This window comes from Mariniflexile fucanivorans (genome assembly GCF_004341235.1).
Taxonomy (GTDB): Bacteria; Bacteroidota; Bacteroidia; order Flavobacteriales; family Flavobacteriaceae; genus Mariniflexile; species Mariniflexile fucanivorans.
The window spans coordinates 1-57,671 of the sequence record NZ_SLUP01000002.1 but is presented as its reverse complement, the minus strand read 5'-3'; the positions used below and the strand labels follow the sequence as shown (position 1 = coordinate 57,671).

The window sequence follows — 57,671 nt, the reverse complement described above, 5'->3', positions numbered from 1 at the left end:
TTCTTCTTTAATGGCGCAAAATAGTTGTGTTTTAAGTGATGGAAACACTTTTCAAAGCAAGGAATTTTATCCTAAATTTAGTTGGGAGGTAACACCTCAATATTTTATGTTTGGTGATGGAACTCGATTGCTTAGTTCTAAAGAAGTGGCAACCATAGCTGAAAAAACAACTTTCATCTGCATTGAAAAAAATCATGCTCAAAAGACATTAAAATATGCAGAAATCGGTGCTAAACAAGAAATAGCGGCTTTCAAAGCAGTAAACCCTGAAATAAAAGCCTTGTTTTACTTTAATTCAGCATACGCATGGCCATTTACGTCCTACAATGAAAACTTTACAAAAAAGAATATATACCAGCATCCAGAACTTAAAAAATTCTTGATTAAGAAACCAAATAGTGAAGAATTAGAACACCGTAATAACATCTTTCAATTTGATGTGCTGAATCCGGAGTTCCGTGAGTGGTGGGTAAATACCGTTGCAAAAGGTGTTGAATTTTCAGGAGCCGATGGCGTTTTTATTGATCAAATGCATGGGTTTGTTTGGTTACGTAATGAGAAGAAGGTCGAAGTAGAGAAAGCAATGGGGGAGATGATGACGAATTTGAAAGCAAAAATAGGTCCAGACAAAATTTTAATAGGAAATAATGCATCAAGTGTAACAGATGTTTTTCCTGCGATAGATGCTGCTATGTTTGAACATTACAATGCAAAAAAATTAAGCAAAGAGAGTCTTTTAAAAGAATGGGCTGAAATGCTTAATAATGCAAAAGCGGGAAAAATGTCCATATTCCGAATAGGTGTTGAGGCTGAGTGGGATAATGCTCAAGGCGTTGAAGCAACTGTTGGAGGGAAGCACAAACCAAGTGAAAAAGAATTGGAACTTTTGTCAAAAGAACGTTTAGAGTATTACCAAGCTTGTTTTTTAATTGGTGCACAGCCATACAGCTATTTTCAATATGGTTGGGGTTGGAAATTGTCGACAGGACCTTTGGTAGATTATCCTGAGCTACTCAAACCGCTCGGAGCACCAAAAGAGGCATACAAAAGAACGACTCCAAAGGGATGGGAATTTACACGTGAATTTGAACATGCTTCTGTTTGGTTAGACACAGAGAAGAAAGAGGCAAAAATAACTTGGAAAAACTAAATTTTTTAAAATTACAATAAGACAAAAAATGATGATTAAAAAAGAACTTGCTATTTTATTGTTTTGTGTACTACTAACCGCTTGTAAAGGTAAAGTCACAGAAAATATAACTAAAGTCACTCCTAAACCGAATATAATTTTTATCTATGCCGATGATTGGGGATACGAAGATTTAGGTGTTCACGGTAGTACCTTTTGTACCACTCCCAATCTGGATAAAATGGCAAGCGAGGGAATGGATTTTCAGAATTTCTCAGTAAACAATCCCGTTTGTTCTCCAAGTAGAGTAGCGGTGATGACTGGACAATTTCCAGCACGCCATTCTGTGCACGGACATTTTGCTACGGTGGAATCACACATTAAAAGAAATATGCCTGATTGGCTAAATCCGAAAGAAGTCATGTTACCTCGTTTGCTAAAAGAAGCAGGGTACAAAACGGCACATTATGGTAAATGGCATTTATCAAATACAGATGTTCCTGATGCTCCTCCGCCAACAGCATATGGTTATGATGAATTTGATGCCTTTAATTTATCAAGTTGGCTTCCTCAAATGAGCACTGATTCTACGATAACGCGAACAATCAATTTTATAGAAAAAAACAAAAGAAATCCTTTTTTTATTAATGTATGGCTTCATGAACCGCATACCCCACATTATCCAAAAGAGAAGTTTTTGAAGCAATTTTCTCATTTGAATGAACAGCAAAAGGTTTATGCTTCAATCATTGCTGAAGCAGATTATAACATAGGTTTGTTATTTGCAAAATTAAAAGCCTTAGGTTTAGATGAGAATACATTGGTTATTTTTTCTTCGGATAATGGTCCTGAAATCACTGGGGATGACCAACACAAAACTTTAAATGATAATTCTACAGGTCCAGGTTATGGAACCTATTATTCAGTTGGAGAAGCAAAAGATTTAAAAGGCAGAAAACGTTCCTTATTTGCAGGTGGTATTCGAGTTCCATTTATAGTACGTTGGCCTGGTGTAACTCCAAATGGAAAAGTTGATAAGTCAACTCCATTAGCAGCAGTGGATTTACTGCCTACTTTTATCGAATTGGCAGGAGGGAAGTTGCCTAATGATTATGTATCCGATGGGGAAAGCATTAGTACAGCCATCAAAGGAAAACCTTTTACAAGAAAATCCACTATTTACTGGCAGTGGAATTTTGCTAGTAAAAACACCGATTTTTGGCCAAGTCTTGCTATTCAAGAGGGCGACTGGAAGCTACTGATTAATAAAAAAGATAACCGAGAAGAACTTTACAATACTAAAACGGATTGGGCAGAACAAACAAATCAAGCTATAGAAAATCCGGCTAAAGTAAAAGCGATGCTAGCAAAATTGGATGCATGGGAATTAACGTTACCAAAGAATCCTCCAGCAAGTTGTTTCTCTGCAGAAAGAAAAAAATAGTACTCATTCAATTTGAAAACATAAAATAAAGTTTACTTTCTAATAAAATAACAAACTAATAACGATGAATTTTTTAAATAAAAACCACTTTTTTTATATAGTGCTAGTGCTATTTAGCACCTTTTCTTTTGGGCAAAAGGACAATAAAGCGCCTAATATCATTTTTATTTTAGCCGATGATTTAGGCTATGGCGATGTATCCAGTTTAAATGAAAATTCTAAAATAAAAACAGCGCATATCGATAAGCTGGCTTCGCAAGGGGCGTCTTTTACAGATGCTCATACTAGTAGTGCAGTGTGTACTCCAACCCGATATGGTATATTAACAGGGCGTTACAACTGGCGGTCAACATTGAAAAAAGGGGTTATTCAAGGGTATAGTGAAGCGTTAATTCCGCAGGACAGGACGACTATTGGAAAAGTATTGCAAGCAAATGGATATAAAACAGCTGCAATTGGTAAATGGCATTTAGGTTGGGATTGGGCCAATATTGAAGCGGGCGAGGATAAGATTGACTATACCAAGAAAATAAAGAATGGACCAACAACCTTGGGTTTTGATTACTGGTTTGGATTCTGTGGTTCTTTAGACATGGCTCCTTATGTTTGGGTGGAGAATGATCAGCCTACCATGGTGCCGACCAAGTTTACAAGCAACACAGGGCAAGGAATGTGGAGAAATGGTCCTACTTCGGATGATTTTGTTCATGAGGAAATATTGGGGCAAATCACCTCTAAGTCAGTGGAATACATTGCTGAAAATGCAAATGGGGACAAACCATTCTTTTTGTATATGCCATTATCGGCACCACATACACCTATTTTACCAACGGCAGAGTTTAAAGGAAAAAGTGGTTTAGATAACCCTTATGGCGATTTTGTATTGATGGTTGATTGGAGTGTAGGTGAGATTATGAAAGCACTTGAAAAACAAGGGATTGCAGATAATACCATAGTAGTTTTTACTAGCGATAATGGTTGTTCGCCTCAAGCAAATTTTAAACAATTGGCTACAAAAGGGCATAATCCTAGTTATGTTTATAGAGGAACTAAAGCTGATATTTTTGAAGGCGGACATCGCGTGCCTTTCATTGTTCGTTGGCCATCAAAAGTGAAACAAGATAAGTCAGATCAACTGGTTTGTACTACTGATTTTTTTGCTTCGGTTACAGATGCTTTAGACATCAAAAACGGAGCCACCATGGCAGAAGATAGTTTCAGCTTTTTACCAGCATTGAAAGTGAAATCAAATGCAACTGTTAGAGAAAGCATCGTTCATCACTCTATAAATGGTTCTTTTGCTTACCGCAAAGGAGACTATAAGGCTGTCTTTTGCTCCGATTCTGGTGGTTGGAGTTTTCCTAAGATTAATACGGATGAAGCTAAGGGATTGCCAAAGTTTCAACTCTATAATTTAAAAAATGATATTGCTGAAAAAAATAACTTAGAAGGGAGTCAACCTCAATTATTAGAGCTATACAGAAAAGAACTTTCACTTATTGTTAAAAATGGAAGAAGTACAATAGGGGCTAAGCAAAAAAATGATAAACCAGAAACTTGGCCTCAATTAAATTGGATGCGTGATATAAAATAAAATTTAATCCTGTTAGGTTTATTAATATATAAAAACCATATTAAAGTAGAATTTAAAATCAAATCAAATAAATACTAATTATGAAGCGAACACATTTTTTTAATTTCCTTGGAAAAGGCATTTTCAAGAGTAATAGCTCAATCTCTTATTTCTTGTTTTTAGCCATACCAATCGTCCTTTTTTCTTGTAAAGAAAAACAGGAAAAAACAGAAAGTAAAGACATCAAACCCAATATTATATTTGTAATAACCGATGACCAAGGTTATGGAGATTTAGGGCATACAGGTAATCCAATAATTAAAACACCTACTATTGATAAATTTGCGACAGAGGCTGTAAGTCTAACAAATTATCATGTTGGTACTACTTGTGCCCCAACAAGAGCTGGATTACTTACTGGAAGAAACTGTAACAGAAATGGTGTATGGCATACCATTATGGGAGCGTCTATGTTAAATCGTGAAGAAGTAACCATGGCAGACGTTCTGCATGAAGGTGGCTATAAAACAGGCATGTTTGGTAAATGGCACTTAGGGGATAATAGTCCGTTTAAACCACATGAAAGAGGTTTTGATGAAGCCTTTTACCACGGAGGTGGTGGTGTCGGGCAAACGCCAGACTATTGGAATAATGATTATTTCGACGATTCTTACCACAGAAATGGTGTGCCTGAGAAAAAAGAAGGCTATTGTACAGATGTTTGGTTTGATGAAGCTATGCGTTTTATTGAAGATAAAAAAGATGAACCGTTCTTCTGTTATTTGAGTTTAAATGCACCACATGGACCTTATAATGTGCCTGAGGAATATTATAACATGTATAAAGATGAAACGGCTATTACCGAAGGACAAAAGCGTTTTTATGGTATGATTACCAATATTGATGATAATTTTTCAAAGTTGTTAAAGAAATTAGAAATCTTAGGTATTGCTGATAATACGATTATTGTTTTTACTACAGATAATGGTACAGCAAAAGGGTATAGTGTAGATGAAAAAACTGGCCAAGTATTTGGTTATAACGCCAATATGCGAGGTACAAAAAGCAGCGAATATGATGGAGGTCATAGGGTACCTTTCATTATTAGATGGCCAGATGGTGGATTAACAGGAGGTAAATCATTAAGCAGTTTGGTGGCACATGTAGATATGTTACCAACACTAACAAAATTGGTTGGTCAAAAATTCACACCAACAAAAACAATGGATGGGACCGATGTAAGTGGGTATCTCTTAGGGAAAGAAGAGGCTCCAAAACGCTATTTGGTTACAGATACACAACGCGTTCCTTGGCCGATTAAAGGGAAGAATAGTAGTGTAATGGATGACAATTGGCGTTTAATAAATGGTACTGAACTTTATAATATTAATGATGATCCTGGGCAACAAAACAACGTTGCCGATGCGCACCCAGAAAAAGTAGCCGAAATGAATGCTTTTTATGAAAGTTGGTGGGAAGATGTAATAAAAGAAACTAAGTTTTCTGTAATAGATTTAGGAGTAACCGATATGGATGTGCTTACTTGTCATGATGCGAGAACAATAGATTTTTATCCACCATGGAACCAACAGTTGATTCGTGCTGGAAAACCAATGGAACCAGCGCCATTTACAGTAAACTTTGTAAAGGCAGGAAAATATAAGTTTCATTTAAGACGATGGCCTGCAGAAAGTGGTTTGGCTCTTGGTGCAGAAATAAACGACGGAAAACCAGAAACCTCACATACAGAAGCTATTGTTGATGGAAAATCTATGAAGTTTTCAAAAGCCTATTTAAAAATAGGGGATAAGCAAGTTGAAGCCAGCGTAGATAATAATCTTGGAGCTACAGTACTAGAAATGGAAGTTGCAGAAGGAGAAACAAAATTAATAGCCTATTTTGATATGAAAGATGGAACACCTTGTAATGCGTTCTATATTGATGTTGAAAAATTGAATTAGAGAAAATAATTTTTGCCTGTAAAATTTGATGTAAGTTTTACAGGCAATTTATTTAATAATCTATTGTGGTACTGAGTTTAAAGTGTCATAATAGATTTTTTTTCAGTCTAAAACTTGGTGCTAAGCATAAATTATTAACCTATTTTAGGGATTAATATAAAATATGTGAACGCCTATAAGTTAGGATATCTTATAGTAATTTTAGTAACAAGTAGATTCCTGCCTGCGCAGGAATGACAGAAAACTCAGGAAAGAAAGCCCCCAACTAAGGGTTTAAAACAAAACTAAATCAATTATATTAAAAAGATGTATGTTAAATATCGATATATATAAAACAGCCTCTTCTAAAGTCTTTAGAATAGGCTGTTTTTTCTTCAATAGAAACAAGCGCTAGGAGAGAAGCTTAATCGAAAAGAATTCCTCGAGGCTCTGCCTCGAGGTTTCCGTTGAAATTGTCATTCCCATGAAATCGTAGATTCATGATTTCAATAATTTAAAATATAAACCAATGAATAAAACGGGAATCTAAATACATAATTTTGGTTTTTGACCTTTTCTGGTCAAAATGAAACCAGCGAAATACCTCTATGGCTCTGCCTCGAGGATAGTTGGTTTCAAAAAATTATTTATTTAATCATTTATAGGTCTCAAAGCTATTGATTTTAAACTAGCTGTTTTTCTGTCTCCTTCTACTAGAGTAGTTGTTATGGTGTGTATTCCGGGAGTTTTAAATTCTAAAATCCCCATGTTATAAAAAACATATTTTTCGGTAGCTGCTTGTTGGTTTTGCACCATAACACCTTCGTCTGTAATGGTTTTCCAAACCAAACGGTCTTCACCTTTATAGGCTAAATCTATGTAATAATACCCAGCTTCTTTTACATTGATTTTCCAAGTTACTTGCCCATTTTCTTCCCATTCACCAACTTGATTGGCATGTTTCCATTCTCCAAACTTCTCCATCCAACGTTTGTTCTCTTGGATGGCATTACTAACGGTTCCAAACTCGGTGATTAGCTCAGTTTCAATATTTGGATACACTCCTAATGCAGTGTCTTCCGCAACTATTTCGGCTTCATTTTGGATATCTACTTCAACTTCAATAACAGAAATTAATTGATCTGGTGCTTTATATGGGACATCAAAAGTAACCCAATGGTCTTTTCCTTGACTGAATTCAATGTTTTGATTTTCGCCTTCAGGATTTAGAATTTTAGCCGATTTAATTTTGGTTTTTAAACCAGGTAAATACAATTTACCATCCGTAGGCCATTCTGAAACAGCCAAATACATATTGCTACCCTTAGTTGTAACATCGCCCCAAGGTAATTTGTAATCCCATGGCGAAGCGTCAGCGGCATAAACCACTTGAGGATATTTTTTCAACCATTTCCCCGTTTCTCTTAAAAACTCAGCGCCAATTTCTGGAACGATTCCTAATTGATTTGGACCTACATTGAATAAATAAGAACCTCCTCGAGCTACGGTTTCCACCAATCGGCCTAAAATGACTTTCGGGCTTTTAAAGTTATTGTCGTACCAAGCATAAGACCATGAATCATTATTAGTATCACATGTTTCCCATAAACCTTTTATGCGTTTTGTTGGTACTTCCATGTCGCCTACACTGGCATAATCGCCCAAACCATAGCCAACGCGACTACACATCATGGCTTTGGGTTGTAACTTTCTAACCATAGCAGCAAGTTCTTTAACATATACCTCTGGCATATCACCGGGCGTATCGAACCATACAAAATCGATGTCGCCATAATTGGTGCAAATTTCTTTAACTTGTGGCTTGCACTTGTTGTAAAAGTAATCTTTAAAGTCTACTTTTTTTCCAGTATTATCAGTTTCAGGACCTCTACCGCCACCAGGTGTTGTCCAATCTTGGTTGTGTGAATAATAGAACCCGAAGCCTAAACCTATATCATGACATGCGTCTGCCAACTCATGCATGGGGTCTCTTCCAAAAGGGGTTGCATCAACAATATCAAAATCACTCACTTTAGAATCGAACATAGCAAAACCTTCGTGATGCTTACTGGTAATAACAATGTATTTCATTCCAGCATCTTTGGCTAACTGTGCTATTTTTTTAGCGTCAAATCCAGTGGGATTAAAATTTTTAGCAATTTGCTTGTAGTCTTCAACAGGGATACCTGCCATTCTTGGGTTCATAATCCACTCTCCAATGCCGTAATAGGTTTTGTTTTTCCAAACACCTGCTAATTCAGAAAATAACCCCCAGTGGATAAACATTCCAAAATTACTTTCATCAAAAAACTTTGCTTTGCCGCTTTTTAAAGCATCCATGGAAACGCTGTTTTCTCCCCACATTTCTTCCATGCCTTTCTCTTTTTTGTCTTGAGAAAAGCCTAGGTTTGAAATACATAGTATGGTTAAAAATAACAGTACGTATTTGTTTTTGTTTTTTAAAATCATCCTCTTCATTTTTTTATTTTTTTTAATCGTAGAACATGTATTTTCTTTTATTTAAAATTGAATACACTACAAAAATAGCTGTAGATTACAGTAAACGCTTTCTCTGTTCTTTCATTCTATTGCTCAAATAGTGTTTTGTTAAACTAAATTCACGCTTGTTGTGCTTTTTTATAGTAATTGAAAAAGCCCTGTCTTTACTTTCGTGAAATCAGGGCTTTTTAAATTAATTTTCTTTTAGCTATTCATAGCCTTTATTCTGTATCCAACCATATTTAAGGTTTATTTCTAATTGGGCTTGAGGTATTGGCCACAACCATTCATTATCGGGCCATTGTATATTGCCTGAAAAATCAGCCGATACAGCATTTAATGATCTAACTGAACCTTGTTCTGCTTCCCAAATTATGTTTATAGGAAATGTGCAGTTAGTAAGTCTATCTGTACGGATTAAATCGAATTTACGTTTGTATTCTCCTGCAAATTCAAGCCTTCTTTCTTTCCAAATAGCTGTTCTAAAATCGCTTTGAGATAAATTTGGTGTTAAATCATCTAAGCCAGCTCTATTTCTAATGTCGTTAACAGCTTTATAAGCATCGTTATTTGGTGCACCATCCGCTTCATTTTGAGCTTCAGCATAAATTAATAAAGCATCTGCAAATCTAAATAATATGGTGTTGTTATCGGCGTATCTAAAATCTGATCCTTCAACTAATGTTAATACATCGGTATCCACAAATTTTCTAAACATGGGTTGCGTCAGGTATGTTGGTCCATTAGGAACATCATATCTTGTCATGATATTGAAATCGCGTCTTTCGTCACCATCTTCAAAGGCATCATATAAATGTGGGGTTGGTAAGTAAATACCTGCGTTATTAGTACGAGGAAAACTCAATTCATCTACTGTAGCAGTGTTTCCAATATCATTACCATTTTTATCAAATAATTCGGGTACGTCGTTTGCTCTTCCCCAGTAGTTTACACCATTGTTAGCTCCTCTTCCTTCTCGAGTCATCCAGTTTCCAATACCGTCAATTGGAAGATAGGAAATTTCTAACATAGACTCCTTTGAAAAAGTATTATTAGAATCCCAGGCCACTCCATAAGCAGGTGCTGTTTGTGATGCCACGAGGTTTAATGAATGTGGTGAGTTATCTATAACGTCTTTTGCCATATCTCTGGCTAATGCATAGTTACTAGCATCTCCTTGTACAAAAACACCTTGAGAGGTACGTCTTTTTCCAGCTCTGGTTAAATATACTTCTGCTAAAATAACTTTTGCTGTCCATTTGGTAATATGTCCATCATGCAAACCAATTGAACAGTGTTCTGCTGCAAAAAGTAAATCTGGAATAATAATTTGATTGTAAATATCATCCACGTCTGTTCTTGCTACTTCCCAATCAGACCCTTCTATAATTAAAGGCATGTCTCCAAAAGCTCTTACTAGGTTGTAATAATAAAACCCTCTAAGTGCTCTTGCTTCTCCTATAATTAAGTTAACAAAATCTTGATTCAAATCCATTGCAGAGGCATTTTTTATAACATCGTTAGCTCTACCAATGCCTATCCACCAATCAAAATAAATGTCATGGTTATCATCAAATAACTCAAAAGAAGGTGTTACCGTGTGGTTTGCCATAGGCGTTGTCCAAGTATTACCTCTTTTACTAACAATATCATCTGTGTACAAGTCTATAGACATCCATCGTCTGCCAAATACATTAGCCATTCTCTCATAAACGCCATCTACAGCATTCCTTGCATCTTCTTCTGTTTTATAAAAATTTTCAGCGGCAATAAATGTTGGTGGTTCTTCAACTAAAAAATCGCTACATGAAACATATCCAAGTGAGATTAATAGAATAATTACTGTGTTTTTTATTTTATTTTTCATAATTTATATATTATAAATTGTTTCTAAAATTTTAATTTTATACCCATCCTTATTGTTCTTGCTAAAGGATATCCTCCTTTATCGTGTCCTATTGCTTTTGTAGCCGACCCTCTAATGGAAACATCTGGTGAATATCCAGTATAGTTTGTCCAAGTGTATAAATTAGAACCAGATGCAAAAATTCTTAAAGACGATAGTTTTAATTTTTCTATGACATCTTTAGGGAATGTATATCCAATAGTTATGTTTTGTAAACGAACAAATGAACCATCTTCTATATATCTAGAGCTAAATATAGTTTCTCTGTTTTCCATACTAACTCTTGGGTAAACAGTGCTGGGGTTTTCTGGTGTCCACCTTTGAGTGGCGATTGCTAGCGCTTGTCTATCAGCAAATTCTAATAATCTCATATTTTGAATAGCTGCAATTTCTTTGCCTATTTGAGAATCAAAGAAGAATGAAAAATCGACATTCCCAATCTCGAAGGTATTGTTAACACCAAATGTAATATCTGGTTGCGCACGACCTATTACTTGTCTATCTGCTTCATTAAAATCACCACTACCATCTAAATCTTCATATAGTTGTTCTCCTGGCCTGTTTTGAATATTTGTAAATGGAACGCCTTTATCAAAACCTGCTACATAGGTATAATCACCTTTAAAAGGATCAGCATTATATTTATTTATTTGTTCTTGATTTGATAAGCCTTGAAATTCAACAAAATCGTCAAATTGAGCTATTGCAGTAGTTTTGTATCCATAAAAAGCACCTACTTCTTCTCCAATAATTAAACGTTGTGTTCCACCAGGAATATATCCAGGATCCCATCCACTCTGAATATAATCTGAAGCCATATCAGTAATAATAGTTTTTCCAGTACCTAAATTACCTTTTAGAGTCCAAGAAAATTTCTCTTTATTAATAATACGAGCTGTAATGTCCATTTCAAACCCTTCGGTTTGTAGTTGACCAAAATTTTCTGTGTAGGTGGCGAACCCAGATTGAATGGCGGCTGCATTGTCTGCAAATAAGATATCATTGGTTTCTTTTAAGTAATACTCAAAGCTACCAGATATTTTGTTTTTTAATAAACCATAATCAATAGCAAAGTTTAACTGGCTTGTTGTTTCCCAAGTTAGGTTATCGTTTGGTATTTGGTTTGGACTGTAGAATGTAGTTAGTGTTTCGTTAAATCCTGTTATACCTGCAGCGTATTGATTTAAAGATTGATAAGGTTGAATGGCTTGATTTCCAGAAAACCCGTAACTGGCACGAAGCTTTAATTGATTTATGAAATCTATTTTTTTCATAAATTTTTCTTTAGACACATTGTAAGCAACCGCTGCCGCAGGGAAAAATGCCCATTGGTTATTTGCGGAAAACTTAGAAGATCCTTCATACCTTCCTGTTAATGTTGCAATAAATTTGCTTTTGTAGTTATAACCGATTCTACCAAACCAAGATGATAAATTCGTTTTAGAATATCCTACATAATCTGGATCATTAAAAGTTGCGGTTTCAGGAGCGTAGTACGTTAGTAAGTCATTTGGAAACCCAAAATTTGAAACTCGAATAGATTCTAATTCAGCAGATTCTAATGATTGTCCTAATAAAACTGTTATTTTATGCTTCCCAATACTTGTGTTATAGTCTAGTGTATTTGTTATTGTAGAACTCGTGTTTCTTGTATCTGAAGTTTTAGCTCTACCACCTTCTGAAAACCGACCTAATAAATCAAATTGATAATAACGTTGCGCTGTATTCCTATTTTGATGAGTTAATGCCGTTTTTAACGTAAAATTTTTATTGAATTCATATTCCAAATCTAAGCTACCTACTATCTGAGTCAACAAGTTAGTATACTGGTTTGCTTCTAATGAGGTTAAAGGAGAGAAACCATCAAGTGTTTCCGCATCATCTGGATCGTCTACTTCATCTTCATAATTTAAATAGGGTCTAGCACTAAAAGCTCTATTTATAGCACTAGTATTTCCGTCAGTACTCGTTCCGGTGTTAATTGATCTTTGATTAGATGTTACGTGTGCATAGTTAATAGAGGTGCCTACTTTAAGTTTATCTGAAACAGAGGCTCTTAAATTTACTCTAGTGGTTATTCTATCAAGATCTGTACCTACTACAACGCCTTCGGCACTTAAGATGTTTGTTGATATTAAATAGTTAAGGTCTTGGTTACCTCCACTAAAATTAATGTTTGTGTTAGCAGATTTTCCAAGCGACATGATTGTTTTTTGCCAATTTGTTGATTGTAATAATCCTGCACGAGCAGAGTCTAATCGTTGTGAAGTGCTTTCAGCAACTCCTACATTTACTTTAGACTCGTTATTTAGAATGGTATATTCATTGGCGTCTAATAACTCAATAAAATTAGGAACTTCCACAACAGAGTAATCATGGTCGATACTTATAATTCCCTTTCCTGTCTTTCCTGTTTTTGTTGTAATTAATACAACACCATTTGCTCCTCTTGACCCATAAATAGCGGTTGAAGATGCATCTTTAAGAATTTCTATAGATTCAATGTCTTCGGGATTGATAAGCGATAAAGGGCTAATGGTAGAACTTTCTAAATCTCCATCTCCTAAACCAGGACTTGCAGTGTTATCCATTGGTACGCCGTCAATAACATATAAGGGTTCACTACTGCTTAAAGAACTAAGTCCTCTAATAACTATGGATGCCGAAGACCCAGGTGCCCCTGATGCCTGACTTACAACAACGCCAGAAGCCATACCAGATAAGGCTTGCTCTATTCCTATGGCTCCTATTTTAGAAATATCTTCTGCTTTTACCGAAGAAACAGCTCCTGATAAATCACTTTTCTTTGCAGTACCGTAACCTATTACAACAACTTCATCAAGCGCCATGTCTGAATTAGTTAGTGTTACATTAATAGTTCTTTGGTTACCTACGGTTACTTCTTTGGTCTCTGTACCTAAATATGAAAATACTAAAACATTATTAGGTAAAGCATTTATGGTGTAATTGCCATCAAAATCTGTTATGGTACCTTTTGCAACTCCTTTAATTAATATAGTAACACCTATTAAGGGTTGTCCTGTTTCATCTTTTACACTACCTGAAATACTTTTTTCTTGCGAAAATACTTGCATGGTTAGCATAATAAGAAAAATACTTAGAATTTTTTTCATATGTAATAGTTTAATTAGTTAATGCGAATATATAGCTTGTTTGAAACACAGGCTTTCTTTATTTAACCAATTGTTTGCTCATTTTCTTCATTGTAATGATTAGTAACCGAATTATTAGTTAGTTTTTTGTGTTCTTTGAAAGGTTAAGTGTATAGGTATAATAGGTATGCTAAATGTAGCATAGTATTCAAAGGTGATAGTTGTTCAATTCATGCTTTCTCAAATTTATCATTTATAAGAATGGTCATTTAGAGCATGTTTTTGATTAATTTGAGAAAGCATATAATTTGGTTACAAGTTAATTTTATAATCTTAAAATAGAACTCTAATATTTAAAAGAACGATAACTAAAAATGAATTTTAAAAATGTTTATTTAGTAGTACTCACCATATTAACTGTGGGCTGCAGTGTTGCTCAAGTTCAGGATACTAAAAAATTTCCAGAATTTTCTTGGGATACCATGCCTTTGTATATGCATGTGCGTAAAAACGATGCTTTCACAAAGGAGGAGATTACATACTTGTCAAAATTCCCATTAATCACTTTCGAAAAAACGACTGGAAGCTCCACATTTGGTTCAACCGAAAAAGGGACTATTGAAGCTGCAAAGGAAGTGAAAAAAGTGAACCCTAAAGCTAAAATTTTATATTACAAAAATGTCGTAATTAATTGGGGAACTTATGAGGAAGATGAAGCTTTTATTAAAAAAAATCCAGATGCAATACTTGTAAATGATAAAGGGCAAAAAGTTTTTATGCCCAATGGTTCTACTGGGTTTTATGATCTTTCAAAGGAAAAAGTACGTGCTTATTGGTTGAACCATGTTAAAAATGAAACGGACAGCCCTTATATTGACGGTGTGTTTTTAGATGCCAATATCAAAGTGTTGGTTCCTGGTTTTTTTGACAGTAGAGTAGGATTAGATAAACAAAAAGACATTGTTTCTGGTTACTTTAAAATGATGACGGATTTAAAAGCAGGTGTTGGTAAAGATAATTTGCTTATCGCGAATATTATTCGTGTTCGTCCCGAATTTAACGATGTGGGAAGAGACTATTTAAAATATTTTGATGGTTCTTATCTTGAAGGATTTGATCATGAAAGTTTTGGTATGACTTATGCAGAGTACCTTTCTAAAGGGATTGAAGCTTTTCAGAAATCGGCACAAGAAGGTAATGTCATTGCAATGTCTATAGGTCTTGGAGAAGGCCTTGAAGGTGCCGTAAAAGGGATGGATGATATTAGACAGTCTGTAAATTTAAATGACAACATTAAAGAACGTTTGGATTACGTGTTGGCTATCTTTTTGGTTTGTGCTGAGAAATACAGTTATGTGTATCCTCACGATGGTTATAATAGTAAAACTTCGGCAGTATGGTTAAAGTCTTTTACTCAGTATGAAAACAAATTAGGAGCGCCAAAAGGTCCTGCAGTTAAAACAGGATATACTTATAAAAGATCTTTTGAACACATAGACGTCACTTTAGATATTGAAAATAAAACAGCAAAATTAGATTGGAAATAAATTAAGTAATAAATATTATAATGAAAAATAAAACACTTTTATTCAATAAAATAGCTGTTATAACCAGCGTATTTCTGTGCTCTTTTATTGTAACGGCACAACAAGCCAAGGCAGGTATTAAACCTAATATCATTATTTTTTATGCTGATGATTTAGGGTGGCAAGATACCCAACTTAATAATTTGGATACTCCATCGCCTTGGGAAACACCAAACATTACAAAGTTAGCACAGGAAGGCATGAACTTTACCAATGCATATTCTCCGGCACCTACTTGTGCGCCATCTAGATGTGCCATGCTTACAGGACTGCATCCTACAAAAACAGGGGTTACACATGTTAGTGGTGGTGCTTTGCCAAGTTCAGAACGTGGTTCTGCATATATGGCTCCATTTTACCCAAACGGATTGACTCCTGAACATTTTACAATGGCCGAAGCTTTAAAAACCAATGGGTATAAAACGGGACATGTAGGGAAATGGCACATGGGAGATTTTGAAGAAGTCGATTCAAAACATCAAGGATTTGATTTTGCTTTTGAATCAAGAGGTGCGCACCAAGGACCAAAAGGAAAAGAAGATCGTGTGAATAGTTTTGCGACTAATGACCCAAAAGATCCGTATCATTTAAGTACTGAAAAATATGCGCCTTTTACTAAATCGTCACCAAAAGGAATTTCATATCCGTACGATTCAGTAACGGAGAAAGCATTAGAGTTTTTAGATAAAAACAAAAAAGAACCATTCTTCTTGTATTTGGCACATTGGTTGGTTCATGCACCTATTCATACTAAAAACAAAGAATTGTTACAATATTATAGCGATAAATTAGGCGTTCCTTTCCCGACATCAGATATTCCTGTATCTACTCCAGGGCAAACCAATCCTTATTATGGTTCTATGGTGACTACCTTAGACTGGAGTTTAGGGCGAATCGTAGATTATTTGAAAAAAACAGACGATCCTAGAAATCCAGGGAAAAAATTATTTGAAACAACTTATATCATCTTTTCTTCGGATAACGGAGGCTGTGAGAAAACAGGACAGGAAATTATAACTGACAACTTTCCTTTAGATGAAGGTAAAAAGTATGCACAAGAAGGTGGTATTAGAGTTCCAGCAGTTATTACTGGACCTGGTGTTCCAAAAGGTTCCAACTTCGATGGTTTATTCAATCAATTGGATTTGTTTCCTACTTTTTTAGGATTAACACAAACTAAAATTGATGCAAAGTATAGTTCGAATCTGGATGGTTTAGATATTACAGGAGTTTTATTAAATAATGAAAAAAACATCATAGATAAATCAGGGAAACCTAGAGAAGATTTGTGGTGGCATTTCCCTAATAATACAGATAAACAAATGCAATCTGCTATTAGAAGTGGCGATTACAAATTGTACAAAAACCTTACTAAAGGAACGTATGAATTGTACCGTTTGTATAAAGATGGTAAAAGAGCTGATTTAGAAGAAATGCATGATATTGCGAAACAAGAAGTGGCAGTAACGGAAGCGTTAGCAACAAAATTAGAAAAATACCTAAAAGACAACAATGCACAATATCCTTATCTAAATCCAGCTGAAAAAAAGGTGGATTATAAAGGAAAGGAAAAAGCAGTTGACGTACCTAAAATTATAAGTGATGTTTATGATGCTAAAACTCAAAAAGCAGTTGTTACGTTAGAGAAAGGAAAATCTAAAGTAATTGAAGGATACGCATTGATCCAAATAGCAGATGGAAATAAGAGAGGAAAACATGCAACAACCTATTTAAAAGTTCCAGTTCAAGCAAGCGCTGATGGATTAACTTTTACTTTAAATGTTCCTGAAAGAGCAAAAGAATTTCTTTTTATGCTAGTAGATGAGAATCGATTTTTGGTAAAAAGCAAGGAGACTAAAAAGATTTAAAAAGAAGTATAAAAAAAGTTAAATAATATAGATAATGAAAAACAATAATATTTTAGTAGCATTTGTCTTAGTTACCTTATTTTCTTCAAACTATATAAATAGTCAAAAGAAAGATAATTTGATCCAACCCAATATCATCATTTTTTATGCGGATGATTTAGGGTGGCAAGACGTACAATTAAATGATTTAGACGAGCCATGTGCTTGGGAAACGCCTAATATTGCAAAATTGGCAAAAGAATCTATAAATTTTACAAATGCATATTCTGCGGCACCTACTTGTGCTCCCTCAAGATGTTCTATTTTAACAGGTTTACATCCTGCTAAAACTGGGGTGACAAATGTTGCTGGAGGAACCATTCCGAAGCCTAATAAAAGATCAGGAAATATTAGTCCATTTTTCCCAGAAGGATTAACTCCTGAGCATTTTACCATTGCAGAAGCTTTAAAAATGAACGGATATAAAACGGGACATGTAGGGAAATGGCATGCTGGGGGACTAGAGATTCAGAGTTCAAAGAATCAAGGTTTTGATTTTGTACATGAATCAAGAGGAGCGCACATAGGACCTAAAGCACCTGATAATCGAGTGAATTCATTTGCAACGCATGATAAAGGGGATAAGTACCGTTTAAGTGACGAGAAATACTATCCGTTCACAAAAGAATCTCCAAATGGGATTTCATATCCAAAGGATGAGGTTACAGAAAATGCACTTAAATTTATTAATGATAATAAAAAGGAACCTTTCTTTTTGTACTTAGCGCATTGGATGGTGCATTACCCAATTCATACTAAAAACAAAGAATTATTACAATATTATTGCGATAAATTAGGAGTGGATTTTCCTAAAGAAGATATTCCAATCACTACAGGTGGACAAAATAATCCTTATTTCGGAGCTATGGTGACCACCTTAGATTGGAGTTTAGGACGAGTAATTGATTTGTTAAAGAAAACTGACGATCCTAGAAATCCAGGTAAAAAACTATATGAAACTACGTATATCTTTTTCTCATCGGATAATGGTGGAGCAGAAAGCCGAGGTACAGAAATAATGTCCGATAATGCACCTTTAGATAAAGGTAAAAAGTATACCGAAGAAGGTGGTATTAGAGTCCCAATGCTTGTTTCGGGACCAAACATTCCAAAAGAAAAAACACAGGATGTTTTGATCAATCAGTTAGATTATTTTCCAACTATTTTAAATCTTACCAATAGTAAAATCCCAGCTAATTATAGTGCTGATTTGGATGGTTTAGATATTTCGGGTGTTTTGTTAAATAATGAAACTGTTGTTAAAAAAGCGAATGGAGCACCAAGAGAAGATTTATGGTGGCATTACCCTTATGATAATGATTCTGAAAATCAGTCAGCAATAAGAGCAGGAGACTATAAATTGTATAAAAACCTTCTTAACGGAACGTATGTGTTGCATCGTTTGTATAAAGATGGGAAACGATTTGATATAGAAGAAAAACATGATATAGCGCAACAAGAACCTAAAATTGTTAAAGATTTATCTGCCAGATTAGAAAAATATTTAAAAGATTATGATGCTAAGCTTCCTTATAAAAGTATAGCGGACACTAAAGATGCTTCAGAAAAAGTAAATATAACAGCTGTTCCAAAGATTGTAACCGATTCTTTTGATGCTAATTCTCGAAAGGCTTCTATTCAATTAGAAAAAGGAAAATCTAAAGTGATTGAAAGCTATGCACTTATAAAAATAGGTGATCCAGCAGTGGATAAGAATGGAAATAAAATTAGAGGAAAATTGGCTACTACCTATATAAAAGTACCTGTAGTTACTACTTCAAATGGATTAGATTATACATTCAATGTTCCTAAAGAAGCACAAGAATATATTTTTATTTTAATTGATGAAAATAGATTTATGGTGAAAAGTAAATTGAATAAAAAGATCTAGAAAACAGAATAGCCTTTTATCAATATGAAAAAGAAAATAATAATCACCTGTTTATTTGTAACCTTATTTTTAATCGTATTTGGATGCATCAATAAACTCAAAGGAAGTGAATCAAAAGAAGTAGTTTTTGACCAAACAAAAAACTGGATACTACTTAATAAAGAAGACGCGACCAAAACAGGAACGATCTATTCTTGGGAATTTGAAAAAGGAAATCCAATTGAATATATGGTGCAAGTTGTTTTTGAAAAGGATTTTCCAATAAACGCAAAATCAGCAACAATAACGATGGATGACCAAGAGGCTGTTGATGCTTTAAATCAAAGTTATAAAACATACAACGGACAACTAATTGCGGAATTTAAAAAGACTATTAAATTTAGTAAAATGGGAAAACACGTTTTCACCATTGATACCGATACTGATTTCAAACAAATCAGGATTATTCCTCATTATAAAAACCCACTAGGTTCAGGACAATATCATGAACAATGGTTAAAAATGCATGAATCACCAGAAAAACAAGCCGCTTTAAAATGGTTTAAAGAAGCGAAGTTTGGAATGTTCATCCATTGGGGATTGTATTCTCAAGCAGGAGGTATGTGGAAAGGCACTCGAATTAACGACGCTCCTTTTGAAGGACCAAAAGTAGCCGAATGGTTGATGCATGCTTTTCAAATTCCTAGAGCGGAGTACGCTGAATTAGCAAAAACATTCAATCCAGATAAATCTTTTGCTGAGAATATTGCTAAACTAGCAAAGAAAGCAGGAATGAAATATGTGGTCATAACCTCAAAACACCATGACGGTTTTTCTTTATTTGATTCTAAAGTTTCAAATTATGATATGGTAGATGCCACACCCTATAAAGCAGATGCGGTCAAAGAATTATACGATGCTTGTTTGAGTGAAGGACTTGATTTTGGAGTGTATTATTCACATGGAAATGATTGGAATGACGGTGGTGATGGGAATTATGCGAATGTCAAAAAAGTGAACGATTCGTTAGGCGTCTTTACCCATGATTCTGGTAAAAATTTATGGGATCCAAGTCCAAATTCACATGCGGATTATTTTAAAACAAAAGCGATGCCTCAAGTAAAAGAGCTTATAAATTTGTTGCCAAAATTACGTTTGATTTGGTTTGATGGTGAAGGATTGATAAATGAAGACCAATCGTTCCAATTCTATAAATTGGTTTATGATACGAATCCGAATGTATTAGTGAATAGAAGAGTTGGATGGGATTTTGGCGATTACTTAGATGCGGGAGACAATAAAATTCCTTCAGCTGATGAAACGATAGATAAATATTGGGAAACTTGTGGTACGACTAATAATTCATGGGGATACAAAGTGTATGATACAGATTGGAAAAGTACTCAAGAATTGTTGTATTATTTTGTAGATATTTTATCCAAAGGAGGTAATTATTTATTGAATATAGGACCTGATGGAAAAGGTAATGTGCCAGAAGCAAGTGCTAACGGTTTAATTGAAATGGGAGATTGGATAGCAACTAATAAAGAAGCTGTTTACGGTACTTCCCGTTGGAAAATTGCCAATGAAGGTCAGGTCGAAACACTATTAGATGGAACGGGACATCGCGCTTCAAAAGGATTTAAACGTAGTTTTACGACCAGTGATTTTTGGTTTACAGCCAAGGAAAATAAAGTATATGCCATATCCCTAGTACCAGCATCAAATAAAATTTTAATTCGGTCATTAAATAAAACGAATGGAGAGGTTAAAAATGTGAGAGTTCTTGGAAGTGATAAAGAAGTTGAATGGAAGCAAACAGAATTAGGACTTGAAGTAAATTTAAACGGGATAAAAAGTAATAAAAATGGTTTTGTAATTGAAACAAGTTTATAAAAGGGAAAAACAATGAAAAGTAATTATCTTAAAATATTAGTATTTCTTTTAGTTTGTAATTCATTACAAGCCCAAGAGCAGGTAAAACCAAATATTATTTATATCCTGGCAGATGATTTAGGTATTGGAGATTTAACCATTTATAACGAAAACGGAAAAATACCTACACCACACCTTGATCAAATGGGAAGAGAAGGGTTGAAGTTTAACGATGCGCATACTTCATCATCCGTTTGTACGCCTACCAGATATGGTATTTTAACAGGGAGATACAATTGGAGAACGCCTTTGAAAGAATTTGTTTTATGGGGAAGTTCACCAACTTTGATAAAAGAAGGACGTTTGACAGTCGCAAAAATGCTAAAAGATAAAGGCTATAATACGGCAAGTATTGGGAAATGGCATTTAGGTCTTAATTGGTCTATGAAAGACGGTGCTAAAGAGTTTGACTATTATGCAGACAGAGAAGATCGTCTTGATATCTCTAAAATTGATTATAGCAAAAAGTTAAAATTTGGACCTAATAATTTAGGTTTTGATTATTCCTATACATTAGCCGCTTCTTTAAATATGCCTCCTTTTGTCTATTTAGAAAATGATAAACCATCGATGCTTCCTACTAGTATATCGGAACGAAAACGCGGTGAAAATGAGTATAGTACTTGGATAAAAGGAGCCATTTCAGATGATTTTGTGCATGAACAAGTGCTTCCTGATTTTGTAAATAAAACGATTTCTTATATTAAAGATAACGCTAAGTCAGACAAGCCTTTCTTTATCTATTTACCATTACCAGCACCACATAATCCAGTATTGCCAATTGCACCATGGGATGGCAAAAGTGGTATCAATCCGTATGCTGATTTTGTAATGATGATTGATGATTTAATGGGAGACATTTTTAAAACATTAAAAGAACAAGGAATTGAAGAAAATACACTAGTTGTCTTTACTAGTGATAATGGATGTGCAACGACAGTAAATCTTCCATTGTTAAAAAAAGCAGGTCATAGCCCAAGTTATATATACAATGGTTTCAAAGGAAGTTATTTAGAAGGAGGTCATCGCGTACCTTTTTTAGTAAAATGGCCAAAAATGATTAAACCCAATTCGGTTTCGGATGCTACTATTTGTACTACGGATTTTATGGCTACTTGTGCGGATCTAGTGAATTATAATTTGAAAGATAATGAAGCAGAAGACAGTTTTAGCATGCTTCCATTATTGCTTCAAAATGGGAAATACGAAAGAGAAGCGACTATTCATCATAGTAAAGAAGGTGTTTTCGCCATCAGAAAAGGGGATTGGAAATTGATTGCATCGCCTAATTCAGGTGTAAATGCAGCGGGAGAACCAGGGAAATCAAGGAGCAAAGATGACCATGATATTTTGTACAATTTAAAAACAGATATCGCTGAAAAAGATGATGTAGCAACAAAATACCCTGAAAAAGTAAAAGAATTAAAACAATTATTGATCAAACAAATTAATGATGGAAGAACGACAAAAGGTGAAAATCAACCTAATGATCCTATTTCTAGTTATTGGCCACAAGCAGAATTTGCCTTAAATAAAAACAATTAACAACTATATTCAAATGAAAAATAAAATACAAACAGCATTCTACTTACTACTAGTATTTGGGTTCACAAGTTATACTATTACAGCTCAAGTGAAACCTCAAAAACCAAACATCGTATTGATACTATGTGACGATTTAGGATATGGAGATGTGCAAAGTCTTGCACCTGAAACCAGTAAAATTAAAACACCTCATATAGATAAATTGGGTCGTGAAGGAATGATTTTTACAGATGCTCATGCGGGGGCATCCGTTTGTACACCAACACGCTATGGACTTATGACGGGGCGTTATAGTTGGCGAACTAAGTTGCAAAGTGGCGTTGTTCAAGGCTATGCACCAGATTTAATTGTGGAAGACCGTCCTACGATGGCGAGTTTCCTTAAATCAGAAGGGTATCATACAGGAATCATTGGTAAATGGCACCTTAATTTTCAGTATTTAGACCCTACTACAAAAAAATCTATTGCAAAGAAGGGTAAGGACGCTCTACCTCCTGTAGGAACTGTAATTCCTGACGGACCTGTAAATCGTGGATTTGATTATTATCATGGATTTCATCACGCTGGTGATATGAAAGCAGTGATTGAAAATAACAAAGTCATACTTCACGATGAAGAAATTAATATGTTGCCAAGACTAACGGAAAAATCAGTTGCATATATTAACAATCAATCTAAAAACAACGACAAGAAACCCTTTTTTCTGTATGTTCCTTTAGGATCTCCGCATACACCAATAGTTCCTTCAAAGGAATGGCAAGGAAAAAGTGGAATGGGGGATTATGCTGATTTTGTGATGCAAACGGATGCTACCGTTGGTGCCATCATGAAAGCGATTGAAGACAATGGTTTATCAAAAAACACACTGGTTATTTTTAGTAGTGATAATGGGTGTTCCAAAGCCGCTAAGATTCCTGCTTTAGAAAAACAAGGCCATTTAGTAAGTGGAGGGTTTCGTGGTTCGAAATCCGATTTATGGGATGGAGGACACCGTATACCCTTTATTTTAAAATGGGGGGATAAAGTAAAACCAGGTTCTACAAGCAAGGAATTAATTTGCTTAACAGATGTTTTTGCAACCGTGGCAACCATTATAGGAAAATCTATGCCAGATGGTAGTGGTGAAGATAGTGTTAGTTTTTTACCAGCATTATCTGGAAAACCGATTGTTTCTACAAGAGCAGGTGTAATACATCATTCTATTAGTGGTCATTTTGGGTATAGACAAGGAAAATGGAAATTGTTATTAGCAAGAGGTTCTGGAGGTTGGTCTTCACCAAATGAAGCGCAATCCGGAAATATGCCTAAAGCACAATTGTATGATATGGAAAAAGACCCCGCTGAAACGACTAATTTATATGATAAAAAGCCTGAAATTGTCAAAGAATTACTGGCTCATTTAGAAAAAGATATTGCTAATGGTCGTACTACTGAAGGTATTGCATCTAAAAATGATGTTGATGGAATTGTTTTGTGGAAAAGTGAAGAAAACAAAAGTTCTAATAACAACAATTCTAAAAAAGGTAAGTCTAAAAAAGGTAAGTCTAAAAAGAAAGACTCTGGTGAGTAAATTTCTAAAGGTTATTTTGATAAAGTGATTTATACGGATGGATTTTTTTGTTTACGCCCACAAGGGTGTTTCTCTTCATAAATGGGGTCAAAATAATATTGAATATAGCTAGTAAGATATTGTTATTGCAGTATTTTGCTTACTATAAGTGTTTTAGCAAGGAATAAGCAAGTGTTTGACTGAATTAAGCAAAACGAAATATTGTGTTTGGATTTAATTTTGTTTTAACTAACAAGATTAATGGTAATTAAACAATTACCATTAATTGAACCTCTTAAATATGATGATTAAACAATTACTTATTCTCGCAACCTTTTTATTTGCTAGCACAATGGCATTTGCACAAGCTACTATAACTTTGGATGCAGTAGATAATACATTTAAGATGGTAGGTCCTTTGGTAACGGTTGTTTCTACTGGTACGGCTGCTAATATTACTGAAGGAGGAAATCCATCAGTTTATACTCAATTAAGGGCTGCAGTTGCTGATTCTAATGATGTTGCCGGTACGTTTGAACTTAATGCTCAAACTTCATCAGGTACTGTTGATGGTATTATTTCTTTTGATTTTAGAAAATACGAAGGAAATACAATGGCTATAAAAATTACGGTTGGGACTGAAACACCACAGACATTTACCTATGCCTCTGGTGATGGGAGTGGTTCCCCATATCAAGCATTAACTGTTGCTTATGCTGGGGCTGTCACATTTTCAACTACACCAACGCCTATTAAATTTGAAATAACTGATTTGGATGTAGGTACTTCATCAGGAGTTACGGCAGCTAGATTATATAATTTTAAAGTTACTAATAAAAATATTATAACTAAAGCCGCCTTTTTATCGGGTACTTGGGGAGTTAGATTCAATGTTCCTGGAGGTTATAATTTGGACGCCGAAAGCGGTTCAGGATGGGTAGCAGGCGTGCAACAAATTGTAGATAATTTACCAGCAGTTGGTTATGTTATGACCAATTTTACACATCCAGCACATGGATATTATTATACCTTAAGAGATAATCCTTATGTAGATGTTGCCAATGAAATTCATCCAGCAATGGTTCCTTCGTTAGCAAACGAACAAATAATACTGGATATAATTTCTATCCTGAAAAATTCAGGAAAAAAAGTAATTCTTTATATCAATGGAGGTGGTCCTTCTAATATTCAAGGATCTTCTGATGCTACAGAAGCTGCCATTTCAGTAGCATGGGAAAATTATTGTAATTTAAACTTTGGTGGAGATCAAGCTTTGGGTTGGAGAACATTAGCGAGAGGTTATTTTGAACGATTCAAAGGCTTGGCAGATGGATATTGGGTAGATAACCTAGGTAGTCTACCAGCGGCAGAGGTAGCTCCTTTTATCGCAATGATTAGAGACGTAGATCCAGATGTTGCTATTGCAACTAATCTTGATAAATCCTATATAAAAGATGTTAATGGAAACCGAATCCAAGTAGACTCTGACGGCGTAGATGATACAGATCCTACAGATTATAATGTATTTTTCTTAGAAGCCAATGATCCTTATATGGATTTTACCGCAGGTCATCCTACACCTTTAGGGCAAGGGGCACCACCAAATTCGTGGGCATATGAAGAGTTTACGTTTCCTCTAATTACTGAAAATCCTTGGTCCTCTTATGATGGTAGCAAACAAACTTTAAAACATTATTTCGCACCTATTAGACAACAATGGAGCGTAGCAAGAGCCGATTTAATATTTGAAGTAGAACAAGCCTACCGTTTTGTACGAACTTTTACGGATGCAGGAGCTGCAATTACTTGGAGTACTACAATAACCGATGGTTCTATTACTCCTGATGAAATGACAATCATGCAGGAAATAAATGATAGAATGATGCTATCATCAAAACCAGATTATATTCCTTATGTAAGACCAGAAGGCGCTCACTTGGTAGGTGAGACATTAAGTGTTAATTCTAATATTTTAGAAGAAAATAATCTTGTTTTGTATCCAAACCCAGTAAAACAAAGTTTTAAATTATCAAAAGAAATTTCTTCTGCAATCATTTATAATCTGAGTGGTCAGAAAATATTAGAATTTAAAGGCAACCAAACCTCTTTCGATGTTTCAATACTAAATGATGGCATTTATGTTTTTAAAGTCATTTCTAAAAACGGTGAAAGCCAATTTTCGAAATTTATAAAGCAATAAAAGTAGAGATAATGTAGGCTTGACTTCAAAATGATAATAATTAAAATATTTAATATGATTAAGAGAACAGTTAATAGGGAGTGCGTTACTATTTGTGATAACGCACTCCCTATTATTTTTGCTTGTTCTCAACCCCAGAGACTAAAACTAAAAATCAAACAACTAAATTTGATAATCAGCACTGCAATCGTGGTATGACTATGATTACTCCTGCTAGCCAATGGAGAGAAGGGCTTCTTTCTGGAAATGGTACTATTGGCGCTTTGGTTTATGGTTCAATAAACTTAGTGCAATAACAACATTAACAAGCATCATTTTAATCTCATAAACTTAAGGAATTCTTACTTCAAACACCTTAGAACCATAATCTCTTACCGCAGTAATCGTTACTGTTTGTCCTGAATATTCTTTAAGGAACTTTTGTAAATGTGCTATATGTAAAATTTTATGTTTGTTTAATTTTTGAATCACCCAATCTTTGTTCAATCCAGCATCCAACCACATTTTCCCTTTTTTAGGATCCAACGTCTTAATATAACAACCAAAATTATATCCACCTGTTGCATCTATTAAATCAGGATCGTCTGCGATATTAATTAACAAAGCGCCATGTAATTCTTTTTCAAGTGCTTGTCTAGTTTCTGTACTTTTTCCTTGATCGATTCTTTCTCCTTGATATTCACCAACAAGTAAAGTGCTTAACCAACTAGGATGCGTAACTTTTTCAACTTTTGTAAATGCAACTTGAGCTGTAAAACCAACTGGAATTCCATCAGAATTAAACGTTCTAGCTTTTACAACCGTAGAGTTATTTATTTTAAAGGGCTCTAAGTATTCTGCTGAATTCATAGTGGGTTCTGAACCATCTGTAGTAAAATAAACTTTTGCTTTCTTACCTCCATTATTATCTGCTTTTAAGGTTACGATAATTTCGTTTTCAAAATCACCTCCAAAGGGTAAAATACGAGTCATTTGATGACCGAACTGATCCATAGGGAAGTTTTTAAAACCTGTCTTTAATGCTGGTGAATTTTCTTTGACTTGATAATTCCCCTTGATTGGATCCACAAAATTTGGGTTTGCTGAAACAGAATTTAGATCGTATCCTTCCTTTTTCCAAGCTTCCATTTTCTGATTTGGTGACATGTGAAAATTATCAGGATAATTTACATTCCAATAGGTGTTATTATCATAATTTTCACTCCATTTAACGTCCGTAGATAATCCTACACCACGAATAAAATTTTGTGTAGGTTTATTTTCCCCGGGCAATGTACCAGAAATCACAAATATATTTTTATAAATTTCGTCTTCTGAATATTCTGGCCATACATGCCATCCTGATGGAACTGCACTTACGGTTATATTGTTATACACCTTACGTCCCATGCCATCTCTTAGTTTAATGGTAGAACCTAAATTTAAATTATTATATATCTCATAGTAACTAGACCCATCATCTAAATCAATGGTCCAATTTCCTGCACTAATAGATTTACGGTAATTAGCGATTCGGTTATTTCGAATAACCACATTGTCAATAGCATCTAGTCGCGTCAATTCCTTAATAAAATGCTCATCCGTTCCTCTACCTCCTTTCCATTGTCTCTCACGTCCCCAAGAATTAAAAGGCCCATGCTCGCCTGTTTCTCTAACCGTTTCCCATATATCATTAAATTCAATAAGGTGTCCTCCCCAAGTACCATCGTTAATACATATTCCTGCACGCGGACAATTGTATATAGTGTTATGTGAGGCCGTTATTTTATGGCTCATAGAAATGTAAACGCCTGCCACTTGTTTACCCACATCACCAAAATCGTGCATGATGCTATTTTCAACAACGCAATCTTTTGGATAATCTGGAGTTTTTGGACCTGCTTCTAAATCCATTTGCTCCCGCATTTTATTCCAACTCTTTCCTTCTAATAATTGATCATCCCAAGTTTGATAAAAACGAACGGCTTCAGGAGAACCAACAAAACAAACGGCACTTTCTCCAGTATGGACAAACCTACAACTGCTTACTTTATTATTACGATTATAAGCGCTCATAAATATGCCGTTTCCACCAACATATTCAAAATTACAATCTTCAATCAATAGGTTTTCTGTACCTTCCATAAAAATGGTTCCACCTCTATGAATTGCCCAATCTCCACGAGCAACCGGCTCATAAGGCTCCATAAACGTGTAGTTGGTTTGTGTAAAATGAAAGCCTTTAAACTGAATATTTTTCACAGGTGCTTCTTTAGTACCCTTCAACTGAATCATATCTTTTATAACAGGAACTTCAATTTTAACGTCACTTAATGTTACGCCTTGCATCGGATAATAATAAAGGGTATTGGTTTCTGTATTTAAGAACCATTCTCCAGCAACATCAAGTTCCTCAAAAATATTTTCAATAAAATAGTAAGAAGCATGGCTTTTTTCTCCTCCAATACCATGTGTTCTTTGAAGTTGCCAACCACCTTCATCGAGGAGTATTTTATGCGCTTCTTTATTTATTGAATTAATTTTATACTGCATGTTTCCCCAGTTATGGCTTTGAAAACCATGAACTATTCCTGTTTTTGGATTGCTCCATGTTTTATCTGAAAATGTTTTAGGGTCAAATGAAAACCATGTATCATAACGCTTATCTGTACCGCCTGTGACTTGATGATATCCTTTGCCATCACGAAGTGGATTCTCATAATCATAATTAGGGAATCGTGCTCTAATTTGGCGTTCTTCATTAACAAATAATTGGTCAAACGACAATCCTTCAGGAACTTGCGCTTGATAAATACCATTTCTATAGGCTTTCCATTCTAGATGCTCTAATCGCTGAGAGCCTTTGATGATTACTTTTGCTCCTAATAAAGCTGAAAATATAACGGGATATTTTTCCGTTCCGGAATAATCACTACCTATCTCAATAGTCTTATTAAGATAGTATTCTCCAGAAGAAAACCAGACCGTTACGGCTTCGTTACCTGCATATTTTTTTACGTCTTGTAAGGCTTTTTCAAAACTTAAATAAGGACTGTTTTTTGTGCCGGAATTAGCATCGTCTCCTTTAGGTGATACATAAATATCTTTAGCAAAAGAGTTTCCTGTTATTAACAATACGACAAGAACTATTAATATATTTTTCATCATCTTATGAAACTTAAATTCGGTTTTAATCGAAAAGAATTCCTCGAGGCTCTGCCTCGAGGTTTCCGTTGAAATTGTCATTCCCGTGAAAACGGGAATCTAAATACATAATTTTGGTTTTTGACCTTTTCTGGTCAAAATGAAACCAGCGAAATACTTCTATGGCTCTGCCTCGAGGATAGTTGGTTTCAAAAAATTATTTATTTTTTTATTCCTTAAACGAAACAACTACCTTATCCAAAATGGGTTTAGATTCATTTTCCGTTGTATCCGTCATTTTAACTTCAAATTGAAAACCATATCCTTCAGCTAAGTCTGAAAAATTCAATTGCGCCGGAGTTTTTTCAACCTGCTTAGAAAATCCTTTTATATAATCATACTGCTCCTTTACAACTTGCCAGTCACTCCACTCATTAATGCGTCCATCATTGGTAGTATCTACTCCCATACGTACTTCTACAGTTTCAACCCAAGGACCAGTACTTACATAATCATTTCTTGTTTGCGTAAGCAAGTAATATTTACCTTCTGCAAACATGATATCTGGATCTGGATGCCCTTGACCTATATTACCACAAAATTCAAATTGTTTATTGATATTATCAGAAGTAAACCAAGCGACACTCATGTGTTTACCACCTGTATTACCAGCTGGATCATAATCTGCGAACAAATAGTACTGTCCTCCGATGGAGATCGAAGCCCAATCTCCGAATGCATTCTGTTCTGGTTCATGGATTTCGTATTTACCAAAAGCAACGACATCTCCTTTTTTAATTCTTTGTCTAGGTATATCCATTGGTGCTGCTTTTCCAGGATAGTTATCAGGATCTTCCTTATACCAATGCGGATGTGCATATTCAGCAAATTTCCCTGTTGGTTTGGTACGTTCATCTACTGGAGGGTTTAAAATTTTAAAATCATTTAAACCATCTTTACTGACAGCATGAGTTGCTAAGGGTGAATCCCATGCGTGCGTAGAAGCATCAATAGGCGACCAATCTTCAGCTATAATATGAAAATTACCATCTAAATCTCTAATGACTGCACAATCAGAACCATCTGATGGATCTTTAAAAGCCATGCCCATATTTTTTCCAATAAGACCATCTGTTAAGTTGTCATCAATAAGTAAATGAGGGTCTTGATCGTTTGGGAAATCGTAATAAAAATAAAACTTTCCATCAACATACTCCGCAGTGGTTACCCAACTTGAAGAAGCATCTGATATTGGTCCATGATGCACCCAATTTTTCATATCGATACTTTGCCAAGCATGATAGCCCCTTTGCGGTTTTTTTAATCCTCCTGGAGCATCAAATTGGTTTTTAAGATGTGTGGTTTTTAACACAACATCATAACCTTTTAATAGGGTATCCTTACTCTTAAAATCTTCCGGTCGTTTATTATCCTTTCTTGTATCATATTTACCAAACATCCAGTAATTTCCATCTCCTAACTGCAATGCCACAGGAGCATCACCTAAGTTTGCAGGTCCTACATTTGGAATTGGTTCCCAATTTAACCATTCTGGTGATTGAGAAAAAGTGATGGATTTTGCAGTTCTCTTTTTCGTGAATCTTTTCATGGAACTTTTGAAAATTGCTTCCTTTGAGGTAGGAACCACTTTTCCTTTGCTGATTTCCAAATTTGATTTCTCAGCCATATTTGTTTGCCAGTCTTCCTGAGATTCAATAGTCCAAGTATTTTGTGCTTGTAGAACTCCGCTTGCAGTAAATAACAAAAATGTAAGTGACAACAAAAAGGCTTTAATTATTTGTGTTCTATGGTTTATTTTCATGATTTTTTAGGTGAATTTTATTTTTTTATATTATTTATTTTTCAAAAGAAAATGTTTTTGACTCTTGATGTCTCCATACTTTTACGGTGTGTTTACCATCCGTTAAGTTTTTAATAAAATCTTGTTCATTTGCTATTTTTTCCGAATTTAATTCAATTACTACATCATCCACTTTAAATCCCATTTTAGCCAATTTACTATCCTCAGGAACAGAAACCAATAAGACTCCATAGGTGTCAAACATTCCTGTTGCAGAAAGTTCCGCTTCCGTTGCTAGAGTTTTAAATTTAGCTCCCAATAATCCTTTCATCTTTTGCTCTACAAACACGTTGGATGCTATCTCTTTTGGTGCTTTATTTTCAGGACGTATCACTAAACGCTTCAATGCTTCAGAAGTAAGGCCAAAACCAGTCATTGGAAAGTTTTTATATCCAAGTTCTAATGCTTGAGAATTATCTGCTACAGTAAAGTCATCAAGAGAATTAGTTTTAAACAGTACATTGCCATATAGACTTTGTGCATCATCCTTTGTTTGTTCTTGTGCACCGTAAGCAGGCACAACATCTTTAAAATCTGGATTGTGAACAAAATTGAAATTTCTAGTTCCTCCCCATAGCTCTGGATTACTAGAACGATATATGGGTGAACCCCAAAGAATATTTCTTTCAAAAATATCTTTTGTTGGTTTAGGGTATGGCACATTACAGGTATAACCTCCACCTAGAATCACATTATTGGTAACAATACGATGGTAGCCTTCACGTGTTTTTATGCCTCCTGATAGACTGATATTATTATAGATTTCATAATTAGTAGAGCCATCATCTAAATCGATATCCCAACCATGATCACATTGCATTCTATTATTTCGAATAGTAGTTGTTTGATAAGCATCCCATAAAGGAGCATTTGGATACTTTTCTATATAGTAACTAATCATTGCTTTTCCATTCTTATCTCTAAAGTCAGGTCCTGATGGTCCAGCTCTAAACCAATAACGATCTCTTCCCCAAGAATTAAAAGCGCCATGATCGTGAGTCTCTAGTACGGTTTCAAAACAATCGTTCCATTCTATAATATGACCTCCCCAAGTTCCATCACAAATATTTATTGCAGCCCTTGGTGTGTGACTAATGGTATTATGGCGAAGTGTAATTCTTGATGACATAGAAATATTAATTCCTGAGGCTTGTTTTTCAAAACGACCACAACGCATCATCAGATTATCTTCCACTAGGCAATCTGCTGGATAATCATTTGACTTTGGACCAATTGTAGTATCTATTTCATCTAAAGCTGGAGGAAGATGCTGAAAACTAAATGAAGGATCACGAACCGCTGCGAATGAACCAACCAAGTTAACATCCGTAGAACCATTATTTTGAAAAAGGTTGCTTTTAATTTCTATATTACGATTATAACTATCTATAAACACTGCATTTCCTCCCAATTCCTCGAAAGAACAATTTTTAACAACAATATGCTCTGTCCCTCTTATATGAATAGCGCCTCCACGATATACACACCAATCGCTTCTAAGTAAAGGTTCAATGGTTTCTCTTAAAGTTCTTTTAGTACCTGTAAAGTGAATACCAGAAATCTGAATATGTTTTACCGGATTAGTAGTTTCATAGTTTTTAACAACGGTCTCTTTTTGTGCATTACCACTTTTGTGAATAACCATTTCTGCAACAGGTAGTTTATGTTCTCCGTAAATTTCAATAAGGTGTTTAATTTGAAGGACGGCTTCAATTTTTGTGTCGTTAAGATTCATATGGGCTTCTGGCATATAATATAACCAACCGTCCTTAGTATTGTGATACCATTCTCCTGGAACATCTAATTCTTCAAAAACGTTTTCAATCATTCGATAGCCTTCGTGAGGCGGAGCAGATCGGTTGTTTTGCCAACCACCTTCGTAAACCAATTCTCCTTTATCGTTTTTACCAGTCACAAAATAATGCTGACTTCCCCAAAGACCTCTGTGCATTCCATTTAAGATGGCGCCTGCAGGGTTTTTCCATTCAGCCGCTTTTTTAGCATCCCAAGCGTCTGGAGTAGCCCCTGAAAAAGGAACCGTTCCTGCTTTTTTTCCACGTACAGAATCATCACCATCAGTAGGCACGAAACCTGCATTAAAGTTTGGGTATCTAGCCATGTGTTGTCTTTTCTGACCCACAAAAAGTTGATCTATGGCATTTAAATCACCAACATTGGTTCTATAGATCCCATCTTTAAATAATTCCCATTTAGAGGTAATTAATTGCGCTCCTGTAATAACTACGGCTTCATTTTCAGCGGCAGAATACATAACAGGAAATTGTTCACTACCACTATCTTCAGTTGTAATTTTCAGAGGCATACTTAACCTATAAGTTCCTTGATGAATTATTATTTGACAGGGTTCTTTACCTAAACGTCCACTTGTTCTTAACTTTTTTTGAGCAGCTTCAATAGTTAGCAGAGGCTTAGATGCCGTTCCTTCATTAGAATCCGAACCAGTTGTAGCGACATGGATATCCAATGCAAACACTGGTAGTATACATAGTACTAGTAATACGGTAATTATTTTTTTCATTTATTTAAATTTTACGATTTTAAGCATTAAAAAAAGATGTCATATTTTGAAAGTACATCTGTTATATGATTTGCGAATTATTACTGAGGAGTGTCTTCTGAATAAATATTTACGCCTCTATCATTTTTTTGAATTTCCCCAGGGGTACTTCTTCCTTTATCTACATAGGATTGAAGTAATTTTGTTAATTCTGCTACTTTCTCAGGATATTTACCCTGCAGATTCATGGTTTCTGCGATATCATTAGATAAATCAAATAACTGCACACTAGGTGATCCTTCTGGACTTTGCCCTGCTTTTGGCGTACTCCAACCACCAGACCCAGGACAAAGTGCTAGTTTCCAATATCCTTTTCTGATAGAAAAAGAACCATTAATACTATGGTGAACAATATCTTCTCTATTTGTTTTAGTTTGGTTTTTTAATGTTGATAAAAAGGAAATGGCATCTACACCTGATGCATCATCTAATTTTACCCCTGTAATATCAGAACAAGTAGCAATAAAGTCAGTCATACATGTTAATCTATCTGTTTGTGTTCCTGCTTCGATAACCTCTGGCCAACGAATGATAAAAGGAACGCGATGTCCACCTTCGTAAATATCAGCTTTATTTCCTCTTAAATTTCCACTAGGTGAGTGCCCTTTCTTCTGTAAAGCTGGAATTTTTGCAGCAGGCGAACAGCCATTATCCGTAGAAAATAAAACAATGGTGTTTTCGGCTAAATGATGTTTGTCAAGAGCTTTTAAAACTTCGCCAACAACCCAATCCGTTTCCATTAAAAAATCTCCATAAGGACCTAATTCAGACTTTCCTCTCCATTTTTCACTAGGTACAATAGGAGTATGTGGAGAGGTTAGTGGTAAGTATAAAAAGAAGGGTTCTTTTTCACCTGCTCTTTTATTTATATAATTCACTGATTTTTCTGCAAAAACTTGTAAACATTCACCTGATTTAAAACTTGGAGCAGAGGGGCCTTTTCTAGAACGTATCTTTGGATCATTCATGACAGAAGGAAGTTCTGTTACATTTTCGTTTTCAATATATGCATACGGAGGCATATCTAAAGAAGCTGCTATTCCATAAAAGTAATCAAAACCATTACTTGTGGGAGTTATAGCAGGTTTTGTATAATCGATATCCCATCCGCCACCTAATTGCCATTTCTCTTTCTTATAATCGGGTAATAATTCCCAGCCGATACCTAAATGCCATTTCCCAATTATAGCTGTATGATAATCTGCTTTCTTTAACAAACTTGCTACCGTTGTTTCTTCTTTTTTAAGCAACGGTTTCGTAGTCGGTTCATGGATGACACCTTTAGATAAACTTGTACGCCAATTATAACGTCCTGTTAAAAGTGAATAGCGAGACGGCGTGCAAACAGAAGATGAGGTATGCGCATCCGTAAAACGAATTCCTTCTGCTGCTATACGATCTATATGTGGTGTTGCTGCTTTACCTGTAGTATGAGAAACATCACCTATACCCATATCGTCAGCAAAAATAAAAATGATATTAGGACGACTGGTATCTGCTTGTTTTTGTGCTAATATATTTTGACTCAAAATTAAAACAACAACAGCAATTATAGATTTATACATATTTATGTTTTATGAATATCACAAAAATAGGATATACCACTAGCATATATATTCTCTAATTGGTCATTTTGTTGCTCTATTTAATAAAAATGAACTCTTGAGCTTGATGACTAAGAGTTCTGCTTGTATTTAATTAAGAGTGTGTTGCTTATTTATTTCACGTAGCCGTTAATATTTTTTTGGTTTATCAAATATATGTTAGCGAAATGCTCAATTAAAGAAAGTATTTGAGTGATTAGAGTCAGTGTTTTATTAGTATATATAATAATTTTGTATAATGTTTTAGATAGCTTAAGTGAGGAGGTTAGTATAAGCAAAAATTCATTTTATAAATTAAAAATAATAAGTATCAATGTTTAATTTAAAAACTCTATTTCTTTATCATTTTATTCTTATATCAAGCACCTTATTTTCACAGAATACTCAGGTAAATTTTAAAGTCGATTACGAATCATTTCTATCCAAACACGATATGCTCTGGGATATGGTTCCAGATAAGTGGCAAATTGCGCCATATACTGGCAACGGAAACGTCGGTTTTCTTTTTTATCAAACAAAAGGCGAAGGTGATAATGTGATGTCCGTTTATGTTGGCAGACATGATTATTACGACCATAGAGAGGCTAAAACTAAAGAAGAAGAAATGCTTTGGATAAAACGGAGTAGATTACCATTAGGTCATTTTGATTTAGTTTCTAAAGGCAAAGTAACAGGAATTGATATGCGCTTAAGTTTATGGAACGCAGAATTATCTGGAACAGTTACCACTTCACAAGGCACTTATAAAATTAAAGGATTTACACATAGTGAAAAGGACGTCATCTATTTTGAAACAGATGCAAGTAATGAAAACCTAGAGATTAATTGGCATCCAGAAGACCCAATACCCCCAGTATATGAAGCCATTAAAGCTGGTGGAGGACCAAAAGGAGAAACGTGGGATAAAATGCGTGCCACAGATTTAGAAATGCCACCCAAACCAACAATTAGTAAAAAAAACGATTATGATTTTTGTTATCAGCCTTTGTTTGACAATCGAGGAGAAACCACCACGGGTTGGAAATTAACAGGGAATCCTTCGGGTAAACAACAGTTAATTACAAGTGTTCATCATAGTTATCCGGAACATAATTCGTTAGACATTGTAACTAAAAATTTAGAAGTTGCTGAAAAACTGATGAAAGAAAACAGATTTGTATCCTCACATCAAAAATGGTGGCACGACTATTATCCATTGAGTTTTTTGACTATAAATGATGCTGAAAAAGAATCGTTTTATTGGATACAGATGTATAAATTGGCTTCTGCTACACGAGGTAATGGGCCTATTTTAGATTTAATGGGGCCTTGGTATAATAGAACTTTTTGGCCAATGGTATGGGGCGATTTAAATGTGCAACTCATTTATTGGACGCACTTAACGGCAAACAGAATGTCTATAGGAGAATCTTTGCCCAATAATATTGATAAATATGCTGAAAATTTAGAAAACAATGTTCCTGAGAGATGGAAGCATAGTGCGGCAGTTGCAGCTTTGTTACCACAGGACCTTATTGCATATAATGGCGCAAAAGTACCGGATATGTTAGCGTGGATGTTAAACGATTATTGGTTGCATTGCGAATTTGCAGGCGATGAGGTTCGTATGCGAGACAAGCTATTTCCCATATTAAAAAAGACAGTAAATAGTTATTTGAATTATATAAAAGACAACCCTGTAGATTCTGATGATGGAAAAATTCATATAAAAAACAGTTGGTCCCCAGAATATAAACCAGGGCATGGACAAGATATTAATTTCACATTGGCATTAATTCGCTGGAGTTGCCAAACATTAATCGATATTAACAACCAACACAATTTAAATGACCCGCTGCTAAAAGAATGGCAACGCATATTAGATAATTTAGTTGAATTTCAAATTGATGAAAACGGACTTAGAATTGGAAAAGACATTCCGTTTTCTATACCGCATCGTCACTATTCGCACTTATTAGCTTTCTACCCTCTAATGGTTATAACGCCAGAAAATGAAGCTGACAAAAAACTACTAAAAACCTCACTCGATCATTGGTTGGATGTTACCTTTAATAGTGGTATAGGCATAAAAGCCATGCCAGTAACAGGCTATACAGCTACGGGGGCGTCATCCATGTATGCTTGTTTGGGAGATGCCGATAAAGCATATTATTACTTAGATTTTCTTATCAAACATGAAAATGTATCGTCAACAACTATGTATGCTGAAGGGAAAATCAATCCGGTTATTGAAAGTCCCTTGTCTTTTGCAACAAGTTTACATGATATGATGCTTCAAAGTTGGGGCGGAAAAATCAGGGTGTTTCCAGCCAGCCCCAAAAAATGGGAAGACGTGGCATTTCATGATTTAAGAACACAAGGCGCCTTTTTAGTGAGTGCCAAAAAAGTAAAAGGAATAACAGAGTTTGTGTCCATAAAAAGTTTAAAAGGAAACCAGTGTAAAGTTCAAGTAGATTTAGAAAACCCTAAATTCTATAGCAACGGAAAACAAATTTCAGTAAAAATGGATGAAGATGGTTTTTATTTGGTTGATTTAAAAGCAGATGAATCTGTTATCATTACTTCAAAAGAAATAAGCAAGGTAAACTTATCCATAGAAGAATTGCCTAAGAATGAGGATGAAATTAATTTATTCGGCTTTGGAACTAAAACAGAACGCTTACCAGGTCATCACTATTATAAAAATTTAAAATGAAACGAGCAAGTTGAAAATTTTAACACACAACCGAATGATTAATAGCGAACAGCATCTGACCATTAAAAATCAATAAATATAAACAGATGAAACATTTAATTAAAACCACTGCTTTAATTAGCATTACGACAATTATAATACTTGGATGCGCTTCTTTTGTTATAAAGACAGATGAAAATGATAGAAAGAAAAAGCCCAATGTTATTTTTGTTTTTACAGACGATCAACGTTTTAATTCTTTAGGGATAACGGGCGATCCAGTAACCGAAACTCCCCATATTGATCAATTAGCACAAGAAGGTGTTTTCTTTAATCAGGCATTCATAACAAGTCCTATTTGTGGACCTAGTCGAGCTAATATTTTTACCAGTCAATGGGAGCGAAAGAATCAAATAGGTTTTACTAATGTATCTCATAATTTTATTTCAGAGGTCATTTTTAATAACAGTTGGCAAATGCAAATGAAAAATGCAGGATATTCTACGGCTTTTATAGGAAAGCATCATACAAAAATAGCCGATCGCAATGATTCACCACTAAATAAGGGTATAGATTTCACATATTATGGTAACGGACATTTGGGTTTTTATCCTGCTAAAAAGCATAAAGAGTTTTCAAACCTTAAAAATAAAACGCAGGTAGAAGGCTTGTTTGAAGCTACCGAAGCCTTTTTAAAGCAAGGCCATGAAACAGATTATTTTTTCGAAAACGCAGATAGTTCTTTAAAAGATCGTTTAAAAAGAAGAGACCCAAATAAACCGTTTAGTGTATGGGTTAACTTTAATCTTCCCCACGCATCGAGTATAGGAGGCATGGGTACGCAACCTACAGATCCTTTATTTTATTCAACGCTTTATGAAGATAAAAAGCAAGACATAGAACTTCCAGAGGGGTATCCAGTACCAATAAGTTTACCAGAAGAGGTGTATGCCACAGCCGATTTAATGAAGTATTACGTAACGTCTAACAAAGCAAAACTGCTAGATGAAAAACTGAAAATGGACCGAGCTGTTTATGCTATTGATCAATTTATGGGTAACCTGCGTAAATTATTAAAAGATATTGATGAAGATGAAAATACCATCATTGTGTTTTGTTCTGATAATGGTTTGTTTTTAGGAGAACATGGTTTAGGCGGTAAAACTATTTTGTATGATGAATCTGTTCACGTGCCTTTAATAGTGTACTCTCCATTCTTTAAGAATACTGAAAAAGGAAAACGCTTAGATCATTTGGTGGTAGGTCAAGATATACCCGCTACAATTTTAGATATGTGTGGAATCGCTATTCCAGAAACGTATCAAGGCGAAAGCATGCTTCCTTTAATAGAAAATAGATCAACGGAGTGGCGAGAAGAAGTCTTTTTGGAAAATTTATTTACAGATCAAGGCTATCCAAGACAAGAAGGAGTACGAAGTAAACAGTATAAATATATTCGCTCTTTCAGTAAAGAAAATGACCGAAATAAATACATTCCAGGACAAACCGTAGAAACAGATGAAGAGCCAATTTACGAAGAATTATTCGATATAATAAAAGACCCTAAAGAACAAAATAATTTAGTTGGAAATAAAGACTACAGTGAGGTTTTAAAAGGATACAGACAAAAGTGTAAAATCTTAGTATCTGAACTAAACTAGTTTTTATCACAATGAAAAAGATGTTTTTTATATAGAAATTTAACCAACAACAATCTTAATTGAATAACCTAATCATTATGAATAAATATTTCCCATTTTTCCTAGTATTGCTGTCGTTTGTACAGATTGCTAATGCGCAATTTTTGTGGTTAGAAGATCAAACAAATACGCGTAAAATTGAGTTTACAGCCGAAGAAGATGTACCTACAAATTTAACAGGAAACTTTCTAAACCCTAATACTTCAGGAATTAATACACACACTATTGTCTCTAAATACAATAGACCTGAAGGTACAAATGATTTTCTTCATTTTAATTTATTCAATTACGTAACAGATTTAACCGATTATACAGTTACACTTAAAGCATATATTGACATACCTACTGATGAACTAACTACAAACAATTCAAAATTAAGAGTGTTTTTTGATAGTTCTGATGAAGGAGGACGTGTTTATAAACAATTGAATTTCACAGTTGGGCAAGAATGGGAAACGTTTACCTTCCATTTTCAAAATGTTGCTATTCCACAAAATGTACTAGATGTAGGTGGATATGACCTTATGACACTAGGTTTAGCTAATGGTAGTACTGTAGAACCAGCCACGACATACTATTTTGATGGAATATATGGATCAACAGATCAAACAGCAACAACGGTAGATCATCCTGCTGCATGGTTAGCAGGTTCATGGGGAGCTACCTTCCCTGTTTATGGTGGAGAAAGATTAGATGCAGAAATAGCAACTGGTCATGACCCACTAGGAGGTGTACAGGAGTTAGTTACAGAACTTCCTGCAGTAGGTCATGTGATTACAAATCTTTCTTATTTTGCACACTCACATTATTTTAACGTAAGAGATAATACCAATGTAGATGTAGCTACAGAGATACACGAAAGTTTAGTTCCTAGTGCAGAGAATCAAGAAATAATGCTTGAAGTTTTACAAACGCTAAAAAATTCTGGGAAGAAGATTATTTTGTACATATCTACAAATTATTTAGATAGAGCAAGCGATGAAACAAAAGTTGCTTGGGTAGCATATTACACAGCTAATTTTGGTGGAAATGAATATTTAGCTTATAAAGATTTAGTTCAAGGATTTATTCCTGCTATAGCAGCGTATGCTGATGGGTATTGGTTTGACACAACCACAACGCTTCGTGACGATGGGTATTTAGAAGATTTTGTTCAAATGTTTAAAGATGCTGATCCTGGAGCTGCTATGTCGGTTTCTGAGTTTGGTCATTTACATTATATAGAGGGAGAACCTGTTACTGTTGATTCTGATGGAGTTGATGATGAAGATGAAAGAGACTATGATGTCTCAAACTTTAGAGGAAACAACTCTTATTCAGATTTTACAAGAGGACATGTCTCTGCATTAGGTGGTGGAGCTCCTCCAAATTCATGGGGCTACGAAGAGTTTACATTACCTGCTATGGTTGGTAATCCATGGTCCATGTATGAAAAAAAACAAGTGTTAAAACATGCATGGTTTCCAATTAGAGATAAGTGGCATGTTTCTAGCGCAAATTTAATATTTGGAATAGAAGACGCTTACAGATTTTCTAAAATTCTTATCGATGCCAAAGCAGGGGTTACATTTGCAAATACCGTATCTAATATTAATGGAATTGCAGGATATATGACTCCTGATGAAATGGTTATTATGAAAGCAATTAATGACAGATTGATGTCTAGTCCTGTACCTGATTATGAGCCCTATGTAAGACCTGAAGGAGCTTTTCTTGTTGGAGAAATTGACAATGTTTTATCAACAGATTCTATTGACCCTACATCAAATACATCTCAAATTCAGATGTATCCTAACCCAGTAATTAATGAATTAACAATTACTAGAACTACTAATGAAATAAATAATATTGTAGTTATGTCTACTATAGGTATAAAAGTATTAGAAAAGTTATGGGATGATGGGGCTTTTACAACACGATTAGATTTATCGAACTTGAATACGGGAATGTATTTTGTAAACCTTTCGAATGGTACTAATAGGAGCATCACGAGAAGAATAATTATTTCAAAATAAAATTAACTATTGTTTCATAACACCCATACAAGTATTGCAATACTCTATAATGTCACTTGAAGTTTTATTTCATATATGATTATTAGTACTTATATACATCACTGTAGTATTCAACGTGGTTTATACTAATAGAATCTAAGTTCTTAGTACATAATGGTAGATTTAAACAACTTTTTGATTGAATACAGACAAGGTTTCTTTTCTGTGAAATCTAGCTTTGTATAAAATAATTCAATTATGAGAAATAACACCTTGTTGTTTTTATTTAGTTTACTTTTTTTGTCACAGATATATGGTCAAGAAATTGTTAAGCCAAATATAGTTTTTATTTATGCAGATGACTTAGGTTGGCAAGATACTCAATTAAATGACGTTGGTGATGTTGTCCCATGGGAAACACCAAATATGTTAACATTGGCAGAGAGTGGAGCTAATTTTTTACAAGCCTATGCTTCAGCACCTAGTTGTTCTCCATCAAGAGGAGGTACAATGAGTGGTAGAATGCCTCTTAAAAATAAAATGACCCATGTAGCTGGAGGACAAATACCAGAAGGGAAAGCTACAAATAAAACTATAGAGTCGTATTTTCCGGGTAGATTACAACTAGATGAAGTAACTATAGCTGAAGCCTTGAAACCTTCAGGGTATGTATCTGGTCATATTGGTAAATGGCATATGGCAGCTAATCACAATATTTATCCAGAGGCTGTAGATCAAGGGTTTGATTACCAAGATACTGATAGAGGAATTACGAGATCTATGGATGACAGGTCTGTTGACTTTGCTACTGATGCTGAAGATGATCCTTATCGATTAGATGCAGATGGAAGACCTTATGATGCTGTAACAGAACTTGCGTTGGATTTTATGGATGATAATAAAGATGAACCCTTTTTTCTATATATGGCTCATTGGTTGGTACATTCACCTATACAAACAAGAGATTTAGCATTACTACAATATTATTGTGATAAATTAGGAATTCCTCTGCCAACATCGGATGCTAATATTACGACACCAGGGCAAACAAATCCATATTATGGAGCAATGATTGCTAGTTTAGATTGGAGTTTAGGGAGAGTTGTAGATTATTTAAAAGAGACTGATGACCCAAGAAATCCAGGAAAAAAATTATTTGAAACTACGTATGTTATATTTGCGTCAGATAATGGGGGTGCAGAAATTCATGGTCGAGAAATTATTACAGATAACTATCCTTTAGATTTAGGGAAAACAAATACCAAAGAAGGTGGTTTGCGTACTCCACTAGTTATAACTGGACCTGGTATTGTAGAAAATAAATTATATGATAATATGGTTTCTCATTTAGATTTCTATCCTACAATCATGGAGATGACAGGAGCTGATACTATTCTTGATGAAGCTGTACTTAACAATTTAGATGGTCTAAGTTTATATTCATTTTTAAGAGGAACTGAAACAGAAATAAAAAATAGTGATAACGAAGTAAGAACAGATCTTTTCTGGCACTTTCCACATGGACAAGATGAAAAAGCATCGTCAGCTATTAGAAGTGGAAATTATAAATTGTATAAAATTTATGATAATGGAAATTATTATCAAGCTTACAAATTATATAATGACGATGGATCGGATAATGATATAGAAGAGATGTTTGATGTTATAGATACTATGGATGCGTCGCTTAAAAATGAAATGATCCAAAAATTAGAGACTGTTTTAACAGAGAACAATGTAAGAGTACCACTATTTAATCCAGATTATAATGGTGATCCATTAGATAATCAAGCTATTGTTCCATCTGTTGTCTCAACAGTTTATAACCAGGATACAGGTGTAGCCACAGCAACACTAACTACTAATGCTGGAGATGCTATTATTGAAACGGCTTATTTACTTTATAGAATAGAAGAGGTAGACTCATCAAAAATAGAGTGGTTTGAAATTTCAGCAACTATAAATGGTAACGTGATTACAGCCGATGTGCCAGAAGTAGCTACAGGAGTTATATTTACCTTAGTAGATGAAAATAATTTTTTAGTAAAATCGGAAGCGATATCAATATTTAACCCTCACAAGATAACCCTTAATAGTTCTGTTGGCGAACAATCGTTTAAAGTGGTAAGTGAATATGCTGAATTAATAGGGAGTATAACTATAGGTGGTACAGCTTATTTACAAGCGAGGACTGAAGCAGGAGGAGATGGCGCTAAATTTTATGTAAAAGCCCCTGCTGATGTTGCATCCATAACTTGTGATAAAATTACATTAGGAATTATATCTCAAGCAGGAGATGTTGTAAATGTAGATATTAAAATTGCGGGTGAAACACAAAGTTTTACTTATACAAGTACAAATAATAATACTCCAGAATTATTTGAATTTGACACTCCGGTGACATTTACACAGTCATCTAAAGAAATTCAGGTTATAACAACCTCACTTTCTAATTCAGAAGGATTAACACCGAGAGTGAGATTTGTAGATCTTTTCTTTAATGTATCCGGAGCTACACAACCACTTCATGAAATAACGCTGAATAGTTCAGATTTGGAACAAACTTTTAAAGCTGTAGATAATTATTCAGAATTGATTGGAGGTACAGCGGATGGGAGTGATATTTATTTGCAAATGAGAACAGAATTTGACCCAGCAGATAATCTTGAAGGAGACGGAGCTAAATTTCTTGTGAAATCTGCAGAAGGTTATCAAAGTACATTAAATAAAGTAACATTTGCCTCGAAATCTCAAAAAAATGATATTGTAGACGTTGCAATTACCATAAATGGAGAGACTCAACAGCAAGCTACTTATATAAGTGGTGGGAATAATGAAGGTAATAGTTTCGAGTTTGTATTTGATACCCCACTTACGTTAGCTGACGATGAGACTATAGAAATAAAATTTGTAACCACAGGTCTTTCTAATTCAGAAGATGATGTTGTTGGAAGATTTAGACTTGAAGATATTGTCTTTAGTATAAAAGAAGTTACTTTAGGAATTGATGATATTGGTAAGGGAGATTATAGTCAAGATCTTCGTTTATACCCTAATCCTGTAAAAGATGTTTTTAGTCTTTCTGAAGAAGTAAAATCAGGTGTTTTGTATAACTTGAGTGGCGCTAAATCCTATGAATTTAGTAATAAGCATAGCGATATTGATATATCACATTTACAATCGGGTATATATATATTACATGTGATGTATAAGGATGGCAATAAAAAACATATAAAATTGTTAAAAGAATAAACTTACTTCCTATAACTAAAACATAATCCTTTGTATTAAAGATCGACCTTCTTTGATGCAAAGGGTTTATTTTTTATTTTTTTTTTGAAGGCTATGTAGAACCAATAATCAAAATGGACTTAGAGAAATTAGGATATTATTTGTACTGACTTAAGGAAGCTATAAAATGAAAGCAAATGTTTTATTTGCTAAGTAAAAATGTAAATTTTTATGAATCTCGGGGTTATGAAGTATAATGTCAGTATTCAGGCATTTAGTTATACTAAACCAAACACAGGTGGTTGTATTTAAGAGCCATTATTCATTTTGTTTGATTTAAAAGTAGATGAGGTCCATCAACAATGATTTTACCATATAGTGCACTATTTAGATGATTACTATTTGAAGTTGTAGTAAAGCAAAAAAGTTCCTTAGTTTAAATGTAACTAAGGAACTTTTTTAATCGAAAAGAATTCCTCGAGGCTCTGCCTCGAGGTTTCCGTTGAAATTGTCATTCCCGTGAAATCGTAGATTCATGATTTCAATAATTTAAAATATAAACCAATGAATAAAACGGGAATCTAAATACATAATTTTGGTTTTGACCTTTTCTGGTCAAAATGAAACCAGCGAAATACCTCGAGGCTCTGCCTCGAGGATAGTTGGTTTCAAAAAATTATTTAATAGGTAATTAAGGTTTTATTTTTTTACAATCCTTAAGGATTTAGAACCAAATTCCGTTTTAATATTTGCAATATACATGCCTGTAGCTAAATCACTAATATCATAATTAGACTGTGTATTAAATGTTTTTAACAAACGCCCAGTAACATTATATAATTTTACATTCTCAATGTTTATACTAGAATCTATTTGAAAACTGTTTGTTACAGGATTAGGATAAGCAACAATAGAAGCGCTATTTAATTCAAATTCATTTACAGGTAATGTGGCTGCAGATGGTCCTTGAAAAGCATCTAAATAATACACGTTCCCGGTAGCAAGAAAACCAGCATCTGGTTGATCAAATAATAGGTTTACAGTACTATAAGATACACCTTCTGTAAGTGCAACTCCCGTAAAATCAAAGGTGTATTCTTGCCATTTATCAAAAACAGTAACATCAATTGTTACGCTCTTTTGTTCTACCGTTTCAACTCCATCTCGCAAAAACAATCTTAATCTTCTACCAGAACTTCCATCTACATTAGTTGACGGTACATAGGTCCTTATTTTAAAAATAGCACTTGATTGATCTGCTGTTGTAATTACAGTAGGTAATTGGAACTTTAATTGTGAGTGTGCATCTTCTCCTTTTGTGAATTTGGCAACTAGCGGACTGCTATTTCCTGTAGTAGTTGGTGTAGCTACTGCCGATGCTTGCTCTAAAAATACACCACCTTGTACCTCATTAAGTGTTACGCCAAATGTATCTGGGCTATAGTTATGGTACCACTCATTTCCAGCATCTAAAACGGCTTCTGAATCTAAAGGAGGTACAGCTACCGCCCCATTAATTTGAATACTGTAAATTCTAAAACGAAGAGTCGAAGCAGCATTTTTAACAAATTCATTAAGAGTGAATGTTACATTAGTTGCTGTTGGAGATATAGGAAAAACTATAGTGTAATCAAAAAACTTATGACTGTCAGCAAAATCAGGATCTCCACCATCTTCTACTGTAGTATCAGGTAAATCAAAAGGGAAATCAGCTTGTCCAGCTATAGAAATAACTCCACTTACAGTACTAGCTGCAAATTTTCTATATTTAAATGTTAGTGTTGCATCCATGTTACTACCATCCGTATTTATACTAAAAGTCTCACTAACAGGAGCATCAGTGCCAGAAACAATTTCTTGATTATATTGGATAGATGTACCAGGTTGTGTGAATACAGAACCAATAGAAAGCGCATAAATACCTTGGTTAGATCCAAGACCAAACTCTTGATTTACAGCTTCACTACCAGTGAAAGTTAATGTGTTTGATTGCGCTGAAGCAACAAAAATTGCTGCTAAAAATGCGATTGTAAAAAGTAATTGTTTTTTCATTATATATTTAGTTTTAAATTAGTTAGTCAAAATTAGTGATAAGGCTTGTTTTCGTTTTGCTGAATTTGCTCAAAAGCTTGCTGTTTTCTTGTAAAAGGTTTGTTTGTGTGTTTAAAAACAGAGTTTTATGTTTTTTTAGGATGAATGTTCCCGTTTTGAACTTTTATATAAAAAGGAACTAGTTGCTACTTAATGCATAGTTAGAATACTGTTCTTTTTTGCTATTTAGTCCTTTTATTGTAGGCATTTCAGGATAACTTACTAAGAAATTATGTTCATCAATTAAGTTGATGATATAATGCGTTGTTCCTTTTGGTAAAGTAGCCGATACAGTGGCATCTGAATTAATTTGAGCTTCTGCCTTAAACCATTCTTCATAATTGTGTCCGCCATTTGTAGTATAAATTAAGTTAGCCATAACTACTTTGGCTCCATTTTCTTTATATTTAAAAGTGACTTGGTTGTGGTTTTTAGAGGCAGATAATACGGTAGGAACCGTTTCTTTATGTTCCATATCACTTTTGTAATTTGGGTTGTATGAAGGATAGCTTGCTTTCATTTCTGTTAACATTTCTGTAAGCTTATCATTCATCTCTTTTGCTCTTTTAGAATCAGATATTGCCAAGTTATTAGCTTCTTCTATGTCAACACGTTGTGCTGTTCCTTTAGCAGAATCATACAATCTGTAAAGCTCGAATTCTGGCGTTTTTGGGTTGTTTTTGTAATCGTAATTTCTGATGAATTTATAATCACCAACACGTAAGGTACTTTGGTACGATGAATGTGGAAAGTGCCACATCATGGTAGTTCTTTCTTTTCCATCTTTATCCAAAACCAATTTAGGATTTGTTGGATCTTTTAATAATAAGGTCGATAAATCATCTCCATCTAAATGTTTATCCTTAGGTTTTTCAATATTTAATAATGATAAAATAGTCGGGTAAAAATCAAGGCCGTTTACAACAACGTCAGATTGTACTCCTTTTGTAATACCAGGCCCAGAAATGATTAAAGGGACTCTTGTGCCGCCTTCTTTAGCATTAATCTTTCCTTTGTCTAAAGGGTAATTATCAGTAAAAACTTCTCCGGGGTGTCCTTCCATACCTCCGTTGTCTGAAGTGAAAATAATATAAGTGTTTTCACTTAATTTATGTCCTGGCCATCGGGGGTCTTCGGTTGTTTCTAAATAATTAAAAACTTGTCCCACATAGTAATCCATCATTTCTACCATAGCACAGTAATAAGGGTTGTTTTGACCTTCTAAGTCCCAATGATTAGGATCTGTTGGAAATGCTACGCCTAATTTTTTGCAATATTTTTCTAAAAGCGCTTTACTTCTAGTGTGAATAGGTGCGTGTACTAAAAACGTAGCATAATACAAGAAAAATGGATCCTGTTTATTTTCCTTTAAAAACTTTAAAGCATCCTCACTGTTTTGATGGTAAGGAAAACCGTTTTCATCCAATCGGTAAGGATCAGAAGCATCCGTTGTTGCAAAATCTGTAAGTCTATGTGGTTTTTGAGGTACTGTTGCACCACGATCATGAGTTGTAATATCAAATCCTTGGTCTTCAGGCTGTGGATAGGCCAAGTGATTAATAGCCATGTGCCATTTTCCGGTATGTCCAGTCGTGTATCCTTTTTGTTGCAATACTCTTGCTAATGTCATTTCGTTTTCTGGCATTCGTCCACTATACCATGGGTCCATAATACGTTGTGTATCTTTATTAGCATACACTGTAGGAGGCGCACCACCTACAACATGTGTTTTTTGTGCTCTTGCAGGATGATTTCCACTCATTATGGCAGATCTACTTGGTGCACAGGTAGGCGCAGGGGAGTAGGCTTGCCAAAATTGCACGCCGTTTTTTGCAAAGGCATCAATGTTTGGGGTTTCGTAAGGAGAGGGTTGATCTATGTCGTAGCATTTTACATCTTGCCACCCTAAATCGTCAGTAAGTAAAAGGACTACGTTAGGTTCTGGTCTATCGTCTTTTAAATCTTTATAATTTGATTGTTTTTGAGCATTTACAATAATTGAAATACTACATGCAATGATTATTGATAGAGAATTTTTAAAATTCATTTTGTAAGATTTAATTTTTTATATTACAGATACAAAATTGTTTGTATTGTGATTAAAAAAAATGCATTAACATTATTTTGTTAATGCATTTAGCAATACCATAAAATATGGTAATTTATTCTTTTTTATTCTTTTTCTTGTTATTTTTTTTCTTCTTACTAGCATTAATTATTTCAGTTGATCTTTCTTTTCCAAGAGCAGCAGTTAATTTTTTAGCGAAGTCAGCGCCATTAGCTTTTACTTCTTCTTTATATTTAGCAGGGTCACTTTCTTTTAAATCTCTTAAACTGAAATGCTTAATCGCAAATGCATTATTTAACTCCGTAAATGTTTCTTTTTCTAAATCTGATAACTTAGTAATTTTTTCAATTAGTTCAATTTTGTTATTCGTTGCTTTTATAGCACGTTTTTCATTTTTAGATTGTGCCATCGCAGATATACTAATTAATAACACGGCTAATACTGTTAAGATACTTTTCTTCATTTTAAAATTAAATTAAATTAAACATTTTACTAGAGTTACTTTAATACCTATTAGACTGTTTTATATATGTAATTGGTATTGTTATAGATATGATGCTCATACCTATGCAAATTTACATTTGATTAAAACAAAACCCTTTCTCATTTTCATCATTGTTTTGCTCTAATTGTACTTTTATGTAAGGATTTCACTTATTAAGTGCTATTGCTGTTTATTTTGAAATAATAATAATATTCCGAGAGTGAAGTATGACGTTTATTGGAATTATGAATTTTTTAAATACTCGGATGGCGAAACGCCGTGCAACTTTTTAAATGAAGTAGAAAAATAAGAGTTAGACTCAATACCAATTTGGTACATAACCTCTGTAACATTGGCGCCATCATTTTTATTCAATAATTCGGCAGCGCGCTGTAGTCTAAAATTTCGTAAATAAGCATTAGGAATTTGCCCTGTAAGTTGTTTTAAGCGGCGGTAAAAATGAGAGGCGCTTAAATTCATTTTTGCGGATAATTCTTCAACACCAAAATTGGAATCGGAAATGTTTTCTTCAATAATATTAATAATTTCGTTTAAAAAGTCCTCATCTCGGGTAGATAATTCAATTCCTTTTTTTGGAAGTGTACTGTTCTTTTTGAAATATTCTTTTATTTTAATATGATTTTCAATAAGTTTTTTAATCCGTAATTCTAAAACTTTTATTGAGAATGGTTTACTTACATACTCGTCTGCACCAAACTCCAAGCCTTTAATGGTATCTTCATTAGTACCTAATGCTGTTAATAGAAGCACAGGAATGTGACATGTTTCAGGGTTTGATTTAATTTTTTCACAGAAAGCAAAACCATCCATTTCAGGCATCATAACATCACTAATTACAAGGGTAGGTTCACGTTGTTTTATTTTCTCTAAGCCCTCAACGCCATTGTTTGCTATGGTAATATTGTATTCTTCAGAAAGTGTACTTATTAAAAAGTTTTGAACATCTTCTTCGTCTTCAACAATTAATATATGGTGTTCTTTTAGTTTATCTATTGAAACTTCATTTAAGGTTTCTTTTTTATAATCGGTAGATAGTGGTACCCAATCTTTAATAAATGATTTTGTATTGGTATTAACTTCAACATCATTATAGTCTTCCATGTTACCTGTTGGTATTAAAACAGAAAATCTAGTTTCTACACCTGGTTCACTTTTTACTGAAATTTCTCCTTGGAGTAAATTAATGAGCGATTTACAAAATGCCAATCCAATACCACCACCACTTACACGTTGATCTAAATGCCCTAATTGATAAAATCTTTCAAAAATATTATCTAAATCTTTTGCAGGTATTCCTTTTCCATTATCTATAACATCTATGCGTATCATTCTTGTGTCCTTTACGTAAATGATATCAGATTCGATGCTTATGCTTCCGTTAGCAGGTGTGTTTTTAAATGCGTTAGATAATAAGTTGAAAAGAATTCGTTCTACTTTTTCTGTGTCTATTACAATTTCTTCATTTGGAGAATTAACTTTGTAGAAGAAATTTATATTTTTTTCAAAGGCATAATTTTCAAAGGCCTCGGTTGTTGGGTATATAAAACCACCTAAAGTATTCTGGCTAAAATTTAAATCTATAAAGCCTTGTTCTGCTTTTCTAAAGGTTATTAATTGATCGACCAAGTTAAGTAGTCGTTTTGTGTTTTTTTGAATTATGGCTAAATACTTTGTGTTAACAGCATCTTGTTTGGAAGCAATAATATGCTCTAAAGGTCCAGCAATTAAGGTAAGAGGTGTTCTAAACTCATGTGATATATTGGTGAAATATCTAAATTTACCTTGATTTATTGTATCTAATCGCTCTTTGTCGAGCTGTTCATATTTTAAGCGCTGTTTTAGCTTTTCATGTTGAACAAAATATATAATAATGCCAACACCTACTAAAATAGTTAGTAAAAAGAAGAGCAAATAACTCCACCACGTTTGATACCATGGTGGTAATATAATGATTTTTAAGCTCTTTATTTCTGGGCTCCAAACACCATCACCGTTTGCGGCTTTTACTTGAAACACATAATCACCTGCCGAAAGATTCGTATAGGTTACTGTAGTTTTACCACTTTGTTCTTCAATCCAAGTATTGTTAAATCCTTCTAGTTTATAGGCTAATTTATTTTTTGATGGGGTAGAAGTATGCTCAGCTACCAATTGAAAAGCAATAGTCTGTTCATTTTGGCTTATAGAGATACTATTTGTTTCTGAAATGGATTTTTCAAGAATAACTGTGTTATCTAGCTTTTCTCCAATTTCTATTACTTTATTATTTACTAAAAGTGATGTGATAATGACTCTTGGAGGCGTGCTGTTTAATTGAATGTTTTCAGGTTTAAAAAGGGTTAAACCATTTAATCCCCCAAAATAAAAATAACCAGAGTTGCCTTTAAATGATGCACCTTGTCTAAAATTATTTTGAGCCAAACCATCTCTTACATCAAAAACATCTACACCATTGGTTTTGGTATTGAATTTTACAATCCCCATATCCGTACTAATCCATAAGTTGCTATCATTTTCTTGTAAAATTCCATAAATAGCATCATCGGGTAAAATATTGTTCTTTCTGAAATGCTCTATTTTAGTGGGAACCCCTTCATTATCCAAACTTATTTTGTTTAATCCACCACCAAATGTTCCTGCCCAAATACTTCCTTGTAGGTCTTCATGGAGTGAAAAAATATTTGGGTAGCTTAAGTTTAAGCTGTTAGTTCCTTCATCCGAAAGACGATTTTCAATATTGATTTTTTCGCCATTAAAAGTCCCATAATACAAACCATTACTAGTACCGAACCATAGCCTCTGTTTTTTGTCTTTTAGTACAGTTTGGTATATTGTTTTAGGATCTATATCTAAAATGGTTACCGCTTCTATTTGAGGGTTTTTTTCACCTTGTATTTTGTCCCAAGGGTTTTTTATAACAGTAATTCGATAACCTGTAAAAAGTAAATGATTTTCATCTATTTGGCATATGCTACGATATAATTGTTCTTGGACAGTTATGCCGTTATTTTTTAAAATTATTTTTTTAAAACTATTTTTAAGGGGACTATAAACCATTATGCCTAAATCTGTGCCAAACCAGATATACCCTTTTTTGTCCTCAAAAATACACCTTATTATATTTTTGTCTCCAAATACATCAAGCTGCTTAGATAAGTTTTCAAATTTAATTGTGTTTACAGTTTTTTCGTTGATTGAATTGGTACTTCTACATAAATCCTTATTGAACGAAGAAACCCATAATTTACCATTTTTGTCTTCTAAAATGGAAGTGATTAAATTATCACTTATTGATTGTTTATCGTAAGGGTTTTTGGAATAGTTAATAAATTGTTTTTGCGCAATATCCAATTTATTAATACCCCCTTGTGCCGTACCAATCCATAAAACGTCATAATTATCTTGAAAAATGACATTAATTAAATTACTGCTTAAGCCAAGATCGTTTTTCGGGTTGTAGGTATAGCTTATAAATTCATCTTCCAATTCTAAATATTTTAAAAGACCAAATTCTCTTGTGCCTACCCAGATAGCTCCATTGTTATCTTCAAAAATTGTGTTTATTCTTAATGGGGATTTTGCTTTGTTTTGGCTGTTTTTATTATCGTATTTGCGAATAATATGGATTCGACCATTTTCTAAGCTTGTTTTAAATAGGCCATCATAAGTCCCAATCCAGAGAATGTTTTGTATGTTTTTAATGGATGTAATATTGCTACCCTCAAAATCATCAAAATTAATTATTCGTTCTATTTTTGAATTAATATCAATATTGTTTTTGTTGAAATAAACCTGTTTTAAACTGTTTGCAGTAGCTAAAATCAATGAGTTTTTATTTGTAAAACTGAATTGATTTATAGCAGTTACGTTGGTATATGAATCTAAAAAATTATCGGAAACTTTAAATACACCTTTGTCAACATCTGTAACAACACAGGCATATAATTTATTTTCGCCCGTAAACCATATGGCACCATTTGGTCCAGAAGAGATCTTACTTATATTTAATTTTGAGGTTAACGGTATGGTGTAAAACTTTTCAAGCCAAGGGATATACACATTGATGCCTACATTAGTGCCTATCCATAAGATGCCATTAGAATCGTTGAATAAGCACGTGATGAAGTTGCTAGAAATCTTTCCATTGGTTTTGGTTTGTGATGTATAAGTTTCAAACTCATAACCATCATATTTTATTAACCCGTTAGGGGTGCCAAACCATAAATAACCATAACGGTCTTGAGAAATGGCGTTTATAGTATTTTGATTAAATCCTTCTTTGTTGGAAAACCTTTCAAAGTTTTGAGCACTCAAGAAAAGAGAACTAGACATACAAAAGCCTATCAAAAATATTGATAAAATAAATTTGGAATATTTAAATTCTTTGATCATTAAACTTTGAATTTTTTAATGGCAATTTTTGTCACAACAGATTGCAACAAAGATAGAAATTGCATTAATTTAATCTTCTAAAAATGACTCCAATTTTCCAACCATTTTTGTACTACCTTAGAAAAAAGGAATGCGTTGGTGTAATTCTGTGGGTATGATATCTAAAATTCTTTGGTTACTACTTATTGCTTTTCTAACAGCTTGTATGGCAATGTAGGCCATTGGATTTTCATCGTAAAGCAGTAGTAACTTGCCTTCTTTATTTTTGGTGTTGATTGTATGCCTTTCAGCGGAGAAAGAGGACTATCCAAATTTTCATTTTTTTGAGGGTTTGTAGGGTCTAAAAGCATTCTCTTTTTTTTTTTTACCTCCACCGAATTTGCTCCTTTTTAACAAAAGTTTAAGAGTTTTTTTACGCTTTTGGTTGGATTTGGTGCCAAATGCCGTTAATATACTACGATAGAAATAAGTAGGACCCTTTCTTTTTCTAGATCAACGTTTTAAAAAGCTTCTAAATTTAAATAAATTTCGCTCAATATAATCCCTAAAAAACATTATATTTGGGGATTACAATCACTGAATATGATTAAAAGAAACTTAGAAGAGCAAATAAATAACCGTTTTGGCAAAGGAAAAGCCATTATTTTAATTGGTCCACGACAAGTGGGTAAAACCACGCTTTTTAATAAGTTGTTAAAAAATAAAGAGCATTTGTTTCTTAATGGAGACGATCCTACAGTTAGAAAAATCTTGACCAACCCCAATATAGAGCAACTTAAAAATATTATAGGAAACTATAAAGTTGTAATTATTGACGAAGCACAGCGTATTGAAAATATTGGTCTTACTTTAAAATTAATAACCGATCAACTTAAATCTGTTCAATTATTGGTAAGTGGCTCTTCGGCTTTCGAGCTTAATAATCAAACACAAGAAACGCTAACAGGACGAAAATGGGAGTATCAATTATATCCTATTTCGTGGAATGAGTTTGAAAATAATGTAGGTTATTTAAAAGCGCAACAACAACTAGAATTGCGTATCGTGTACGGAATGTACCCAGATGTTATCAATAATTTTGGGGATGAAAAAGACATCTTAAAACAATTAACAGATAGTTATCTGTATAAAGATATTCTGAGTTATGGTGGTATTCGTAAGCCTGAAATTATTGAAAAATTATTACGAGCTTTAGCATTTCAAATTGGGAGTGAGGTAAGTTATAATGAACTGGCGCAATTATTAGGTGTTGATAAGAAAACCGTATCTAATTATATCGATTTACTTTGTCAAGCCTATGTTGTTTTTAAGCTTCCAAGTTTCAGCAAAAATTTACGTAATGAAATAAAAACCAATCAAAAAATATATTTCTATGATACAGGCGTACGGAATATGATTATTGGCGATTTAAATCATTTAGAAGTACGCCAAGATAAAGGTAACCTTTGGGAAAATTTTTTAATAGCCGAACGGTTAAAGCACAACGCCTACACAAGTTCATTAAGTAAAGGTTATTTCTGGAGAACCACGCAGCAACAAGAAATTGATTATGTAGCCGAAGAAGCAGGAAAAGTTACAGGCTTTGAAATAAAATGGAATCCAAAAAGTAAAGTCAAAATCCCTAAAACATTTGTAGAAACCTATAATACAGAAGTAAAAGTTATTACAAATGAAAATTTTAGGGAGTTTTTAAAATAGTATATAGTTTAGAAAAAATATAATGAACCAAAACAAATAATACATTTGGTTCGATCAAAAATAGAAAACTCAGTTACTGAATCAAATAAGAAGTCTAAAGAAGATTTAAAGAAGGTTTTACGGAAAGATATTTATAATACAACCCAACTTTTGGAAACCTTTAATAAGTTGATGATGCTTGGTGGTTAAAATATTGACGCTAAAGAATATTTGTGATATATAATATATGAAGCTTTGATTGATAGAAAATAAAATCTTCATAGACACCACCCAATTTTAAAAAAAAGCCATAAAAACTAATGTTTTTGGTTTTTTTTAGTTTTAATGAGAATCCTTATTACATACAGCTATATTGAAACGATTTCAAACTCTTATCCATATAATTGAAAAGATTAAAACTTAAATAATCCATTCAGCCCATTTCCTTCCATTACTCGAAAAGCTACATTTCAAGCAAATCGCTTCACTTAAAAAATCTTGGACACAATCCCAAAGTTGATAGGAAATTATATTCATCACCAACGATTGGTATCAAATGTTGTCGTATTTAGCAAAGATTTCAACTTAGGAATAGAGTCCGCTTCAGAAACAAATCCCTTCATCTTTTTACTCCACAAAGTTTTAAAATTCAGAACGAGACGGACTGCATAACCAGTCGCGCACTCCCTTTTATAAGTCCTTACTCATACTGAATTTTAGCATTGGTTACTGAAAAGGTAACGTGTCGGCACTATGGGAAGTAAATGGAATTAAATGAATCGTATGTTCATTGTTTTTATAAAATTGACTAAAAATGGTTTAAACATTAAAATTCAGTTTAGTAAAGTTCATTTAAAAAAAGGAAAACGCTTTGGATATAATAAGTATATGGATATATGCCATTATGGCAACCAATTGACAGCATTTTAAATCAAATTATATGGCGTAAATATTGTGCTATTTTAAGTAAATGCAATAAAATTAAAGTCAAAACTTCGTCGGTTTTATTAAGGATAGTTTAAAATATTAATATTAGTCCTGTTAAAAAATGGATTAATACCAATCATCCAAATCTGGCTGTTTAGCTTTTGATAAAAAGTATGAAAGACCGAAATGAAATGAAGGAATGGAATAGCAAGAGGGTAACACGCTAACGCGATGTTACAGTTGAGATTATTATATAAATAACTGAAAATCAATTATTTATAAATTTAAAAAAATATTGAAAGCAAACGCTTTGCAACAAAACGCTTTAAAACCCTTGAAAACAGGCATTTATTTGCAACAAAAAATGACAGGATATTCAAAATACAGCTTTTCTGGGATCAATGTAAAGAAGGACGTTGCCATAAAATTTAGAAAATTCTCAAAGCAGATTTCTAAATCCCATACAGATGCCTTGGAAACCATGCTCCATTTCTTTGAACGGAATGATTTGTCACCAGACGACGATTTAGGAATCAATAACAATAGAACAAACAAACGCATCAATGCTGTGATAGCTATTTTAAAGAATATCGAAAAGACCCAAACCAAACCTACGGTAGCCATGCTGCAATCTCTTTTTGAACAAGCTGACCTCCTAAGAAGAAATTGTTTATAGAAAAAAATCCTCCAGAAAATACAAGAAATGTGCGTTTTGGAGAAATTAAAAACCTGGAAATTGATGAAGAATGGAGACAGTAAACTACATATCACATCTCAATACTATCTTGGAAACGTTTAATAACGATGAACGAATTAAACAAGGGCATATCACTTTGTATCTGGCATTCTTTCATTTATGGAACAGAAAGTTTTTCAAAGAAACCATAACAGTAAATCGTGAGCTCATAATGGAACGGGCAAAAATCAAATCAAAAACAACTTATCATAATCATGTTGCAAAAAACGGGCATAGTATACCACCCACAGCGGATTAAAGTGAGCATAGTGCGGCGGGTGAAAGTGAACCACCCACAGCGGACGAAAGTGAAC

Annotated in this window: 30 protein-coding genes (1 of these 30 running past the window's edge); 18 read left to right on the top strand and 12 right to left on the bottom strand. The window is 34.0% G+C overall.

Features of this window, described 5'->3' with window-relative positions; translation table 11 throughout:
- The 4 genes from EV196_RS03725 to EV196_RS03710 form a co-directional block, all read left to right on the top strand.
- Positions 1-1,150, top strand: partial view of a putative glycoside hydrolase gene (locus EV196_RS03725; protein ID WP_132215063.1) — the 3' portion only. 53 nt of this gene lie to the left of the window's left edge; the window shows 1,150 of its 1,203 coding nt (coding positions 54-1,203); its start codon lies beyond the left edge, outside the window; the stop codon is at positions 1,148-1,150.
- A 28-nt stretch (positions 1,151-1,178) separates the two neighbouring features.
- A complete protein-coding gene (locus EV196_RS03720; RefSeq protein ID WP_132215061.1) occupies positions 1,179-2,573 on the top strand; it encodes a sulfatase-like hydrolase/transferase in 1,395 nt (464 codons plus the stop codon).
- 64 nt (positions 2,574-2,637) lie between these two features.
- Positions 2,638-4,167, top strand: a complete 1,530-nt coding sequence (locus tag EV196_RS03715; RefSeq protein ID WP_132215059.1) for a sulfatase family protein — start codon at positions 2,638-2,640, stop codon at positions 4,165-4,167.
- 80 nt (positions 4,168-4,247) lie between these two features.
- Positions 4,248-6,107, top strand: coding sequence for an arylsulfatase (locus EV196_RS03710; RefSeq protein WP_132215057.1), 1,860 nt, complete (start codon positions 4,248-4,250; stop codon positions 6,105-6,107).
- 630 nt (positions 6,108-6,737) lie between these two features.
- On the opposite strand, the gene EV196_RS03705 is transcribed toward EV196_RS03710, so the two are convergent.
- From EV196_RS03705 to EV196_RS03695, 3 genes are all read right to left on the bottom strand, one after another.
- Positions 6,738-8,564, bottom strand: a complete 1,827-nt coding sequence (locus EV196_RS03705) for an alpha-L-fucosidase (protein WP_207902809.1) — start codon at positions 8,562-8,564, stop codon at positions 6,738-6,740.
- 229 nt (positions 8,565-8,793) lie between these two features.
- Positions 8,794-10,452, bottom strand: coding sequence for a RagB/SusD family nutrient uptake outer membrane protein (locus EV196_RS03700; protein ID WP_132215055.1), 1,659 nt, complete (start codon positions 10,450-10,452; stop codon positions 8,794-8,796).
- A 23-nt stretch (positions 10,453-10,475) separates the two neighbouring features.
- On the bottom strand, positions 10,476-13,625 hold the full coding sequence (locus tag EV196_RS03695; RefSeq protein ID WP_132215053.1) for a SusC/RagA family TonB-linked outer membrane protein: 3,150 nt from the start codon (positions 13,623-13,625) through the stop codon (positions 10,476-10,478).
- 353 nt (positions 13,626-13,978) lie between these two features.
- Here EV196_RS03695 and EV196_RS03690 point away from each other — a divergent pair, with 353 nt between their 5' ends.
- The 8 genes from EV196_RS03690 to EV196_RS20030 all read left to right on the top strand — a co-directional run bounded on the left by EV196_RS03690 (position 13,979) and on the right by EV196_RS20030 (position 26,492).
- Entirely contained in the window at positions 13,979-15,151 is a 1,173-nt protein-coding gene (locus EV196_RS03690; RefSeq protein WP_132215051.1) for a putative glycoside hydrolase, read from the top strand.
- 20 nt (positions 15,152-15,171) lie between these two features.
- Positions 15,172-17,058: a sulfatase gene (locus EV196_RS03685; protein ID WP_132215049.1), complete on the top strand. Its 1,887-nt coding sequence runs from the start codon at positions 15,172-15,174 to the stop codon at positions 17,056-17,058.
- A 34-nt stretch (positions 17,059-17,092) separates the two neighbouring features.
- On the top strand, positions 17,093-18,988 hold the full coding sequence (locus EV196_RS03680) for a sulfatase (protein ID WP_132215047.1): 1,896 nt from the start codon (positions 17,093-17,095) through the stop codon (positions 18,986-18,988).
- Positions 18,989-19,012: 24 nt separating this feature from the next.
- On the top strand, positions 19,013-20,863 hold the full coding sequence (locus EV196_RS03675) for an alpha-L-fucosidase (protein ID WP_132215045.1): 1,851 nt from the start codon (positions 19,013-19,015) through the stop codon (positions 20,861-20,863).
- Positions 20,864-20,875: 12 nt separating this feature from the next.
- Positions 20,876-22,447, top strand: coding sequence for a sulfatase family protein (locus tag EV196_RS03670; RefSeq protein ID WP_132215043.1), 1,572 nt, complete (start codon positions 20,876-20,878; stop codon positions 22,445-22,447).
- Between the two features lie 13 nt (positions 22,448-22,460).
- Positions 22,461-24,017: a sulfatase family protein gene (locus tag EV196_RS03665; RefSeq protein WP_132215041.1), complete on the top strand. Its 1,557-nt coding sequence runs from the start codon at positions 22,461-22,463 to the stop codon at positions 24,015-24,017.
- 280 nt (positions 24,018-24,297) lie between these two features.
- On the top strand, positions 24,298-26,196 hold the full coding sequence (locus EV196_RS03660) for a T9SS type A sorting domain-containing protein (protein ID WP_132215039.1): 1,899 nt from the start codon (positions 24,298-24,300) through the stop codon (positions 26,194-26,196).
- Between the two features lie 122 nt (positions 26,197-26,318).
- Positions 26,319-26,492 carry a hypothetical protein gene (locus EV196_RS20030; protein ID WP_207902808.1) on the top strand — a complete coding sequence of 58 codons (174 nt, stop codon included), beginning with the start codon at positions 26,319-26,321 and terminating at the stop codon, positions 26,490-26,492.
- 34 nt (positions 26,493-26,526) lie between these two features.
- Here EV196_RS20030 and EV196_RS03655 read toward each other — a convergent pair whose 3' ends face one another.
- The 4 genes from EV196_RS03655 to EV196_RS03640 all read right to left on the bottom strand — a co-directional run bounded on the left by EV196_RS03655 (position 26,527) and on the right by EV196_RS03640 (position 35,323).
- Positions 26,527-29,343 (bottom strand): chitobiase/beta-hexosaminidase C-terminal domain-containing protein, encoded by a 2,817-nt coding sequence (locus EV196_RS03655; RefSeq protein WP_165876093.1) that lies wholly within the window; start codon positions 29,341-29,343, stop codon positions 26,527-26,529.
- Between the two features lie 205 nt (positions 29,344-29,548).
- Entirely contained in the window at positions 29,549-31,141 is a 1,593-nt protein-coding gene (locus EV196_RS03650) for a glycoside hydrolase family protein (protein ID WP_132215035.1), read from the bottom strand.
- A gap of 34 nt (positions 31,142-31,175) precedes the next feature.
- A complete protein-coding gene (locus EV196_RS03645) occupies positions 31,176-33,719 on the bottom strand; it encodes a PDZ domain-containing protein (protein ID WP_132215033.1) in 2,544 nt (847 codons plus the stop codon).
- An 80-nt stretch (positions 33,720-33,799) separates the two neighbouring features.
- A complete protein-coding gene (locus EV196_RS03640; RefSeq protein ID WP_132215031.1) occupies positions 33,800-35,323 on the bottom strand; it encodes a sulfatase family protein in 1,524 nt (507 codons plus the stop codon).
- Between the two features lie 352 nt (positions 35,324-35,675).
- Between EV196_RS03640 and EV196_RS03635 the strand changes: the two genes are divergently transcribed.
- From EV196_RS03635 to EV196_RS03620, 4 genes are all read left to right on the top strand, one after another.
- Positions 35,676-38,057, top strand: a complete 2,382-nt coding sequence (locus tag EV196_RS03635; RefSeq protein ID WP_132215029.1) for a glycosyl hydrolase family 95 catalytic domain-containing protein — start codon at positions 35,676-35,678, stop codon at positions 38,055-38,057.
- 86 nt (positions 38,058-38,143) lie between these two features.
- A complete protein-coding gene (locus EV196_RS03630; protein WP_132215027.1) occupies positions 38,144-39,697 on the top strand; it encodes a sulfatase-like hydrolase/transferase in 1,554 nt (517 codons plus the stop codon).
- Positions 39,698-39,774: 77 nt separating this feature from the next.
- Positions 39,775-41,751 carry a T9SS type A sorting domain-containing protein gene (locus EV196_RS03625; RefSeq protein WP_132215025.1) on the top strand — a complete coding sequence of 659 codons (1,977 nt, stop codon included), beginning with the start codon at positions 39,775-39,777 and terminating at the stop codon, positions 41,749-41,751.
- A gap of 237 nt (positions 41,752-41,988) precedes the next feature.
- Positions 41,989-44,982, top strand: coding sequence for a sulfatase-like hydrolase/transferase (locus tag EV196_RS03620; protein WP_132215023.1), 2,994 nt, complete (start codon positions 41,989-41,991; stop codon positions 44,980-44,982).
- 678 nt (positions 44,983-45,660) lie between these two features.
- Here the strand turns inward: EV196_RS03620 and EV196_RS03615 are convergent.
- The 5 genes from EV196_RS03615 to EV196_RS20100 all read right to left on the bottom strand — a co-directional run bounded on the left by EV196_RS03615 (position 45,661) and on the right by EV196_RS20100 (position 54,293).
- The gene (locus tag EV196_RS03615) at positions 45,661-47,013 is read right to left on the bottom strand and encodes a T9SS type A sorting domain-containing protein (RefSeq protein WP_132215021.1); all 1,353 of its coding nucleotides are present in this window, start codon (positions 47,011-47,013) and stop codon (positions 45,661-45,663) included.
- Between the two features lie 178 nt (positions 47,014-47,191).
- Positions 47,192-49,099 carry a sulfatase gene (locus EV196_RS03610; protein ID WP_132215019.1) on the bottom strand — a complete coding sequence of 636 codons (1,908 nt, stop codon included), beginning with the start codon at positions 49,097-49,099 and terminating at the stop codon, positions 47,192-47,194.
- 115 nt (positions 49,100-49,214) lie between these two features.
- Positions 49,215-49,583, bottom strand: a complete 369-nt coding sequence (locus EV196_RS03605) for a hypothetical protein (RefSeq protein ID WP_132215017.1) — start codon at positions 49,581-49,583, stop codon at positions 49,215-49,217.
- Positions 49,584-49,847: 264 nt separating this feature from the next.
- A complete protein-coding gene (locus tag EV196_RS03600) occupies positions 49,848-53,957 on the bottom strand; it encodes a hybrid sensor histidine kinase/response regulator transcription factor (protein ID WP_165876092.1) in 4,110 nt (1,369 codons plus the stop codon).
- A 177-nt stretch (positions 53,958-54,134) separates the two neighbouring features.
- Complete coding sequence (locus EV196_RS20100; RefSeq protein ID WP_317128011.1) at positions 54,135-54,293, bottom strand: hypothetical protein; 159 nt, start codon at positions 54,291-54,293, stop codon at positions 54,135-54,137.
- A gap of 306 nt (positions 54,294-54,599) precedes the next feature.
- On the opposite strand from EV196_RS20100, the gene EV196_RS03595 reads away from it, so the two are divergent.
- On the top strand, positions 54,600-55,715 hold the full coding sequence (locus EV196_RS03595; RefSeq protein ID WP_132215013.1) for an ATP-binding protein: 1,116 nt from the start codon (positions 54,600-54,602) through the stop codon (positions 55,713-55,715).
- A gap of 1,240 nt (positions 55,716-56,955) precedes the next feature.
- Entirely contained in the window at positions 56,956-57,297 is a 342-nt protein-coding gene (locus EV196_RS03590) for a BfmA/BtgA family mobilization protein (RefSeq protein ID WP_243652169.1), read from the top strand.
- Positions 57,298-57,671 lie beyond the last annotated feature (374 nt).

What these genes read in the sequence shown, in the direction of transcription:
- EV196_RS03720 (WP_132215061.1), top strand. Translation starts at nt 1,179, where the DNA reads ATGATGATTAAAAAAGAACTTGCTATTTTATTGTTTTGTGTACTACTA.
- EV196_RS03715 (WP_132215059.1), top strand. Translation starts at nt 2,638, where the DNA reads ATGAATTTTTTAAATAAAAACCACTTTTTTTATATAGTGCTAGTGCTA.
- EV196_RS03710 (WP_132215057.1), top strand. Translation starts at nt 4,248, where the DNA reads ATGAAGCGAACACATTTTTTTAATTTCCTTGGAAAAGGCATTTTCAAG.
- EV196_RS03705 (WP_207902809.1), bottom strand. Translation starts at nt 8,564, where the DNA reads ATGAAGAGGATGATTTTAAAAAACAAAAACAAATACGTACTGTTATTT.
- EV196_RS03700 (WP_132215055.1), bottom strand. Translation starts at nt 10,452, where the DNA reads ATGAAAAATAAAATAAAAAACACAGTAATTATTCTATTAATCTCACTT.
- EV196_RS03695 (WP_132215053.1), bottom strand. Translation starts at nt 13,625, where the DNA reads ATGAAAAAAATTCTAAGTATTTTTCTTATTATGCTAACCATGCAAGTA.
- EV196_RS03690 (WP_132215051.1), top strand. Translation starts at nt 13,979, where the DNA reads ATGAATTTTAAAAATGTTTATTTAGTAGTACTCACCATATTAACTGTG.
- EV196_RS03685 (WP_132215049.1), top strand. Translation starts at nt 15,172, where the DNA reads ATGAAAAATAAAACACTTTTATTCAATAAAATAGCTGTTATAACCAGC.
- EV196_RS03680 (WP_132215047.1), top strand. Translation starts at nt 17,093, where the DNA reads ATGAAAAACAATAATATTTTAGTAGCATTTGTCTTAGTTACCTTATTT.
- EV196_RS03675 (WP_132215045.1), top strand. Translation starts at nt 19,013, where the DNA reads ATGAAAAAGAAAATAATAATCACCTGTTTATTTGTAACCTTATTTTTA.
- EV196_RS03670 (WP_132215043.1), top strand. Translation starts at nt 20,876, where the DNA reads ATGAAAAGTAATTATCTTAAAATATTAGTATTTCTTTTAGTTTGTAAT.
- EV196_RS03665 (WP_132215041.1), top strand. Translation starts at nt 22,461, where the DNA reads ATGAAAAATAAAATACAAACAGCATTCTACTTACTACTAGTATTTGGG.
- EV196_RS03660 (WP_132215039.1), top strand. Translation starts at nt 24,298, where the DNA reads ATGATGATTAAACAATTACTTATTCTCGCAACCTTTTTATTTGCTAGC.
- EV196_RS03655 (WP_165876093.1), bottom strand. Translation starts at nt 29,343, where the DNA reads ATGATGAAAAATATATTAATAGTTCTTGTCGTATTGTTAATAACAGGA.
- EV196_RS03650 (WP_132215035.1), bottom strand. Translation starts at nt 31,141, where the DNA reads ATGAAAATAAACCATAGAACACAAATAATTAAAGCCTTTTTGTTGTCA.
- EV196_RS03645 (WP_132215033.1), bottom strand. Translation starts at nt 33,719, where the DNA reads ATGAAAAAAATAATTACCGTATTACTAGTACTATGTATACTACCAGTG.
- EV196_RS03640 (WP_132215031.1), bottom strand. Translation starts at nt 35,323, where the DNA reads ATGTATAAATCTATAATTGCTGTTGTTGTTTTAATTTTGAGTCAAAAT.
- EV196_RS03635 (WP_132215029.1), top strand. Translation starts at nt 35,676, where the DNA reads ATGTTTAATTTAAAAACTCTATTTCTTTATCATTTTATTCTTATATCA.
- EV196_RS03630 (WP_132215027.1), top strand. Translation starts at nt 38,144, where the DNA reads ATGAAACATTTAATTAAAACCACTGCTTTAATTAGCATTACGACAATT.
- EV196_RS03625 (WP_132215025.1), top strand. Translation starts at nt 39,775, where the DNA reads ATGAATAAATATTTCCCATTTTTCCTAGTATTGCTGTCGTTTGTACAG.
- EV196_RS03620 (WP_132215023.1), top strand. Translation starts at nt 41,989, where the DNA reads ATGAGAAATAACACCTTGTTGTTTTTATTTAGTTTACTTTTTTTGTCA.
- EV196_RS03615 (WP_132215021.1), bottom strand. Translation starts at nt 47,013, where the DNA reads ATGAAAAAACAATTACTTTTTACAATCGCATTTTTAGCAGCAATTTTT.
- EV196_RS03610 (WP_132215019.1), bottom strand. Translation starts at nt 49,099, where the DNA reads ATGAATTTTAAAAATTCTCTATCAATAATCATTGCATGTAGTATTTCA.
- EV196_RS03605 (WP_132215017.1), bottom strand. Translation starts at nt 49,583, where the DNA reads ATGAAGAAAAGTATCTTAACAGTATTAGCCGTGTTATTAATTAGTATA.
- EV196_RS03600 (WP_165876092.1), bottom strand. Translation starts at nt 53,957, where the DNA reads ATGTCTAGTTCTCTTTTCTTGAGTGCTCAAAACTTTGAAAGGTTTTCC.
- EV196_RS03595 (WP_132215013.1), top strand. Translation starts at nt 54,600, where the DNA reads ATGATTAAAAGAAACTTAGAAGAGCAAATAAATAACCGTTTTGGCAAA.